The organism is Streptomyces sp. NPDC014864 (assembly GCF_043081525.1).
Classification (GTDB): domain Bacteria; phylum Actinomycetota; class Actinomycetes; order Streptomycetales; family Streptomycetaceae; genus Streptomyces.
The window spans coordinates 338412-396082 of the sequence record NZ_JBIBWT010000008.1 but is presented as its reverse complement, the minus strand read 5'-3'; the positions used below and the strand labels follow the sequence as shown (position 1 = coordinate 396082).

At 71.4% G+C, this 57671-nt stretch carries 51 protein-coding genes (2 of these 51 cut by a window edge); 5 read left to right on the top strand and 46 right to left on the bottom strand.

What is annotated here, in order from left to right; all coding sequences use genetic code 11:
* From coaBC to pyrR, 12 genes are all read right to left on the bottom strand, one after another.
* Nucleotides 1-820: the 5' portion of a bifunctional phosphopantothenoylcysteine decarboxylase/phosphopantothenate--cysteine ligase CoaBC gene (gene coaBC, locus ACF1A5_RS18010; protein ID WP_392193808.1), read on the bottom strand. The gene continues 383 nt to the left of window position 1, outside the view; only the first 820 of its 1203 coding nucleotides appear in the window; it begins with the start codon at nt 818-820; the stop codon falls past the left edge of the window.
* Nucleotides 821-959: 139 nt separating this feature from the next.
* Nucleotides 960-1229 carry a DNA-directed RNA polymerase subunit omega gene (gene rpoZ / locus ACF1A5_RS18005; RefSeq protein ID WP_257547626.1) on the bottom strand — a complete coding sequence of 90 codons (270 nt, stop codon included), beginning with the start codon at nt 1227-1229 and terminating at the stop codon, nt 960-962.
* A gap of 50 nt (nt 1230-1279) precedes the next feature.
* Nucleotides 1280-1873 carry a guanylate kinase gene (gmk, locus tag ACF1A5_RS18000; RefSeq protein WP_392193807.1) on the bottom strand — a complete coding sequence of 198 codons (594 nt, stop codon included), beginning with the start codon at nt 1871-1873 and terminating at the stop codon, nt 1280-1282.
* A gap of 37 nt (nt 1874-1910) precedes the next feature.
* The gene (locus tag ACF1A5_RS17995) at nt 1911-2234 is read right to left on the bottom strand and encodes an integration host factor (RefSeq protein WP_003977346.1); all 324 of its coding nucleotides are present in this window, start codon (nt 2232-2234) and stop codon (nt 1911-1913) included.
* Between the two features lie 288 nt (nt 2235-2522).
* On the bottom strand, nt 2523-3368 hold the full coding sequence (pyrF, locus tag ACF1A5_RS17990; RefSeq protein ID WP_392193806.1) for an orotidine-5'-phosphate decarboxylase: 846 nt from the start codon (nt 3366-3368) through the stop codon (nt 2523-2525).
* On the bottom strand, nt 3365-4480 hold the full coding sequence (locus tag ACF1A5_RS17985) for a quinone-dependent dihydroorotate dehydrogenase (RefSeq protein ID WP_392193805.1): 1116 nt from the start codon (nt 4478-4480) through the stop codon (nt 3365-3367). Before ACF1A5_RS17985 ends, pyrF begins: the two co-directional genes overlap by 4 nt.
* An 83-nt stretch (nt 4481-4563) precedes the next feature.
* A complete protein-coding gene (gene carB, locus ACF1A5_RS17980) occupies nt 4564-7872 on the bottom strand; it encodes a carbamoyl-phosphate synthase large subunit (protein WP_392193804.1) in 3309 nt (1102 codons plus the stop codon).
* The gene (carA, locus tag ACF1A5_RS17975; RefSeq protein ID WP_392193803.1) at nt 7865-9010 is read right to left on the bottom strand and encodes a glutamine-hydrolyzing carbamoyl-phosphate synthase small subunit; all 1146 of its coding nucleotides are present in this window, start codon (nt 9008-9010) and stop codon (nt 7865-7867) included. The genes carB and carA overlap by 8 nt, the downstream gene beginning before the upstream one ends.
* Nucleotides 9007-9600, bottom strand: a complete 594-nt coding sequence (locus tag ACF1A5_RS17970; protein WP_392193802.1) for a hypothetical protein — start codon at nt 9598-9600, stop codon at nt 9007-9009. Before ACF1A5_RS17970 ends, carA begins: the two co-directional genes overlap by 4 nt.
* The gene (locus ACF1A5_RS17965) at nt 9597-10883 is read right to left on the bottom strand and encodes a dihydroorotase (protein ID WP_392193801.1); all 1287 of its coding nucleotides are present in this window, start codon (nt 10881-10883) and stop codon (nt 9597-9599) included. Before ACF1A5_RS17965 ends, ACF1A5_RS17970 begins: the two co-directional genes overlap by 4 nt.
* Nucleotides 10884-10888: 5 nt before the next feature.
* Nucleotides 10889-11869, bottom strand: coding sequence for an aspartate carbamoyltransferase catalytic subunit (locus tag ACF1A5_RS17960; RefSeq protein WP_392193800.1), 981 nt, complete (start codon nt 11867-11869; stop codon nt 10889-10891).
* A gap of 101 nt (nt 11870-11970) precedes the next feature.
* Entirely contained in the window at nt 11971-12558 is a 588-nt protein-coding gene (gene pyrR / locus ACF1A5_RS17955) for a bifunctional pyr operon transcriptional regulator/uracil phosphoribosyltransferase PyrR (RefSeq protein ID WP_356185205.1), read from the bottom strand.
* A gap of 252 nt (nt 12559-12810) precedes the next feature.
* Between pyrR and bldD the strand changes: the two genes are divergently transcribed.
* Nucleotides 12811-13314, top strand: coding sequence for a transcriptional regulator BldD (bldD, locus tag ACF1A5_RS17950; RefSeq protein WP_004990661.1), 504 nt, complete (start codon nt 12811-12813; stop codon nt 13312-13314).
* A 179-nt stretch (nt 13315-13493) separates the two neighbouring features.
* Here bldD and nusB read toward each other — a convergent pair whose 3' ends face one another.
* The 17 genes from nusB to ACF1A5_RS17865 form a co-directional block, all read right to left on the bottom strand.
* Nucleotides 13494-13925 carry a transcription antitermination factor NusB gene (gene nusB, locus ACF1A5_RS17945; RefSeq protein WP_392193799.1) on the bottom strand — a complete coding sequence of 144 codons (432 nt, stop codon included), beginning with the start codon at nt 13923-13925 and terminating at the stop codon, nt 13494-13496.
* A gap of 2 nt (nt 13926-13927) precedes the next feature.
* Nucleotides 13928-14494 (bottom strand): elongation factor P, encoded by a 567-nt coding sequence (efp, locus tag ACF1A5_RS17940; protein WP_014671526.1) that lies wholly within the window; start codon nt 14492-14494, stop codon nt 13928-13930.
* A gap of 55 nt (nt 14495-14549) precedes the next feature.
* Nucleotides 14550-15656, bottom strand: coding sequence for an aminopeptidase P family protein (locus ACF1A5_RS17935; RefSeq protein ID WP_392193798.1), 1107 nt, complete (start codon nt 15654-15656; stop codon nt 14550-14552).
* A gap of 198 nt (nt 15657-15854) precedes the next feature.
* Nucleotides 15855-16886, bottom strand: a complete 1032-nt coding sequence (locus ACF1A5_RS17930) for a Pro-rich N-terminal domain-containing protein (RefSeq protein ID WP_392193797.1) — start codon at nt 16884-16886, stop codon at nt 15855-15857.
* Between the two features lie 164 nt (nt 16887-17050).
* A complete protein-coding gene (gene aroB / locus ACF1A5_RS17925; protein ID WP_392193796.1) occupies nt 17051-18697 on the bottom strand; it encodes a 3-dehydroquinate synthase in 1647 nt (548 codons plus the stop codon).
* Nucleotides 18694-19878, bottom strand: coding sequence for a chorismate synthase (gene aroC, locus ACF1A5_RS17920; protein ID WP_392193795.1), 1185 nt, complete (start codon nt 19876-19878; stop codon nt 18694-18696). Before aroC ends, aroB begins: the two co-directional genes overlap by 4 nt.
* A gap of 222 nt (nt 19879-20100) precedes the next feature.
* The gene (locus tag ACF1A5_RS17915; RefSeq protein WP_392193794.1) at nt 20101-20940 is read right to left on the bottom strand and encodes a shikimate dehydrogenase; all 840 of its coding nucleotides are present in this window, start codon (nt 20938-20940) and stop codon (nt 20101-20103) included.
* Nucleotides 20921-22624, bottom strand: a complete 1704-nt coding sequence (mltG, locus tag ACF1A5_RS17910; protein WP_392193793.1) for an endolytic transglycosylase MltG — start codon at nt 22622-22624, stop codon at nt 20921-20923. The genes ACF1A5_RS17915 and mltG overlap by 20 nt, the downstream gene beginning before the upstream one ends.
* Nucleotides 22625-22744: 120 nt before the next feature.
* Nucleotides 22745-23209, bottom strand: a complete 465-nt coding sequence (gene ruvX, locus ACF1A5_RS17905) for a Holliday junction resolvase RuvX (protein WP_392193792.1) — start codon at nt 23207-23209, stop codon at nt 22745-22747.
* 14 nt (nt 23210-23223) lie between these two features.
* Nucleotides 23224-25896, bottom strand: a complete 2673-nt coding sequence (alaS, locus tag ACF1A5_RS17900; protein ID WP_392193791.1) for an alanine--tRNA ligase — start codon at nt 25894-25896, stop codon at nt 23224-23226.
* Nucleotides 25896-26249: a hypothetical protein gene (locus tag ACF1A5_RS17895; RefSeq protein ID WP_392193790.1), complete on the bottom strand. Its 354-nt coding sequence runs from the start codon at nt 26247-26249 to the stop codon at nt 25896-25898. The genes alaS and ACF1A5_RS17895 overlap by 1 nt, the downstream gene beginning before the upstream one ends.
* Nucleotides 26250-26258: 9 nt before the next feature.
* Complete coding sequence (locus ACF1A5_RS17890; RefSeq protein WP_392193789.1) at nt 26259-26708, bottom strand: DUF948 domain-containing protein; 450 nt, start codon at nt 26706-26708, stop codon at nt 26259-26261.
* 220 nt (nt 26709-26928) lie between these two features.
* Nucleotides 26929-27543, bottom strand: a complete 615-nt coding sequence (gene rpsD / locus ACF1A5_RS17885; protein WP_356185249.1) for a 30S ribosomal protein S4 — start codon at nt 27541-27543, stop codon at nt 26929-26931.
* Nucleotides 27544-27844: 301 nt separating this feature from the next.
* Entirely contained in the window at nt 27845-29200 is a 1356-nt protein-coding gene (locus ACF1A5_RS17880; protein ID WP_392193788.1) for a replication-associated recombination protein A, read from the bottom strand.
* 106 nt (nt 29201-29306) lie between these two features.
* Entirely contained in the window at nt 29307-29963 is a 657-nt protein-coding gene (locus tag ACF1A5_RS17875) for a vitamin K epoxide reductase family protein (RefSeq protein ID WP_392193787.1), read from the bottom strand.
* Between the two features lie 381 nt (nt 29964-30344).
* A complete protein-coding gene (gene hisS, locus ACF1A5_RS17870) occupies nt 30345-31607 on the bottom strand; it encodes a histidine--tRNA ligase (protein ID WP_392193786.1) in 1263 nt (420 codons plus the stop codon).
* Nucleotides 31608-31622: 15 nt separating this feature from the next.
* Entirely contained in the window at nt 31623-32330 is a 708-nt protein-coding gene (locus ACF1A5_RS17865; protein ID WP_392193785.1) for an MBL fold metallo-hydrolase, read from the bottom strand.
* 190 nt (nt 32331-32520) lie between these two features.
* On the opposite strand from ACF1A5_RS17865, the gene ACF1A5_RS17860 reads away from it, so the two are divergent.
* Nucleotides 32521-33339 (top strand): peptidylprolyl isomerase, encoded by an 819-nt coding sequence (locus ACF1A5_RS17860; protein ID WP_392193784.1) that lies wholly within the window; start codon nt 32521-32523, stop codon nt 33337-33339.
* Between the two features lie 137 nt (nt 33340-33476).
* Nucleotides 33477-34706, top strand: coding sequence for a DUF349 domain-containing protein (locus ACF1A5_RS17855; protein WP_392193783.1), 1230 nt, complete (start codon nt 33477-33479; stop codon nt 34704-34706).
* 115 nt (nt 34707-34821) lie between these two features.
* On the opposite strand, the gene ACF1A5_RS17850 is transcribed toward ACF1A5_RS17855, so the two are convergent.
* The 15 genes from ACF1A5_RS17850 to pgsA all read right to left on the bottom strand — a co-directional run bounded on the left by ACF1A5_RS17850 (nt 34822) and on the right by pgsA (nt 50268).
* Nucleotides 34822-37359 carry a RelA/SpoT family protein gene (locus ACF1A5_RS17850; RefSeq protein ID WP_392193782.1) on the bottom strand — a complete coding sequence of 846 codons (2538 nt, stop codon included), beginning with the start codon at nt 37357-37359 and terminating at the stop codon, nt 34822-34824.
* 296 nt (nt 37360-37655) lie between these two features.
* Complete coding sequence (locus ACF1A5_RS17845; RefSeq protein WP_392193781.1) at nt 37656-38195, bottom strand: adenine phosphoribosyltransferase; 540 nt, start codon at nt 38193-38195, stop codon at nt 37656-37658.
* On the bottom strand, nt 38192-39304 hold the full coding sequence (gene secF, locus ACF1A5_RS17840) for a protein translocase subunit SecF (RefSeq protein WP_392193780.1): 1113 nt from the start codon (nt 39302-39304) through the stop codon (nt 38192-38194). The genes ACF1A5_RS17845 and secF overlap by 4 nt, the downstream gene beginning before the upstream one ends.
* A 1-nt stretch (nt 39305) precedes the next feature.
* Nucleotides 39306-41081, bottom strand: coding sequence for a protein translocase subunit SecD (gene secD, locus ACF1A5_RS17835; RefSeq protein ID WP_392193779.1), 1776 nt, complete (start codon nt 41079-41081; stop codon nt 39306-39308).
* A gap of 131 nt (nt 41082-41212) precedes the next feature.
* Nucleotides 41213-41773 carry a preprotein translocase subunit YajC gene (gene yajC, locus ACF1A5_RS17830; protein WP_392193778.1) on the bottom strand — a complete coding sequence of 187 codons (561 nt, stop codon included), beginning with the start codon at nt 41771-41773 and terminating at the stop codon, nt 41213-41215.
* A 166-nt stretch (nt 41774-41939) separates the two neighbouring features.
* Entirely contained in the window at nt 41940-43010 is a 1071-nt protein-coding gene (ruvB, locus tag ACF1A5_RS17825; RefSeq protein WP_392193777.1) for a Holliday junction branch migration DNA helicase RuvB, read from the bottom strand.
* 32 nt (nt 43011-43042) lie between these two features.
* Nucleotides 43043-43648 carry a Holliday junction branch migration protein RuvA gene (gene ruvA, locus ACF1A5_RS17820; protein ID WP_392193776.1) on the bottom strand — a complete coding sequence of 202 codons (606 nt, stop codon included), beginning with the start codon at nt 43646-43648 and terminating at the stop codon, nt 43043-43045.
* Complete coding sequence (ruvC, locus tag ACF1A5_RS17815; RefSeq protein WP_392193775.1) at nt 43645-44175, bottom strand: crossover junction endodeoxyribonuclease RuvC; 531 nt, start codon at nt 44173-44175, stop codon at nt 43645-43647. Before ruvC ends, ruvA begins: the two co-directional genes overlap by 4 nt.
* Before the next feature lie 127 nt (nt 44176-44302).
* Nucleotides 44303-45055 (bottom strand): YebC/PmpR family DNA-binding transcriptional regulator, encoded by a 753-nt coding sequence (locus tag ACF1A5_RS17810; RefSeq protein WP_392193774.1) that lies wholly within the window; start codon nt 45053-45055, stop codon nt 44303-44305.
* Between the two features lie 48 nt (nt 45056-45103).
* The gene (gene pdxT / locus ACF1A5_RS17805; RefSeq protein WP_392193773.1) at nt 45104-45709 is read right to left on the bottom strand and encodes a pyridoxal 5'-phosphate synthase glutaminase subunit PdxT; all 606 of its coding nucleotides are present in this window, start codon (nt 45707-45709) and stop codon (nt 45104-45106) included.
* Nucleotides 45710-45740: 31 nt separating this feature from the next.
* Nucleotides 45741-46655, bottom strand: coding sequence for a pyridoxal 5'-phosphate synthase lyase subunit PdxS (gene pdxS, locus ACF1A5_RS17800; RefSeq protein ID WP_356185294.1), 915 nt, complete (start codon nt 46653-46655; stop codon nt 45741-45743).
* Between the two features lie 149 nt (nt 46656-46804).
* Nucleotides 46805-47347 carry a hypothetical protein gene (locus ACF1A5_RS17795; RefSeq protein WP_356185297.1) on the bottom strand — a complete coding sequence of 181 codons (543 nt, stop codon included), beginning with the start codon at nt 47345-47347 and terminating at the stop codon, nt 46805-46807.
* A gap of 49 nt (nt 47348-47396) precedes the next feature.
* Complete coding sequence (locus ACF1A5_RS17790; RefSeq protein WP_392193772.1) at nt 47397-48560, bottom strand: glycosyltransferase family 4 protein; 1164 nt, start codon at nt 48558-48560, stop codon at nt 47397-47399.
* The gene (locus tag ACF1A5_RS17785) at nt 48557-49486 is read right to left on the bottom strand and encodes a phosphatidylinositol mannoside acyltransferase (protein WP_392193771.1); all 930 of its coding nucleotides are present in this window, start codon (nt 49484-49486) and stop codon (nt 48557-48559) included. The genes ACF1A5_RS17790 and ACF1A5_RS17785 overlap by 4 nt, the downstream gene beginning before the upstream one ends.
* Entirely contained in the window at nt 49483-50268 is a 786-nt protein-coding gene (gene pgsA, locus ACF1A5_RS17780; RefSeq protein ID WP_392193770.1) for a phosphatidylinositol phosphate synthase, read from the bottom strand. Before pgsA ends, ACF1A5_RS17785 begins: the two co-directional genes overlap by 4 nt.
* Before the next feature lie 281 nt (nt 50269-50549).
* Here pgsA and ACF1A5_RS17775 point away from each other — a divergent pair, with 281 nt between their 5' ends.
* Entirely contained in the window at nt 50550-52748 is a 2199-nt protein-coding gene (locus ACF1A5_RS17775) for an elongation factor G-like protein EF-G2 (protein ID WP_392193769.1), read from the top strand.
* Nucleotides 52749-53262: 514 nt separating this feature from the next.
* Nucleotides 53263-54918, top strand: a complete 1656-nt coding sequence (locus ACF1A5_RS17770; RefSeq protein ID WP_392193768.1) for a hypothetical protein — start codon at nt 53263-53265, stop codon at nt 54916-54918.
* A 183-nt stretch (nt 54919-55101) separates the two neighbouring features.
* Here ACF1A5_RS17770 and ACF1A5_RS17765 read toward each other — a convergent pair whose 3' ends face one another.
* Nucleotides 55102-55662: an HIT family protein gene (locus ACF1A5_RS17765; protein WP_392193767.1), complete on the bottom strand. Its 561-nt coding sequence runs from the start codon at nt 55660-55662 to the stop codon at nt 55102-55104.
* Nucleotides 55663-55745: 83 nt separating this feature from the next.
* A protein-coding gene (gene thrS, locus ACF1A5_RS17760) for a threonine--tRNA ligase (RefSeq protein WP_392193766.1) crosses the window boundary here: on the bottom strand, nt 55746-57671 show its 3' portion. Its footprint extends 51 nt past the window's final position; only the last 1926 of its 1977 coding nucleotides appear in the window; its start codon lies beyond the right edge, outside the window — the gene reads right to left on this strand; it ends in the stop codon at nt 55746-55748.

Below are 57671 nucleotides of genomic sequence, written 5' to 3'. Positions count from 1 at the left end.
CGGCCATGACCACCGCGTCGGCGTCCGCGGCCGCCTTCAGCACCGCCTCGCGCATCTGCACGGCCGTCCCCACCTGGACGACGTCGACGCCCGCCGGGTCCGGCAGGCCGGTGTTCGCGGCGATCAGGGTCACGCGGGCGCCCCGGGCCGCCGCGGTCCGCGCCAGGGCGTAGCCCTGCTTGCCGGAGGAGCGGTTGCCGAGGAAGCGGACGGGGTCGAGGGGTTCGCGGGTGCCGCCGGCGCTGACGACGACGTGCCGCCCCTTCAGGTCGGGCTCCGTGACACCGCGGGCGAGCACCCGGCGGCAGACCTCGAAGATCTCGGTGGGATCGGGCAGCCGGCCCTTGCCGGTGTCGACGCCGGTCAGCCGGCCGACGGCCGGTTCGACGACGACGGCGCCCCGGCCGCGCAGTGTCGCCACGTTCTCCTGGGTGGCCGGGTGCTCCCACATCTCGGTGTGCATGGCCGGGGCGAAGACCACCGGGCAGCGGGCAGTGAGCAGGGTGTTGGTGAGCAGGTCGTCCGCGAGGCCGTGGGCCGCCTTCGCCAGCATGTCGGCCGTGGCCGGGGCGACGACGACCAGGTCGGCGTGCTGCCCGATGCGGACGTGCGGCACCTCGTGCACGTCGTCCCAGACCTCGGTGGAGACGGGGTTGCCCGACAGCGCCGACCAGGTGGCGGCGCCGACGAAGTGGAGCGCGGAGGCCGTGGGGACCACGCGGACGTCGTGGCCCGACTCCGTGAGTCTGCGCAGCAGCTCACAGGCCTTGTAGGCGGCGATGCCGCCGCTGACCCCCAGAACGACCTTCGGCTTGTCCACCGTCTCTCCCGGACTCGGCTCGCGTGCGCCAGGGACGGGCGCACGCGTCTATGACACACCACAGGCCCGACAGTCGCGCTGCCGGGCCTGTGGAAAAAACCGCTGCGGTCCGCGGATACGACAATCCGCACACGACCTGCTACGCGGGGCCCTCGATGGCCTCGGACGTCAGCAGACCCGCGTTGATCTCGCGCAGGGCGATGGAGAGCGGCTTCTCGTGGACGTGCGTGTCGACGAGCGGACCGACGTACTCCAGGAGGCCCTCGCCGAGCTGCGAGTAGTACGCGTTGATCTGGCGGGCCCGCTTGGCCGCGTAGATCACGAGGCTGTACTTCGAGTCGGTGGCCTCGAGGAGCTCGTCGATCGGCGGGTTGATGATGCCCTCGGGCGCGGAGATGGAAGAGGACACGCTCTACCTTCCGATGGATGGGAAAGAATCAGTCACTGTGACCGTCACGATCACACAACGTCCATCAAGGCTAGCAGCTCGCGCGCCACGTCCTCGACGGAGGTGTTGACCAGGGTCTCGTCGAACTCCGGCTCGGCAGCCAGCTCGATCTTCGCGGCCGCCAGGCGGCGTTCGATCACCTCGGGCGGCTCGGTGCCCCGGCCGGTGAGCCGGCGCACCAGCTCCTCCCAGGAGGGAGGGGCCAGGAACACGAGCCGGCTGTCGGGCATCGACTCGCGGACCTGCCGCGCGCCCTGGAGGTCGATCTCGAGGAGGACCGGCACCCCGGCCTCCAGGTGCTCCAGCACGGCGGCGCGCGGCGTGCCGTAGCGGTGGCCGGCGAACTCCGCCCACTCGAGCAGCTCGCTGTTGGCGATCAGCTTGTCCATCTCGTCGTCGGTGACGAAGAAGTAGTGGACTCCGTGCTGCTCGCCGGGGCGGGGCTTGCGGGTCGTCGCCGACACCGAGAGCCAGACCTCGGGGTGTTTCTTGCGCATATGAGCGACGACCGTGCTCTTGCCGACCCCGGAGGGGCCGGAGAGCACGGTCAGCCGCGGACGTGCGTCCGGGGGCTCGGGGGTCGTCCCCCGGGGTGTTACAGCCATGCAGCGATTATTCCAGCAATCCCGGGGTGCCCGGGACTCAGGATCCGGTGCTGCCGAACTCGCGCTCCAGGGAGGCGATCTGGTTGGAGCCGAGGCCGCGCACGCGGCGGCTCTCGGAGATGCCGAGTCGCTCCATGATCTGCTTGGCGCGGACCTTGCCCACGCCCGGCAGGGACTCGAGCAGGGCGGAAACCTTCATCTTGCCGATGACGTCGTTTTCCTGGCCCTGCTTGATGACCTCGTGCAGGGAGGCGCCGGAGTGCTTGAGTCGATTCTTGACCTCGGCCCGCTCCCGGCGAGCCGCGGCGGCCTTTTCGAGCGCGGCTGCGCGCTGTTCAGGGGTAAGGGGCGGAAGAGCCACGCCTACGTCACCTCGGATGTCGAACTGTCGGATACGGACCGGTGAGGAACCTAGTCGCCCCACACCTGGGGAGCCGCGAGCAACACGCGTGCTCACTCTCCCCCACTGCCTGGGAGGGCGTGGGAGGCACCCCCACTCGACGGAGACTAGCGGTCAAGTCCGCCAGAGTCAGCGAGAACAGCGGAAAAGTCCTGGTCAGCCTCCGTCAGTGCGGACATTTAGGACATACTGCCCTGGATTTGAGCATGTATCCAGACTCAAGGGGGCCCCGGTCCCTTCCCGGGAGACTCAGCCGGTGGCCACCGCGGCCCTGATCTCCTCCGCGAATCGTTCCGCCGCGTCGCGCAGCGCGACCACGTCGGGACCGTGACGAAGAACACCCCGGCTGACGTTCGGCACCACGTTGCGCACCGCGGACCCGAACACCCGCGGGAGATCGGCCGGGGTGGCGCCCTGGGCGCCGATCCCGGGCGCGAGGAGCGGCCCGTGGATGCCGAGGTCGTACGACGACAGGTCGCCGAGCGTGGCGCCCACGACCGCCCCGAAGGACCCCAGGGGCTCCTCCCCCGCGTTCTCCGCGGCGAGGTGGGCGAGCATCGTCGCCCCCACGCTGCGGCCGTCGGACCGTACGGCGTGCTGGACCTCGCCGCCCTCGGGGTTGGAGGTCAGCGCCAGCACGAACAGGCCCGTGCCACTCTCCCGGGCCAGCTCGACCGCGGGCCGCAGCGAGCCGTAGCCGAGGTACGGCGAGACGGTCAGCGCGTCGGAGAACAGCGGGGCGTCCTTGCGCAGGAAGGACTCGGCGTAGGCGGCCATGGTGGAGCCGATGTCGCCGCGCTTGGCGTCCATCAGGACCAGCGCGCCGGCCGCCCGCGCCTCCTCGACCGACTTCTCCAGAACGGCCAGGCCCCGGGAGCCGAAGCGCTCGAAGAAGGCGATCTGCGGCTTCAGGACGGCGACCCGGTCGGCCAGGGACTCGACCACGGTGCGGCTGAACCGCTCCAGACCGGCCACGTCGTCGTTCAGTCCCCACTGGGTGAGCAGGGAGGCGTGCGGGTCGATGCCGACGCACAGCGGGCCGCGTTCGTCCATGGCGCGGCGCAGGCGTGCGCCGAAGGGGTCCAGCGGGCTCATGCCGTCTTCTCCGTCTTCCTGACGTCGGCGCCGACCGCGTCGGCGAGGGTGGCGTACGGGCTGGTGCGCAGGCGGGCGGCGAGTCCCTTGTGGATGGCCCGGCCCCAGAAGGGCCCCTGGTAGATGAAGGCGCTGTAGCCCTGGATCAGGGTGGCGCCGGCCAGGATGCGCTGCCAGGCGTCCTCGGCGTCCTCGATGCCGCCCACGCCGACGAGTGTGATGCGGTCCCCCACGCGCGCGTAGAGACGCCGCAGCACCTGGAGGGAGCGCGCCTTCAGTGGCGCTCCGGACAGACCGCCGGTCTCCTTCACCAGCGCCGGGTCGGACCTCAGGCCGAGGCCCTCGCGCGCGATGGTGGTGTTGGTGGCGATGATGCCGTCCAGACCCAGTTCCACGGCGAGGTCGGCGACCGCGTCGACATCCTCGTCGGCCAGGTCGGGCGCGATCTTCACCAGCAGCGGCACCCGGCGGCCGGGCACCGCACGGTCGGCGGCCTCGCGCACCGCGCTCAGCAGCGGGCGCAGGGCCTCGGTGGCCTGAAGGTTGCGCAGGCCCGGGGTGTTCGGGGAGGAGACGTTGACGACCAGGTAGTCGGCGTGCGGGGCCAGCCGCTCGGCCGACTTCACGTAGTCGCCGACCGCCTCCTCCTCCGGGACGACCTTGGTCTTGCCGATGTTGACGCCCACGACGGTCCGGAAGACGGGCGTGCGCGAGGCCAGGCGGGCCGCGACGGCGAGGGAGCCCTCGTTGTTGAAGCCCATGCGGTTGATCAGCGCCCGGTCCGCGACCAGGCGGAACAGCCGCTTCCTGGGGTTGCCGGGCTGCGGCTCGCCGGTCACGGTGCCGATCTCGACGTGGTCGAAGCCGAGCATGGCCATGCCGTCGATGCCGACCGCGTTCTTGTCGAAGCCGGCGGCGAGCCCGAACGGCCCGTGCATCCGCAGCCCCAGGGCCTCGGTGCGCAGTTCCTTGTACCGGGGCGCCAGGACGGCCGCGGCGAACGTGCGCAGCACGGGGATCCGGGCGGCCAGGCGGATCCAGCGGAAGGCCAGGTGGTGGGCCGCTTCGGGGTCCATCCGCCGGAAGAGCAGACGGAAGAAGAGCTGGTACATGTGGGTTTCCTCGTGGAGAGCCTCATGAAGTGGAGAGCCTCATGAAGAGGGGGACACCGTTTCCGGTGTCCCCCTCGGGGCTGCTAGTCGCGGGCCGCGGTCAGGAATTCCGCGTGTTCCTGGAGGGAGCGCACGCCGACGTCGCCGTGGTTGAGGGCGTCGATGCCCTGGACCGCGGCGGCGAGCGCCTGGACCGTCGTCAGGCAGGGCACGGAGCGCGCCACCGCCGCCGTACGGATCTCGTAGCCGTCGAGGCGGCCGCCGGTGCCGTAGGGGGTGTTGACGATCAGGTCGACCTCGCCATCGTGGATCAGCTGGACGATGGTCCGCTCGCCGTTCGGGCCGGTGCCCTCGGACTGCTTGCGCACGACCGTGGCGTTGATGCCGTTGCGCTTGAGGACCTCGGCGGTACCGGAGGTGGCGAGCAGCTCGAAGCCGTGGGCGACGAGTTCGCGGGCCGGGAAGATCATCGAGCGCTTGTCCCGGTTGGCGACCGAGATGAAGGCGCGGCCCTTGGTGGGCAGCGGGCCGTACGCCCCCGCCTGAGACTTGGCGTACGCCGTGCCGAAGACGGAGTCGATGCCCATGACCTCGCCGGTGGAGCGCATCTCCGGGCCGAGGACCGTGTCGACGCCGCGCCCCTGGATGTCCCGGAAGCGGGACCACGGCATGACCGCCTCCTTGACGGAGATCGGCGCGTCCATCGGCATGGTGCCGCCGTCGCCGTTCCTCGGCAGCAGGCCCTCCTCGCGCAGCTCGGCGACGGTCGCGCCCAGCGAGATCCGGGCGGCGGCCTTCGCCAGCGGCACCGCGGTCGCCTTCGACGTGAAGGGGACGGTGCGGGAGGCACGCGGGTTGGCCTCGAGGACGTAGAGGATGTCACCGGCCAGCGCGAACTGGATGTTGATCAGGCCGCGCACGCCGACACCCTTGGCGATGCCCTCGGTGGAGGCGCGCAGGCGCTTGATGTCGAACCCGCCGAGGGTGATCGGCGGCAGCGCGCACGCCGAGTCGCCGGAGTGGATGCCGGCCTCCTCGATGTGCTCCATCACGCCGCCGAGGTAGAGCTCCTCGCCGTCGTAGAGCGCGTCGACGTCGATCTCTATGGCGTCGTCGAGGAACCGGTCGACGAGCACCGGCCGCGAGGGGCTGATCTCGGTCGACTCGGCGATGTACGACTCCAGGCGGGCCTCGTCGTACACGATCTCCATGCCGCGCCCGCCGAGGACGTACGACGGCCGCACGAGGACCGGGTAGCCGATCTCGTCGGCGATGTCCTTGGCCTGGGCGAAGGTGGTGGCGGTGCCGTGCTTGGGGGCGGGCAGGGCCGCCTCCGCGAGGACCCGGCCGAAGGCACCGCGGTCCTCGGCGGCGTGGATCGCCTCGGGGGACGTGCCGACGATCGGCACGCCGTTGTCCTTGAGCGCCTGCGCGAGTCCCAGCGGGGTCTGGCCGCCGAGCTGGACCACGACGCCGGCGATCGGCCCGGCCTGCTGCTCCGCGTGGACGATCTCCAGCACGTCCTCCAGCGTGAGCGGCTCGAAGTACAGCCGGTCGGAGGTGTCGTAGTCGGTGGAGACGGTCTCCGGGTTGCAGTTGACCATCACGGTCTCGTACCCGGCGTCGGACAGCGCGAAGGAGGCGTGGACGCAGGAGTAGTCGAACTCGATGCCCTGGCCGATGCGGTTGGGGCCGGAGCCCAGGATGATCACCGCGGGCTTCTCGCGGGAGGCCACCTCCGTCTCCTCGTCGTAGGAGGAGTAGAAGTACGGCGTCCGCGCGGCGAACTCGGCGGCGCAGGTGTCGACCGTCTTGTAGACCGGGCGGATGCCGAGCGCGTGCCGGACCTCGCGTACGACGTCCTCGCGCAGGCCGCGGATCTCGCCGATCTGCTGGTCGGAGAAGCCGTGCCGCTTGGCCTCGGCGAGCAGGTCGGCGGTGAGTTCGGGTGCCCCGGCCAGCTCGTCCGCGATCTCCTTGATCAGGAAGAGCTGGTCGACGAACCACGGGTCGATCTTCGTGAAGTCGAAGACCTCCTCGGGCGTGGCGCCGGCGCGGATCGCCTGCATGACCGTGTTGATACGGCCGTCGGTGGGCCGCACGGACTCGCGCAGCAGCTCGTCCTTGTCCCCGGCGTCGCCGACGAAGGTGAACTGGCTGCCCTTCTTCTCCAGTGAGCGCAGCGCCTTCTGGAAGGCCTCGGTGAAGTTGCGGCCGATGGCCATGGCCTCGCCGACCGACTTCATGGTCGTGGTCAGCGTGGAGTCGGCCTGCGGGAACTTCTCGAAGGCGAAGCGCGGGGCCTTCACGACCACGTAGTCGAGGGTCGGCTCGAAGGAGGCCGGGGTCTCCCGGGTGATGTCGTTCGGGATCTCGTCGAGGGTGTAGCCGACGGCGAGCTTGGCGGCGATCTTGGCGATCGGGAAGCCGGTCGCCTTGGAGGCGAGGGCCGAGGAGCGCGACACACGCGGGTTCATCTCGATGACGATGACCCGGCCGTCCTCGGGGTTCACCGCGAACTGGATGTTGCAGCCGCCGGTGTCGACGCCGACCTCGCGGATGACCGCGATGCCGACGTCGCGCAGGACCTGGTACTCGCGGTCGGTCAGCGTCATCGCCGGGGCGACGGTGATCGAGTCGCCGGTGTGCACGCCCATCGGGTCGAAGTTCTCGATGGAGCAGACGACCACGACGTTGTCGTGCTTGTCGCGCATCAGCTCCAGCTCGTACTCCTTCCAGCCGAGGATGGACTCCTCCAGGAGCACCTCGGTGGTCGGGGAGAGCGTCAGGCCCTGGCCGGCGATACGGCGCAGCTCGTCCTCGTCGTGGGCGAAGCCGGAGCCGGCGCCGCCCATGGTGAAGGACGGGCGGACGACGACCGGGTAGCCGCCGAGCTCGTCGACGCCGGCCAGCACCTCGTCCATGGTGTGGCAGATCACGGAGCGGGCGGACTCGCCGTGGCCGATCTTGCGCCGGACGGCCTCCACGACCTCCTTGAACCGGTCGCGGTCCTCGCCCTTGTGGATGGCCTCGACGTTGGCGCCGATCAGCTCGACGCCGTACTTCTCCAGGACGCCGTTCTCGTGCAGCGAGATCGCCGTGTTGAGGGCCGTCTGGCCGCCCAGGGTGGGCAGCAGGGCGTCGGGGCGCTCCTTGGCGATGATCTTCTCGACGAATTCCGGGGTGATCGGCTCGACGTAGGTGGCGTCGGCGATCTCCGGGTCGGTCATGATCGTCGCCGGGTTGGAGTTGACCAGGACGACCCTCAGGCCCTCGGCCCGCAGGACGCGGCACGCCTGGGTGCCGGAGTAGTCGAACTCGGCGGCCTGGCCGATCACGATCGGGCCGGAGCCGATGACCAGGACGGACTGGATATCGGTGCGCTTAGGCACGCTGGCCCTCCATCAGGGAGACGAAGCGGTCGAACAGGTAGGCGGCGTCGTGCGGGCCCGCGGCCGCTTCGGGGTGGTACTGGACGCTGAAGGCCGGCCGGTCGAGGAGCTGGAGGCCCTCCACCACGTTGTCGTTCAGGCAGACGTGGGAGACCTCGGCGCGGCCGAAGGGGGTGTCGGAGACCCGGTCGGTCGGGGCGTCGACGGCGAAGCCGTGGTTGTGCGCGGTGACCTCGACCTTGCCGGTCGTACGGTCCTGCACCGGCTGGTTGATGCCGCGGTGGCCGTACTTGAGCTTGTAGGTGCCGAAGCCCAGCGCGCGGCCCAGGATCTGGTTGCCGAAGCAGATGCCGAACAGCGGCGTGCCACGCTCCAGGACGCCCCGCATGACGGAGACGGGGTGGTCGGCGGTGGCCGGGTCGCCCGGCCCGTTGGAGAAGAACACGCCGTCGGGGGCGACCGCGAACACGTCCTCGACCGTGGCCGTGGCGGGCAGCACGTGCACCTCGATGCCGCGCTCGGCCATGCGGTGCGGGGTCATGCCCTTGATGCCGAGGTCGATCGCGGCGACGGTGTACTTCTTCTCGCCGATCGCGGGGACGACGTAGGCCTCCTCGGTGGCCACCTCCGCGGACAGGTCGGCGCCCACCATCTCGGGCACCTGCTGGACGCGGGCCAGCAGCGCGGCGTCGTCGGCGATCGCGTCGCCGCTGAAGATGCCGACGCGCATGGCGCCGCGCTCGCGCAGATGGCGGGTGAGGGCGCGGGTGTCGATGCCGCTGATGCCGACCACGTTCTGCGCGGCGAGCTCCTCGTCCAGGGAGCGCACTGAGCGCCAGCTGGACGGCACGCGCGCGGGGTCGCGCACGACGTAGCCGGAGACCCAGATCCGCTTCGACTCGGGGTCCTCGTCGTTGACGCCGGTGTTGCCGACGTGCGGGGCGGTCATCACGACGACCTGGCGGTGGTACGACGGGTCGGTGAGGGTCTCCTGGTAGCCGGTCATGCCGGTGGAGAACACGGCCTCGCCGAACGTCTCCCCCACGGCCCCGTAGGCACGGCCGCGGAAGACCCGGCCGTCCTCCAGGACGAGTACGGCGGGAACCCTGTGTCCGGTTCCCCTGGTGGAGGTGGTCATCGTTCGGCGCCTTCCGTGGTGTTCGTCTCGGTCATGGAGTTGAGTGCGGCGACCCACTCGGTGTGCTCGGCCGCGCGGTCCGAGCGGAACCCGGAGTCGATCAGCCGCTCGCCGTGCGCCCAGGTCACCACCAGCAGGCCGCCCTCGGTGAGGACCTTGCCGGCGATGCCCTTGTCGAGCCGGGCCCCGCGCAGCCGCTCCGCCGGGACGAAGAAGTCCGTCGCCCCGGGGCGTACGACGTCCAGTCCCGCGTCCGTCAGCGTGAGCTCGGCCCGGCTTCGGGTGCCCAGGCCGCGCGCCACGATGCGGTCCAGCCACTGACCGGCGGTGGTGGAGCCGTGGTAGCGCCCGCTCATGGTCAGTCTGGCCTCGCCGGGCTCCACCGGCGCGCCCGGCAGCTCCGGCAGGTCGCCCTGAAGGGTGCCGCGCCATTTCCAGCCCTCGCGCATCAGCCAGTAGACGAGGGCGACGAAGAGGGCGAGACCGACGAGCCAGCCGAGCCGTGCGGCCCAGTCGGTGACCGCGGCCGACTTCCTTTCGGCTGCGAGCCCGGTGGCGAGCCCGGCCGCGAGCAGAGGTGCAGGTGTCACGTGAGCTTCCCGTCGACGAGCGTGGCCTTGCCCCGGAGCCACGTGTGGGTGACACGGCCCGGCAGCTCGCGTCCCTCGTACGGGGTGTTGCGGCTGCGCGAGGCGAAGCCCGCGGGGTCCACCTGCCCACGGTATGCCGTGTCGACGAGCGTGAGGTTGGCGGGCTCACCTGCCGAGACGGGGCGGCCGTGGCCGGTGGCCCGGCCGATCCGGGCGGGCTCGAAGGACATGCGGTCGGCGACGCCCGCCCAGTCCAGCAGGCCGGTGTCGACCATGGTCTCCTGGACCACCGACAGCGCGGTCTCCAGGCCGACCATGCCCATGGCGGCCGCGGCCCACTCGCAGTCCTTGTCCTCGTGCGGGTGGGGTGCGTGGTCGGTGGCGACGATGTCGATCGTGCCGTCGGCGAGCGCCTCGCGCAGGGCGTGCACGTCGCGTTCGGTGCGCAGCGGCGGGTTGACCTTGTAGACCGGGTCGTAGGTGCGCACCAGTTCGTCGGTGAGCAGCAGGTGGTGCGGGGTGACCTCGGCGGTGACGTCGATGCCGCGGGACTTGGCCCAGCGGACGATCTCGACGGACCCGGCGGTCGACAGGTGGCAGATGTGGACCCGGGACCCGACGTGCTCGGCGAGCAGGACGTCGCGGGCGATGATCGACTCCTCGGCGACGGCGGGCCAGCCGCCGAGGCCCAGCTCGGCGGAGACGACGCCCTCGTTCATCTGGGCGCCCTCGGTCAGCCGCGGCTCCTGCGCGTGCTGGGCGACAACCCCGCCGAAGGCCTTCACGTACTCCAGCGCCCGGCGCATGATCACCGCGTCGTCGACGCACTTGCCGTCGTCGGAGAAGACGGTGACCCCGGCGGCCGACTCGTGCATGGCGCCGAGTTCGGCGAGCTTCCTGCCCTCCAGGCCGACGGTGACGGCGCCGATGGGCTGCACGTCGCAGTAGCCGTGCTCCCGGCCCAGCCGCCAGACCTGCTCGACGACACCGGCGGTGTCGGCGACCGGGAAGGTGTTGGCCATGGCGAACACGGCGGTGTAGCCGCCGGAGGCGGCCGCCCGCGTACCGGTGAGGACGGTCTCGGAGTCCTCCCGGCCGGGCTCGCGCAGATGGGTGTGCAGGTCGACCAGGCCGGGGAGGAGCACCTTGCCGTCCGCCTCGACGACCTCGGCGCCCTCGGCGCTCAGCCCGGTTCCGACCTCTGCGATCGTCTCGCCGTCGATCAGGACGTCCTGCGGGTCGCCGCCGAGCACCTTTGCACCACGGATCAGGATCTTGCTCATCGTCGCTACTTCTCCTCGGTGACGCGGGTGTGGGTGACGGCGGGTTCGTTCCCTCCGAGCAGCAGGTACAGCACGGCCATCCGGATGGAGACGCCGTTGGTGACCTGCTCGACGGCGGTGCAGCGCTCGGAGTCGGCGACCTCGGCGGTGATCTCCATGCCGCGGACCATCGGGCCGGGGTGCATCACGACGGCGTGCTCGGGCAGTTTCGCCATGCGGTCGCCGTCGAGACCGTAGCGCCGCGAGTACTCGCGCTCGGTCGGGAAGAAGGCGGCGTTCATCCGCTCGCGCTGGACGCGCAGCATCATCACCGCGTCGGACTTGGGAAGCGTGCTGTCGAGGTCGTACGACACCTCGCAGGGCCAGGACTCGACACCGACCGGGACCAGGGTGGGCGGGGCGACCAGGGTGACCTCGGCGCCGAGGGTGTGCAGCAGGTCGACGTCGGAGCGGGCGACCCGGCTGTGCAGGATGTCGCCGACGATGGTGATCCGCTTGCCGGACAGGTCCTGGCCGATCCCGGCGTCCCGGCCGACCAGGCGGCGGCGCATGGTGAAGGCGTCCAGCAGGGCCTGGGTGGGGTGCTGGTGGGTGCCGTCGCCGGCGTTGATGACGGCGGCGTCGATCCACCCGGAGTTGGCGAGGCGGTACGGGGCTCCGGAGGCGCCGTGCCGGATGACGACGGCGTCGACGCCCATGGCCTCCAGGGTCTGGGCGGTGTCCTTCAGGGACTCGCCCTTGGACACGCTGGAGCCCTTGGCGGTGAAGTTGATGACGTCCGCGGACAGCCGCTTCTCGGCGGCCTCGAAGGAGATCCGGGTCCGGGTGGAGTCCTCGAAGAAGAGGTTGACGACGGTGCGGCCGCGCAGGGTCGGCAGTTTCTTGATCGGCCGGTCGGCGACCCGGGCCATCTCCTCGGCGGTGTCGAGGATCAGGACGGCGTCGTCGCGGGTGAGGTCGGCGGCCGAGATGAGATGACGCTGCATCTGTCAGGCTCCGTAAGGCAGTTCATTCGGGAGGATTCGGGCACGCGGGCGCGCGGCGGGGCGCAGCCGCGGGGCGTACGCCGGTGGCGTACGCCGGAGCGCTATCGCTGCCGCTCGCCCGGGGCGTCCGGCGTGGCGCCGAGCAGCACGGTGTCGCGACCGTCCTCCTCGGCGAGCTGGACCTTGACCGTCTCCCGCAACGACGTGGGGAGGTTCTTGCCGACGTAGTCGGCGCGGATGGGCAGTTCGCGGTGGCCGCGGTCGACGAGGACCGCGAGCTGCACCGCGCGGGGCCGCCCGATGTCGTTCAGGGCGTCCAGGGCGGCGCGGATGGTGCGGCCGGAGAAGAGCACGTCGTCGACGAGGACGACCAGCCGGCCGTCGATGCCGTCACCGGGGATCTCGGTGCGGGCCAGCGCGCGCGGCGGGTGCATGCGCAGGTCGTCGCGGTACATGGTGATGTCGAGCGAGCCGCAGGGGACCTTGCGCTCGGTGATCTGCTCGAGCTTGGCGGCGAGCCGCTGGGCGAGGAAGACACCCCGGGTCGGAATGCCGAGGAGCACCACGTCGTCGGCGCCCTTGGCGCGCTCGACGATCTCGTGGGCGATGCGGGTCAGCACCCGCGCGATGTCGGGCCCTTCGAGGACGGGCCTCGCATCGGACGCTTGAGTGTGCGCGTTCGTGTCCATACGAAACGGACCTCCTTCTCCGCCTCACGGGACGGACCTTAAAGGACGTCGGATTTGCGCCACCAACGGTAGCAGGCCCGCGAGAGTGCCCTTTCACCCCCCTGACCCTGCCGGACTCCACCGGAACGGAAGAGGCGGCCGGACCGTTCGGCTTGACGCGGCAGAGTAACGCTGCGTAACCTCACAGTGAGTTACCAGCCGCGCGGCCTGGAAGCCAAGCCAGTCGCGTCGACACAGTGTCCGGGGAGCCATATGTCCAGCGAATACGCCAAACAGCTCGGGGCCAAGCTCCGGGCGATCCGCACCCAGCAGGGCCTTTCCCTCCACGGTGTCGAGGAGAAGAGCCAGGGACGCTGGAAGGCGGTCGTGGTCGGTTCTTACGAGCGCGGCGACCGCGCCGTGACCGTGCAGCGCCTCGCCGAGCTGGCGGACTTCTACGGAGTCCCCGTGCAGGAGCTGCTGCCGGGCACCACCCCGGGCGGCGCCGCCGAGCCTCCGCCGAAGCTGGTCCTGGACCTGGAGCGGCTGGCCACGGTGCCGGCCGAGAAGGCGGGCCCGCTGCAGCGCTACGCGGCGACGATCCAGTCCCAGCGCGGTGACTACAACGGCAAGGTGCTCTCGATCCGCCAGGACGACCTGCGCACACTCGCCGTCATCTACGACCAGTCGCCCTCGGTCCTCACCGAGCAGCTGATCAGCTGGGGCGTGCTGGACGCGGACGCGCGCCGCGCCGTGGCGTCCCACGAGGAGAGCTGAGCCGCAAGGACCACCGCAGAAACGTGCCGCCGGGGTGGCCGGAACTTTCACGGTTCCGGCCACCCCGGCGGCATTCTGCGGCCCTGCCCGGAGCTCGGGGCACGGGAACACACCGGAGGGCCCGCAGCGTCACCGCTGCGGGCCCTCCGGCACGTCCGGCGCCTCTCGCGCCCCGCTTCTCACGCCTCGCGGCGCAGCGAGGGCTTGAGGTCCTTCAGGCGGCCGAGCAACCCGTTGACGAAGGAGGGCGACTCGTCCGTGGAGAACTCCTTCGCGAGCTGCACCATCTCGTCCAGCACGACGGCGTCCGGGGTCTCGTCGACCCAGATCAGCTCGTACGCGCCGAGGCGCAGCAGGTTGCGGTCGACGACCGGCATCCGGTCCAGCGTCCAGCCGACCGCGTACTGCGCGATCAGCTCGTCGATCCGCCTCGCGTGCTCGGCGTACCCCTCGACGAGCTGCATCGTGTACTCGCTCACCGGCGGCTGCCGGGTGTCGGAGCGGGCGTGCCGGATCCAGTCCGCGAGCACGGTCAGGACGTCGGTGCCGCGCTGGTCGCCCTCGAAGAGGATCTGGAAGGCGCGCTTGCGGGCCGTGTTGCGGGCAGCCACGGTTAGCTGTTCACCCGGCCGAGGTAGTCGCTCGTACGGGTGTCGACCTTGATCTTCTCACCGGTGGTGATGAAGAGCGGGACCTGGATCTGGTGACCGGTCTCCAGCGTCGCGGGCTTGGTGCCGCCGGTGGAGCGGTCACCCTGGACGCCCGGCTCGGTCTCGGCGATGGTCAGCTCGACGGCGGCCGGGAGCTCCACGAAGAGCACCTCGCCCTCGTGCTGGGCGACGGTCGCGGTGAAGCCCTCGACCAGGAAGTTCGCGGCGTCGCCGACGGCCTTCCGGTCGATGTGCAGCTGGTCGTAGGTCTCCATGTCCATGAAGACGAAGTACTCGCCGTCCATGTAGGAGAACTGCATGTCGCGCTTGTCGACGGTGGCCGTTTCGACCTTGACGCCGGCGTTGAAGGTCTTGTCGACCACCTTGCCGGACAGCACGTTCTTGAGCTTGGTGCGCACGAAGGCGGGGCCCTTGCCGGGCTTGACGTGCTGGAACTCGACGACGGACCAGAGCTGGCCGCCTTCGAGCTTGAGCACCATGCCGTTCTTGAGGTCGTTCGTGGAAGCCACGGTTGCGGAATCTCCTGGACTGACGTACGACCGGGGGCAGGCGCACAGCGCGAGGCTAGAGCGCGAGCAGCTCCTTGGTCGTGATGGTGAGTAGCTCGGGTCCGCCGTCCGCCTCGGGGCGTACGACGAGCGTGTCATCGATCCGGACACCGCCCCGGCCCGGGAGGTGGACCCCCGGTTCGACGGTGACCGGCACGCAAGCGTCCAGTTTACCCATGGCCGCGGGAGCCAACTGCGGGTCCTCGTCGAATTCGAGTCCGACGCCGTGTCCCATGAGGGGCTGCAGGCCCTCGCCGTACCCGGCGCAGTCCAGGACCTGGCGTGCGGCGCGGTCGACGTCGCGGTAGCCGGCGCCGGGGGCCAGGGCCTCCCGGCCGGCGCGCTGGGCGGCGAAGACCAGGTCGTAGAGCTGGATCTGCCAGTCCGCGGGGGACGTGCCGATGACGAAGGTGCGGCCGATCTCGCAGCGGTAGCCGCGGTAGGCCGCGCCCAGGCACACCGAGAGGAAGTCGCCCTCCTCCACCCGCCGGTCGGTGGGCCGGTGGCCGCGGCGGCCGGAGTTCGGGCCGGTGGCGACCGAGGTCGGGAAGGCGGGGCCGTCCGCGCCGTGGTCCACGAGCCGCCGCTCCAGCTCCAGCGCGAGATGGCGCTCGGTGCGGCCGACGAGGATGGACTCCAGCAGCTCGCCGAGGGCCTGGTCGGCGATCTCGGCGCCGATCCTCAGACAGGAGATCTCCTCCTCGTCCTTGACGACCCTGAGCTGTTCGACCGCGTGGCCCAGGTCGGCGAGGCGGAGCCGTGGTGCCACCGAGGCGAGGGCGCGGTGCCGGGCCACGGTGAGGTGGTGCTCCTCGACGGCCAGGGAGTCGGCGCCCTGGCCCTCGGCGAGGTCGGCGGCGGCGACGGCCGCGTCGGCGCCCGGCCGGGGCAGGACCTGCACACGCAGCGCCTCGTCCGGCCGTCCCTCGTAGGGCCGGTCCTCCGGTGGGCTCGTGCACACCAGCAGGTCCTCGCGCTTTCCGAGGAGCAGGACGGCACACCGCGGGGCCGCGCCCGCGAGGTACCGCACATTGGCGGGACGAGTCACCAACGCCGCCGCGCTGCCGCCCGCGTTGCAGCGCTCCCGTAGCCGGCTCCGGCGGGCCGCGTACACCTCTGACATGAACCGAGCGTAAGAGCGCGCGCCGGATGTCGCCGGTCGGGAGGGCCGAGTGGGCGTTCAGGAGGCGGCGCGCACATGCCGGGAAGGGTGCCCGAGTGGTGGTCCGGTCGCAGGTGGGAGGGCTGTGCCGGCGCCGCCGTCCGCACCTCCCGGCCCGTCGCCCGTCCCACCCTCCCGCCGGGACCGGTCAGGGCGTGGTCACCACTGCGGGGGGCTGGCGATGGCGCGGGACAGGACCTCGTCGAGGACCTGGGCCGTGGCCGGGACGTCGAGCTGGGAGTTGTCGATGATCGGGAGGCCCGAGCCGTACCAGCCGGCCATGCGGCCGTGGATGCGGGCGACCTCCTCGTCGGTGAGGCGCCGGTTGCCGGTGCGCTCGGCGTTCCGCTCCAGGACGACGTCCAGGCCGGGCAGGAGGACGACCGGGAGCAGTCCGGGGCCGACGTGCCGCTTCCAGCCGCCGAGCCCGACGACCGGGCGGTCGGGGAAGACCGCGTCGTCGAGGATGCAGGAGATGCCGTTGGCGAGGAAGTTGCGCGCGGCGAAGCCGCAGGTGCGGCGGGCCAGGCGGTACTGCGCCTCGGAGTTGTCGTTCCAGCCGGACTGCGGGTCGGCGAAGCCCGAGCGGACCCATTCGCGTACGTCGTCGAGGCTGATGTGGGCGGTGGGGACCCGGCGGTGGTCCGCCCAGTACTTGGCCACGCTCGTCTTGCCCGCGCCCGCCGGTCCGATCAGCAGCACCGCGAGGGTGGTGCCGGACGGGTCGGGCACGGCCTGGGCGGGCGGGGCGCTCGGCATGGCGACCGGGCCGCCCGGGGGCAGCCGCACATGGCCGGTGGTGTCCGGGGCCGGGACCGACGGGCCGGATACGGACTGCGGCGCCGCCGGCGGAACCGGACCGGGCTGCTGCGGAACACCCGGCGGGACCGGAACGCCTTGCTGCGGCGCACCCGGCGGGACCGGAGCGGGCTGCCGCGGCCCGGCGGGCGGGGCCGGGACCGGGGCGGGCTGGGGCGCGGGCTGCGGCGGACCCGCCGGCTGGGGCGCGTGCGGCGCCGGGGCGGCGCCCGGGTAGCCCGGTGCCGGTGGCGGCGGTGGCACGGGGGCGGAGCCCTGGTGCGCGCCCGCGTGGTGCGGACCCGGCTGGTGTGCGGCCGACGACCAGCCGACGGCCGGTCCGTGCCCCGGCTGGTGGGGCGGCGGCAGCGGATTCCCCACTGCGTGCTGCATCCGGTGCCACTCCGTCTCGTACAAGGCAATGAGCGCTGGCAGCGGGGCGGGCCCGCCGTGCTACCGAACGGTACCGCCCCCGGCCGTCGCATGGTGAACGGCCGGGGGCGGTCCGAAGTGCCCGGCGCCGCAGGCGAAACGGACGGACCGGAGCGGGGCGGGACTTAACTCCCGACCTCTCCGTACGCGGCGAGCAGCACCGCCGGGTCCGGGCCCTCCAGGACGGTCGGCTTGGCGAGCCCGTCGAGGACGATGAAGCGCAACAGGTCGCCGCGGGACTTCTTGTCCACCTTCATGGTCTCCAGCAGCTTGGGCCACTGGTCGTAGCGGTAGTGCAGCGGCAGCCCCACGGACTCCAGGACGGTGCGGTGACGGTCGGCGGTCGCGTCGTCCAAGCGGCCCGCGAGACGGCCGAGTTCGGCGGCGAAGTGCATGCCGACCGCCACGGCCGCGCCGTGCCGCCACTTGTAGCGCTCGTTCTTCTCGATGGCGTGGGCGAGGGTGTGCCCGTAGTTGAGGATCTCCCTGAGGCCCGACTCCCTCAGATCCGCGGAGACGACGTCCGTCTTGACCCTGATGGAGCGTTCGATCAGCTCGGCGGTGTGCGGTCCTGCCGGGGTGCGCGCCGCCTCCGGGTCGGACTCGATGAGGTCGAGGATCACCGGGTCGGCGATGAAGCCGGCCTTGATGACCTCCGCGAGACCGGAGACGTAGTCGTTGACCGGGAGCGAGTCGAGGGCCGCCAGGTCGCACAGCACGCCGGCCGGCGGGTGGAAGGCGCCCACCAGGTTCTTGCCCTCGGCGGTGTTGATGCCGGTCTTGCCGCCGACCGCCGCGTCCACCATCGCGAGCACGGTGGTCGGAACGGCGATCCAGCGCACCCCGCGCAGCCAGGTCGCGGCCACGAAACCGGCGAGGTCGGTGGTGGCGCCGCCGCCCACGCCGACGATGACGTCGGTGCGGGTGAAGCCGGACTGGCCGAGCGCCTTCCAGCAGTAGGCGGCGACCTCGGCGGTCTTGGCCTCCTCGGCGTTCGGCACCTGGATGGCGACGGCCTGGTAGCCCTGCGCGGCCAGGTCGGCGCGGAGCGCGTCACCGGTCTCGGCGAGCGCCTCGGGGTGGATCACCGCGACACGCTTGGCCTTCGGCCCGACCAACCCGCCCAGCTCGCCGAGGAGTTGCCGGCCGACCAGTACCTCGTACGGGTCCGTGCCCGCCGTGCCGGCCACCTGAATCCTTGTCACCTGGTCTGCCACGACGTCCTCCGGCCGGGGGTCCGGGGTGTGTCCCCCGGGGAATGCGGTCTTCAACTCCAGTGCGTCCAGGGCGGCTCGGGTGACCTCCTCGGGCGTACGCCCGTCGGTGGGCACGACCGCCGTGGCGACCTCCTCGTAGAGGTGCCGGCGGGCCTCCATCAGCTCGCGCCACTGCTTGCGAGGGTTGACGGCGAGCAGCGGGCGGGCCGCGTTGAGGCCCGTGCGCCTGACCGCTTCCTCGACGTCCATCGACAGGTAAACCACGCGGTGGCCGGCCAGCAGCGCCCGGGTGTCCGCGTCGAGGATCGCGCCGCCGCCGAGGGCGAGGACGCCGTCGTGCCCGGCGAGCGCCGTGTGCACCGCGCGCTTCTCGACGGCGCGGAAGACCGGCTCGCCCTCGTCGACGAAGATCTCCGCGATGGTCCGGCCCTCTGCGGCGACGATGTCGTCGTCGGTGTCCCGGTAGCCGACGCCGAGGCGCTCGGCGAGCATCCGGCCGACGGTGGACTTGCCCACGCCCATCGGCCCGACCAGGACGACCAGGGGCGCGCTCATCGGATGGGGAGGTGGTCGAGGTACGACCGGACGTTGCGGTGCGTCTCGGCCACGCTGTCGCCGCCGAACTTCTCCGCCACGGCGTCCGCCAGGACGAGCGCGACCATGGCCTCCGCGACGATGCCGGCCGCGGGGACCGCGCACACGTCGGAGCGCTGGTGGTGGGCCTGCGCCGGCTCGCCGGTGCTGACGTCGACGGTCCGCAGCGCCCGCGGCACGGTGGCGATCGGCTTCATGGCGGCGCGCACGCGCAGCAGCTCGCCGGTGGTCAGACCGCCCTCGGTGCCGCCGGAGCGGCCGGTGGCCCGCCGGATGCCCTCGTCCGTGGTGACGATCTCGTCGTGCGCCTTGGAGCCGGGCACCCGGGCCAGCTCGAAGCCGTCGCCGACCTCGACGCCCTTGATGGCCTGGATGCCCATGAGGGCGGCGGCCAGGCGCGCGTCCAGGCGGCGGTCCCAGTGCACGTGCGAGCCGAGGCCGACCGGCACGCCGTACGCCAGGACCTCGACGACCCCGCCGAGGGTGTCGCCGTCCTTGTGGGCCTGGTCGATCTCGGCGACCATCGCCTTCGAGGCGTCGGCGTCCAGGCAGCGCACCGGGTCGGCGTCCAGGCGCTCGACGTCGGCCGGGGTCGGGTGGACGCCGTAGGGCGCCTTGGCCGCGGCCAGCTCCACGACGTGGGAGACGATCTCGATGCCGGCCGTCTCCTTCAGGTACGACCGGGCCACCGCGCCGAGCGCGACCCGCGCGGCCGTCTCACGGGCGGAGGCGCGCTCCAGGATCGGACGGGCCTCGTCGAAGCCGTACTTCTGCATACCCGCCAGGTCGGCGTGGCCGGGGCGGGGGCGGGTCAGCGGGGCGTTGCGCGCGAGTTCGGCCAGCTCCGCCGGGTCGACCGGGTCGGCGGCCATGACCTTGTCCCACTTGGGCCACTCGGTGTTGCCCACCATGATCGCGACCGGGGAGCCGAGGGTGAGGCCGTGCCGGACGCCGCCGAGGAAGGTGACCTCGTCCCGCTCGAACTTCATCCGCGCACCGCGGCCGTAGCCGAGCCGCCGCCGCGCGAGGTGGTCCGCCACCATCTCCGTGGTGATCGGCACGCCGGCGGGAAGGCCCTCCAGCGTCGCGACGAGTGCGGGACCGTGGGACTCCCCCGCGGTCAGCCAACGCAGCCTGCTCAACGGTGCTCCTCAGTGCTCGCGCCCTGGTACTGCCCTGCGTACGCGTGTCCTCGCGTACGGCGACGGCGCGGCCGGGTGCGCGGCTCCGGCCCGCCACCTCCGATCCTCCCACGTCCCGGGGCACGAACCGGTCGTCGGTCCAGGAAGCGGACGCGTCCGTGGAGCGGGCTCCCGGGGGCGGGGCCGCGCGCCGGTCTCCCGGCCGGTCCGCGCGGACGGCCGTCAGCGTTCCGACAGGGCCTTCTCGCCCGCCGCGCGCAGGGCTTCCAGCGGGACCGGGGAGCGGCCGGTCATCAGCTCCACCTGCAGCACCGCCTGGTGCACCAGCAGGTCCAGGCCGCTGATCACGGCGCCGCCGGCCAGGGACCAGCGGGCCGCCAGGGCCGTCGGCCAGGGCTCGTACAGCACGTCGAAGAGGACGGTGGGCCGCTCCGGCACGGCGGCTGCGAGCGCGTCCGTGGTCCCGGCCGGGGTGGTGGCGACGACCAGGGGTGCGCACAGAGCTTCGGCCGCGTCCGCCCAGTCGGCGGTGCGGACCTCGACGTCCAGCCGCTCGCCCCACTGCCGCATCTCGGCGGCCCGCGCCTCGCTGCGGACGTAGGCGGTGACCTCGCCGGTGCAGACGCGGGCGAGGGCGGCCAGCGCCGAGGATGCGGTGGCTCCGGCGCCGAGGATCGCCGCCGAGTCGACCTGCTCGATGCCGCGCTCGCGCAGGGCGGCGACCATGCCGGGGATGTCGGTGTTGTCGCCGACCCGGCGGCCGTCCTCGGTGAACACGACGGTGTTGACCGCCTCGACCGAGGCCGCCGTCTCGCTGATCTCGTCGAGCAGCGGGATGACCGCCCGCTTCAGCGGCATGGTCAGCGACAGCCCCGCCCAGTCCGGACCGAGGCCCTCGAAGAAGGCGGGCAGCCCGGCCTCGTCGACCTCGAACCGGTCGTACGACCAGCCGGTGAGCCCCAGTTCGCCGTACGCGGCACGGTGCAGCACCGGTGAGAGGGAGTGGCCGATGGGCGAACCGAGCACGGCGGCCCGGCGGGCGTCAGTGGCCCGAGCTGGCATTGAACTTGTCCTTGAGCTTCTGGAACTCGGCGTAGGTGCGGGCGAACTCGGTCTTGTTCATGCCGTCGGTCGCCACGAAGTAGATCCAGCCCTCACCGGTCGGATTGAGTGCCGCCCTCAGCGCGTCGTCGCCGGGGTTGCCGATCGGCCCGGGCGGCAGACCCTTGTTGGTGTACGTGTTGTACGGGCTGGTGTTGTTGTTGATCTCCTTCTCGCTGATGTGGATGTTGCTCTCGCCCTTGAGGTAGTTGAAGGTCGAGTCGAACTGCAGCAGCTGGTTGGTCTCGGTGTTGGTGGGCTTGAGGCGGTTGTAGACCACCTCCGCCATCTTGCGGAAGTCGTCGTGGGTCTTGCCCTCGGCCTGGACGAGGCTCGCGACCGTGACGAGCTGGAGCGGGTTCTGCAGGTTGAGCGCTTTGGCCTTCGCGGCGAGGTCGACCTGGCCGTAGGCGTCGTTGGCCTCGCTCACCATCTCCTTGAGCACCGCTTCCGGCTTCATGCCCTTGGCGGCGGGATAGGTGCCCGGGTAGAGGAAGCCCTCCAGCGGGTCGAGGATCCTGGTGTTGCTGTTCGCCCAGCTCGGCAGGCCGAGGGTCTTGTACTGCTTCGCGGCGGTCTTCTTCGTGGTGCCGGCGGACAGCTCGAGCTGCTTGTCGATCGCCGCGTAGACCTGGGCGTTGCGCTCGCCAGGCTTGACCAGCACATTGCTCTGGCTCTTGGGGTCGAGCATCAGCGCGACCGCGCTCGCCGCGGACATCTGCTTCTCCAGCAGATAGGCGCCCGCCTGGATCTGCTTGCCCCGGGGGTTCTGCGACTGGGCGGCCACGAAGGCGTCGACGCTCTTGACGACGCCGGCCTCCTTGAGCTTGCGGCCGATGTCGTTGCCGAGGGCGCCCTTGGGGATCTCGACGGTCACCATCTCGCCGGTGCCGTTGCCCGCGTAGTCCGGGGCCGCGCCGAAACGATTTTGGTAGAAGGTGTAGCCGAAGTAGCCGACCCCGGCCACGCCGCCGCCGAACACCAGCACGACCACCAGGCAGGCGCAGCCGTTGCGGCGCTTCTTGCCCTTGCCGCCCTTGGCCTTGCCCTTGTCCCCGCGGCCCCGGCGCCCCCGGTCGTCGGTGGAGTCCGCGGCGAGGTCGTCGTCATCGTCGTCGCCACCCGTGAAGAACGGGTGCTCCTCCGGGCCCTGGTCCGCCTCGGGGTCCCAGTCCGGCCGCGGCTCGGGCTCGGCGCGCCTGCGGCTCGGCGGCTCCGGCGGGGGGTACGCGCCGGGGGTGGCGTAGAAGTCGGGCTGCTCGCCCTCGTAGGACGCGGCCTGTTGGGCGTAGGGGTCGGCGGGGTACCGGACGTGCGGCTGCCCGCCGGCCTCGCCCGGGTAGGGGACCTGCGGCTGTGCGCCGGTGCCGTCCCAGCCGCCCTGCTGGTACTGCGGGTGGCCGGCGTAGGTCTGGTGGCCCTGGTCGCCGTACTGCTGCTGCGGGTACTGGCCGCCGTAGCCGGCCTGCTCGTGGCCCTGGCTCCAGTCGCCGTACTGCGGCTGCTGCGGATGCTGCTGCGGCCGGCCGCCGTAGGGGGACTGCCGGCCGTCGTGGGCCTGCTGTCCTCCCCATCCGCCGTCCCCGTACAACGGGTCCTCCGGATGCCACGGTTCGGAGCCTGGGCCCCGGCCATACTCAGTCATCGATCCCCTAGAGCCGCGAGACGGCGGTCACACGGCCCTGGGCCCGGCTCCCGTTCCGCCTCTCCTGTGCGTCGGCTGTTCGAACACCGGCGCATCGCGCGGAACGTTACCGTATCGCGATCAGATGACCACTTCGACGCCCTCGCCGGGTGCTTTACCTGACACCCGTTCGGATTCCAGGGCCTGCTGGAGAATGACGACGGCGGCCGCCTGGTCGATCACCGAACGGCCCTTCCTGGACTTCACGCCCGAGGCGCGCAGCCCCTGACTGGCTGTCACGGTCGTCATCCGCTCGTCGACGAGCCTGACCGGTACCGGCGCGAGCATACGCGCCAGGTCCTGGACGAATCCGCGGACCTTCACGGCGGCCGGGCCCTCGCCCCCCTTGAGGGAGCGAGGGAGACCGACCACGACCTCGATCGGCTCGTACTCCTCGACGAGCTGCTTCAGACGGCGCTGGGCCGCCGGGACGTCACGGCCCGGGACCGTCTCCACCGGAGTGGCGAGGATCCCGTCGGGGTCGCAGGAGGCGACCCCGATACGGGCGTCCCCGACGTCGATCGCGAGCCGGCGTCCTCTTCTCATCTCTTGACCGTTTCTTACTTGGCGGTCTCGGCGACCATGCGCTCCACGGCCGCGACGGCCTCGCCGACCGCGGCCGGGTTCTGGCCGCCGCCCTGGGCGACGTCCGGCTTGCCGCCACCGCCGCCGCCGAGCGTCTTGGCGGCCGTGCGCACCAGGTCACCGGCCTTCAGACCGCGCTCGCGGGCCGCGTCGTTGGTGGCGATGACGGTCAGCGGCTTGCCGTTGTTCACCGTGAACAGGGCGACCACGGCGGCCCGGCCGCCCTGGATGCGGCCGCGCACGTCGAGGACCAGCTTGCGCAGGTCGTCCGGCGTGGTGCCGTCCGGAACCCGCCCGGTGACCACGGCGACCCCGCGGACGTCCTTGGCGGACTCGGCGAGACCGGCGGCGGCCTGCAGCACCTTCTCGGCGCGGAACTTCTCGATCTCCTTCTCGGCGTCCTTCAGCTTCCCGAGCATGCCGGCGACCTTCTCCGGCAGCTCCTCCGGGCGGCCCTTGAGCAGCTCGGTGAGCTGGTTGACGACCGTGTGCTCGCGGGCGAGGAAGGAGTAGGCGTCGACACCGACGAGGGCCTCGATACGGCGCACACCGGAGCCGATGGAGGACTCGCCGAGCAGCTTCACCAGACCGAGCTGGGCGGTGTTGTGGACGTGCGTGCCGCCGCACAGCTCCTTGGAGAAGTCGCCGATGGTGACCACGCGCACGCGCTCGCCGTACTTCTCGCCGAACTCGGCGATGGCGCCCTGCTTCCTGGCGTCGTCGATGCCCATGACCTCGGCGTGCACGTCGAGGTCGCGGGCGAGCACCTCGTTGATCTTCTGCTCGACGTCGGTCATCACGGCCGTCGGAACGGCGGACGGCGAGCCGAAGTCGAAGCGGAAGCGGCCGGGCTGGTTCTCGGAACCGGCCTGGGCGGCCGTCGGGCCGAGCGCGTCGCGCAGGGCCTGGTGGGTGAGGTGCGTGGCCGAGTGGGCGCGGGCGATGGACTTGCGGCGGCGGACGTCGATCGAGGCGTGGGCCCGGGCGCCGACGGTGATCTCGCCGACCTGGACGACGCCCTTGTGGACGTACACGCCCGGCACCGGCTTCTGGGTGTCGCGGACCTCGACGACGGCACCGGAGTCGGTCCTGATGCGGCCGGTGTCGCCGATCTGGCCGCCGCCCTCCGCGTAGAACGGGGTGCGGTCCAGGACGACCTCGACCTCGTCGCCCTCGGAGGCGGCCGGGGAGGAGACGCCGTCCACCAGCAGGCCGACGACCGTGGTCTCGGACTGGGTGTCGTTGTAGCCGGTGAAGTCGGTGGCGCCGGCCGAGTCGGCGATCTCACGGTAGGCGCCGAGGTCGGCGTGGCCGGTCTTCTTGGCCTGGGCGTCGGCCTTGGCGCGCTCCCGCTGCTCCTTCATCAGGCGGCGGAAGCCGTCCTCGTCCACGGAGAGCCCCTGCTCGGCGGCCATCTCCAGGGTGAGGTCGATCGGGAAGCCCCAGGTGTCGTGGAGCAGGAAGGCCTTGTCGCCGGGCAGTACGGAGGAGCCGGAGGCCTTGGTCTCGGTCACGGCGGTGTCGAGGATGTTGGTGCCGGCCTTGAGCGTCTTGAGGAAGGCGTTCTCCTCGGCGACGGCGACCTTCTCGATCCGCTCGCGGTCGGTGACCAGGTCCGGGTACTGCTGCCCCATCATGCCGATGACGACGTCGACGAGGTCCTTGACGACCGGGCCGGTGGCGCCGAGCAGGCGCATGTTGCGGATGGCGCGGCGCATGATGCGGCGCAGCACGTAGCCGCGGCCCTCGTTGCCCGGGGTGACGCCGTCGCCGATCAGCATGGTGGCGGTGCGCATGTGGTCGGTGACCACGCGCAGGGACACGTCCGAGGCGTGGGCGTCGCCGTAGGCCACGCCGGTCAGCTCGGTGGCCTTGTTGATCACGGCCATGGAGGTGTCGATCTCGTACATGTTCTGCACGCCCTGCAGAATCATGGCGAGCCGCTCCAGGCCGAGGCCCGTGTCGATGTTCTTGCTCGGCAGGTCGCCGAGGATCTCGAAGTTGTCCTTGCCGGTGCCCTCGCCGCGCTCGTACTGCATGAAGACGAGGTTCCAGATCTCCACGTACCGCTCGTCGTTGACGGCGGGGCCGCCCTCGACGCCGAACTCGGGGCCGCGGTCGTAGTTGATCTCGGAGCAGGGGCCGCAGGGTCCGGGGACGCCCATGGACCAGTAGTTGTCCTTCATGCCCAGGCGCTGGATCCGCTCCTTGGGCACGCCGACGACCTCGTGCCAGATGCGCTCGGCCTCGTCGTCGTCCTTGTAGACGGTGATCCACAGGCGCTCGGGGTCGAGGCCGTAACCGCCCTTGTCCTGGGGCGTGGTGAGCAGCTCCCAGGCGAGCTTGATGGCGCCTTCCTTGAAGTAGTCGCCGAAGGAGAAGTTGCCGCACATCTGGAAGAAGGTGCCGTGCCGCGTGGTCTTGCCGACCTCTTCGATGTCGGGCGTGCGCACGCACTTCTGCACGCTGGTGGCGCGCGGGAACGGCGGCTTGACCTCGCCCAGGAAGTAGGGCTTGAAGGGCACCATGCCGGCCGGGACGAGGAGCAGAGTCGGGTCGTCCGCGATGAGCGACGCCGAAGGGACGACGGTGTGCCCGCGCTCCTCGAAGAAGCTCAGCCAGCGGCGGCGGATCTCAGCCGACTCCATCAGTGGTCCTCATTCCGGTTGTACGAATGCGTCTGGTACGTCGAGCCCTCGACGTACTTCGGGTGGTTGCGGTTCTCGATGGCGGGGTGGCGCCGGGGTGCGGGGAGTTCGGGGTCCGCGTTGATGCCCAGCGCCTCGCCGAGTTCGGCCTCCCGCCGGGCCATGTTCTCGCGGACGTCGACGGCGAACCCCACCGCTCGGTCCTTGAGCCGGTGGCCTGCCTCGAGCGCCCGGTTCGCCGCGGCCGCGGCGAGGTTCTCGGGGGTGAGCTGCCTGAGCTTGCGGTTGACCTTGGTGGTGGCCCACACTCCGGCGGCGACACCGGTGGTGAACCAGAACGTACGGCGGAACATCGCTAGTCCTTACTTCTCCCGGTTGTTCCGCTTCCCCCGGCGCGCGGCCGGGACGGTGCGGCCCACGATCACCGTACGCCTGGGCGTACGGGCGGGCCCCTCCTCCTTGCGGCCGCCGAGGGCGCGGCGCACGCCGTATCCGAAGGCGGCGACCTTGACCAGAGGGCCGCCGAAGGTGGAAGCGACCGTCGTCGACAGGGCGGACGCGTTGGACGTGACCTCCTGGACGTCGGAGGCGATCGCGTCGACGCGGTCGATCTGGGTCTGCGCCGAGCGCACCGCCTGCGAGGCGTCGGACAGCAGCGGGACGGCCTGGTCGGTCACGTCCGCCACGAGCTTGGTGGTCGCCCTGAGCGTCTGGGCCAGCCTCGCCAGTGCCACGGCGAGGAAGGAGACCAGGATCGCCCAGAAGACGGCCACCAGGATCCCGGCCACCTCTCCACCGGACACAGTGCGCACCCGCTCCCTGAAACGTGCGTGATCATCGGAACCAAAAGAATCAGTGCACCGAGCCTATCGCGCCGGGAGCGGGGCTCCGTACCGGATTAGAGCCCGCGCACCGCGTGGTGTACGGCGGACACACACGAGCCCGCCGCCTCGCCCGCCCGGAAGGGCGGGGAGACGGCGGGCTGCGGTGGTGCTGCGGTGGTGCTGCGGTGGTACTACGGCCTGCTGAGGATCAGCGGGCGTAGTACTCGACGACGAGCTGCTCGTCGCAGATCACCGGGATCTCCTTGCGGTTCGGCTCGCGGTCCAGGCGGAACGCCAGGGCCTTGAGGTTCACCTGGAGGTAGCGCGGGGTCTCGCCCTCGGGGGCGAAGCCACCCTCGCGGGCGATCTGGAAGAGCGTCTTGTCCTTGCTGCGGTCGCGGACCTGGATCACGTCGTCGGGACGGACGCGGAAGGACGGCTTGTCGACCTTCTGGCCGTTGACCGCGATGTGACCGTGGACGACCATCTGGCGGGCCTGGTAGATCGTGCGGGCGATACCCGAACGCAGGACCAGCGCGTCGAGGCGGCGCTCGAGCTCGACGATCAGGGCCTCACCGGTCTTGCCCTGGACCTTGGAGGCACGCTCGTAGGCGCGGACGAGCTGGCGCTCGGACACGTCGTACTGCGCGCGCAGACGCTGCTTCTCGAGCAGACGGACCTTGTAGTCCGAGTTCTGCTTGCGGCCGCGGCCGTGCTCACCCGGCGGGTAGGGGCGGGCCTCGAAGTACTTGACGGCCTTCGGGGTCAGCGCGATGCCGAGGGCACGCGACTTCTTGACCTTGGGGCGGGACTGGTTCGCCACTGTGTGTCTCTTTCCTGGTTTCCGGCTTGTCAGAGTCGTGGGAGGTCGCATCCGCAGCCGGGGAATCCCGTCGGGTCCGTATCGGACCTGCCGGGCAGCCGCTCCCCTGGTCTGGGCACATACGTGCAGCACGCGAGTGGCCCACCGACCTCTCCCGGGATCCGGGTGGTGGTGGGCTGCCCGCGACACCGATCGACGGTGCGCGACGCTCCTGGAGTCGGTCCCGAGGGACCGGGTCTCCGGCCGGCTGTCCCGCTCTGACTGCGCGGGACTCGGCGCTTCGGGGAATTCTACAGGGTGCTCAGGACCGCTTCCGACCGAGGTGCTTCCGGGTCCACTCCACCACGTCCGCGTACCGCGCCTCGGCGCCGTGCCGGGTCGGGGTGTAGTACTCGCGCTCCTTGAGGGCGTCCGGCGCGTACTGCTGTGGGGCGATGCCCTCGGGCAGGTCGTGCGGGTAGGCGTAGCCCTGTGCGTGGCCGAGCTTGGCCGCGCCCTTGTAGTGGCCGTCCCGCAGGTGCGGTGGGACCGGTCCGGCCAGGCCCTTGCGCACGTCGTCCAGGGCGGCGCCGATCGCGGTGGTCGCGGCGTTGGACTTGGGGGCCAGCGCGAGGGCGATGGTGGCGTGGCTGAGGGTGAGCGCGGCCTCCGGGAAGCCGATCATGGCGACGGCCTGCGCGGCTGCCACCGCCGTCGGCAGGGCGTTCGGGTCGGCCAGGCCGATGTCCTCGCTGGCGGAGATCATCAGCCGGCGGGCGATGAAGCGGGGGTCCTCCCCGGCCTCGATCATCCGGGCGAGGTAGTGCAGGGCCGCGTCGACGTCGGAGCCGCGGATGGACTTGATCAGGGCGCTGGCCACGTCGTAGTGCTGGTCGCCGTCGCGGTCGTACTTCACGGCGGCGCGGTCGACCGTCTCCTCCAGCGTCCGCAGGCCGATCTCCGGCTCGCCCTTGTCCAGGGCGGCCCCGGCGGCGGCCTCCAGTGCGGTGAGGGCGCGGCGGGCGTCGCCGCCCGCGATCCGCAGCAGGTGGTCCTCGGTGTCCTCGGGGAGGGCGACGGCCTCCCTCAGGCCGCGCTCGTCGGTGAGCGCGCGGCGCAGCAGGCCGCGGACGTCGTCGTCGGTGAGTGGTTCGAGGGTGAGCAGGAGGGAGCGGGACAGCAGCGGGGAGATCACCGAGAAGTACGGGTTCTCCGTGGTCGCCGCGATCAGGGTCACCCAGCGGTTCTCCACTGCCGGGAGCAGGGAGTCCTGCTGGGCCTTGCTGAAGCGGTGGATCTCGTCGAGGAAGAGGACCGTCTCCTGGCCGTAGCCGCCGGAGGCGCGGCGGGCGCCGTCGATGACCGCGCGGACCTCCTTGACGCCCGCGGTGATCGCCGACAGCTCCACGAAGCGCTTGTTGGTGGCCTTGGAGACGACGTACGCGAGGGTCGTCTTTCCGGTGCCGGGCGGGCCCCAGAGGATCACCGAGGACGGTCCCGCCGGGCCACCCGCGCCCTCGCCCACCAGCCGGCGCAGCGGCGAGCCGGGCTTGAGCAGATGCTGCTGGCCCACCACCTCGTCGAGGGTGCGCGGGCGCATCCGGACGGCCAGAGGGCTTGCGGCCGGGTCCTTCTCCTGGCGTTCTTCTGCTGCGGCGGTGAACAGGTCGGGCTCCACGTCGGCAACCCTATGTCACCCCACCGACAAAGCCGTCGGGCCCGGATCCGGGGGCCCGGCGGGGCCCCGGTCCAGGCCCGGAGACTGCTGGTGCGGGGTCCGCGGCTCAGGCCCAGAGGCTGCTGCCCCAGCGGGTCAGGATCAGCATGGCGATGACGCCGGTGTGCGTGACCGGCAGGACCCAGGTGAACTCGGCGAGGAAGTTCTTCACCGGGCGCGGGGCGGGCAGGAAGTCGTTGCGGACGTTGAACGAGGTCACGTACCAGAACATGGTGAGCGTGGCGACCCAGGCCAGCGAGCACCACAGGCACAGGGCGTTGATGCGGTACAGCGACTGGAACATCAGCCAGGTCACGAAGCACACGCCGAAGAGCGTGCCGAAGTTGAAGGTCAGCCAGTACCAGCGGGGGAAGCGGGCGCGGGCGAGCAAGCTCATGCCGACGCAGATCACGATCCCGTAGGCGACCAGTCCGAGCATCGGGTTGGGGAAGCCGAAGACGCCGGCCTGCTTGCTCTCCATGACGCTGCCGCAGGAGACGATCGGGTTGAGACTGCAGCTCGGGGTGAACGTCTTGCCGCTCACCTTGCCCTCGAGGATCTTGAACTTGTCGATCGTGATGACCCAGGCGGCGAGCAGACCGGCGGCGCCGGTGATCACCAGGAGCAGGGCGAAGGCGCGGCTGCCGCCCTCGGTCCGTGGCGCGCGCACCGCGTGCTCCGGCTCGGGCTCGGTGGAGACGTCCTTGACTGTCGTCTTGCTCATCACGCCGATTCCGTCACTAGAGGGTCGGGCTTTCTTCGGTCACGGCCATTGTGCCGCACCGGGGCCCGGGTCCACCGTGCGGCGGACACCTGGAGATACGCACGAACGCCCCCGGACGTTCGATTTTTCGGCCGGGTTCGGCCGGGCTGGAGGGGCGTCCCCGCCGTCGGCGGCGTCCGTCGCGGGCGGCCGCGCTCGCACACCGAAATCGCCTGGCGGGACGAATCGGCCCGCACGGAGTTGACCTGCCGGATTGACGGACCGCACCGACGGCCGCGGCGACGGCTCGCGCGGCCCCCCATGACGAAGGCGCCGGGCACCCTGTGCGGGGGACCGGCGCCTTCGCGGGACGCACCGGCGATGCCGGGCGACGCTCCGCTGCTAGCCGAGCCGCGACTCCAGTTCCGCCACGATCTCGTTGACGCCGATCGCCGACTGCTCGCCGGACTCCATGTCCTTGAGCTGCACCACGCCCTCGGCGAGGTCGCGCTCACCGGCGACCAGGGTGTAGCGGGCGCCGCTGCGGTTGGCGTTCTTCATGGCCCCCTTGAGGCCCTTGTGGCCGTAGGAGAAATCCGCGGCGATGCCGACCTTGCGCAGCTCGGTGACCTTCGCGAACAGGACGCGGCGCGCCTCCTCGCCGAGCGGGACCGCGAACACGCTGGTCGACGCGGGGAGTTGGAGCGCGATGCCCTCGGCCTCCAGCGCGAGCACCGTGCGGTCGACGCCGAGCGCCCAGCCCACCGAGGGCAGTGCGGGGCCGCCGATCATCTCCGACAGTCCGTCGTAACGGCCGCCGCCGCCCACCGCGGACTGGGAGCCCAGGCCGTCGTGGACGAACTCGAAGGTGGTCCGCGTGTAGTAGTCCAGGCCGCGCACCAGCTTGGGGTCGTCCTCGAAGGAGACGCCCGCCGCGGTGATCAGCTCGCGGACCTCCTCGTGGTACGCCTTGCACCCGTCGCACAGGTAGTCGCGCAGCAGCGGGGCGCCGGTGAGCTGCTTCTGGACGGACTCACGCTTGTCGTCGAGCACCCGCAGCGGGTTGATGTCGACCCGGCGGCGGGTGTCCTCGTCGAGGTCCAGGCCGCGCAGGAAGTCCTGGAGGGCGGCGCGGTAGACCGGGCGGCACTCCTTGTCGCCGAGGGAGTTGAGCAGGATGCGGAACTCGCGCAGGCCCAGCGAGCGGTACGCCTGGTCGGCGAGGATGATCAGCTCGGCGTCCAGCGCCGGGTCCTCGGCGCCGATGGCCTCCGCGCCGACCTGGGAGAAGTGGCGGTAGCGGCCCTTCTGGGGACGCTCGTAGCGGTAGTACGAGCCCGAGTACCAGAGCTTGACCGGCAGGTTGCCCGCCTTGTGGAGGTTGGCCTCCAGCGCGGCGCGCAGCACGGACGCCGTGCCCTCGGGGCGCAGCGCGAGCCGGTCGCCGCCCTTGGTCTCGAAGGCGTACATCTCCTTGGTCACGATGTCGGTGGACTCACCGACGCCGCGCGCGAACAGCTCGACGTTCTCGAAGCCGGGCGTCTCGACGTAGCCGTAGCCGGAGTTGCGCAGCGGGGCCGCGATCGCCTCACGGACGGCCAGGTACTTGGCGGAGTCCGGCGGGATCAGGTCGTACGTGCCCTTGGGGGCCTTGAAGGTGCTCACGGGAGGTCTCTCTCGTCACATTCCTCGTCGGGGAGCGGGCTGCGCTCCCTGGCCGGCGGCCACCTGCCGCAGATACGGGTTGGTGGCGCGCTCCTGGCCGATGGTCGTCTGGGAGCCGTGGCCGGACAGCACCACGGTCGAGTCGTCGAGCGGCAGGCACACGCGGGCCAGCGAGTCGAGCATCTCGGCCATGTCGCCGCCGGGCAGGTCGGTGCGTCCGACGGAGCCGGCGAAGAGCAGATCCCCGGAGAACAGGACCGACGGGATGTCGGCCGTCTCGGGCATCCGGAAGGTCACCGACCCCTTGGTATGGCCCGGCGCGTGCGCGACCGACAGCTCCAGACCGGCCAGCTCCAGCTTCGCGCCGTCGGTCAGCTCAGCAACGTGGTCGGGCTCCCCCACGGTCAGCTCGCCCATCAGCGGCATCCCGATGGAACGGCCGAGCGCCTTCTCCGGGTCGCTCATCATGTACCGGTCGGCGGGGTGGATCCAGGCGGGCACGTCGTGGGCGCCGCACACGGGGACGACCGAGGCCACATGGTCGATGTGGCCATGGGTGAGGACGACCGCGACGGGCTTGAGCCGATGCTTTCTGATCGCGTCCTCGACGCCCTGGGCGGCCTGGTGGCCGGGGTCGATGATCACGCACTCCTCACCGGCGGCGGGGGCGACGAGGTAGCAGTTCGTCGCCCAGGCCCCGGCGGGGAACCCGGCAATGAGCACGATCGTCCTTCGTTGTGTCGGTTGGGGTGGACTTCGGCGGGGCCGCGCGTGGCTGAGCCCGTCGTCAGAGCCTACCGGCGCTGCCGAATCCTCAGCGAACCCATATACGGTACGGGTCACACCCCCAGCGGTCGGCTCACTCGACGCACGTGCACCGGTCGACCCAACAGACGCATGAGGAGAGAACCCGGTGGTCAGCCAGGAACAGCGGCGGCGTCAGCTCGCCCGGGAGAAGTTCTTGCGGCAGCAGCAGCGGCGCACCGCCTCGCGGCGCAAGGCCCGCGTGCGCAACTCCGTGATCGCGTCGGTCCTCGGCGTGGTGGTCATCGGCAGTGTGGCGCTCTACACGACCGGCGTTCTCAAGAACGACGACAAGACCAAGGCGAGTTCGGACGTCTCCCCCAGCCCCTCCGCGCCCAGCAAGGCCCCGGATCCGTGCGCGAAGCCCGCGGCCGGCGCGGTGAAGAAGCTGAGCTGGAAGAAGGAGCCGGCGATGACGGTCGACACGTCGGCGAAGTACACGATGAAGCTCGCGACGACGTGCGGCGACATAGACGTGGCGATGAAGACGGCGGCCGCGCCGCACACGGTGAACTCGTTCGCCTTCCTCGCGGGCAAGGGCTACTTCGACCACACCCGGTGCCACCGGCTCACCACCAACGGCATCTACGTCCTGCAGTGCGGCGACCCGACGGGCACGGGCAGCGGAGGTCCCGGGTACACGCTTCCCGACGAGAACCTCAAGGACCCCGGCCTGAAGGGCAATGTCTACCCCGCGGGTACGGTGGCGGTGGCGAACACCGGGCAGAAGCACACCGGAGGCAGCCAGTTCTTCCTCGTCTACCAGGACAGTCAGCTTCCGCCCAGCTACACACCGTTCGGCACCGTTTCCGAATCCGGTATGAAGGTGCTGAAGAAGATCGCCGCCGCGGGTGAGAGCTCCGGCCAGGGCGACGGGGCTCCCAACGCGACGGTCGTGGTCAACAAGGCCACGGTCGGCAAATCCTGACCGTCAACTGCGAAATTTCGGTCGCGCTGGATGCGGACAGGCCGCACGCCGGTCGCCTATGTTGGCGGTGACGAAACTGTGGACGATGCCCGGGGGAGCTTCGAGCCCCCTCGCAGGCATCATGTGGAGGAGGCGCTGTGAGCAGCGACCCGTGGGGCCGCGTCGACGAGACGGGGACCGTGTACGTGCGGACGGCCGAGGGCGAGCAGGTCGTCGGTTCCTGGCAGGCCGGCTCCCCTGAGGAGGCGCTGGCCTACTTCGAGCGCAAGTACGAGGGCCTGGTTGTCGAGATCGGCCTCCTCGAGAAGCGAGTGCAGACCACCGATCTGTCGACCAAGGACGCGCAGGTCGCCATCGACCACATCCGTGAGCAGGTCGACGCGCACCACGCGGTGGGCGACCTGGACGCGCTGCGGGTCCGGCTGGACAAGCTGGTCGCGGCGGTCGAGTCGCGCCGCGAGGAGCGCAAGGCGCAGCGCGCCCGGCAGACGGACGAGGCCAGGCACGCCAAGGAGGCGCTGGTCACCGAGGCGGAGGAGCTCGCGCGGTCCGACCAGTGGCGGGCGGCCGGCGAGCGGCTGCGGTCCCTGGTGGACACGTGGAAGGGGCTGCCGCGGCTCGACCGCAAGTCGGACGACGAGCTGTGGCACCGCTTCTCGCACGCGCGGTCGGCGTTCTCCAAGCGGCGCAAGGCGCACTTCGCGCAGTTGGACGCGCAGCGCGAGGAGGCGCGGAAGACCAAGGAGCGGCTGGTCGCCGAGGCCGAGGCGCTGTCGGGCTCGACGGACTGGGGGCCGACGGCGGCCCGCTACCGCGAGCTGATGGCGGAGTGGAAGGCGGCGGGCCGCGCCCAGCGCGAGCACGAGGACGACCTGTGGAACCGCTTCCGCGGCGCCCAGGACGTCTTCTTCGCCGCCCGTGGTTCGGTCTTCGCCGAGCGCGACGCCGAGCAGGCGGAGAACCTGAAGCTGAAGGAGGAGCTGGCCGAGGAGGCCGAGAAGCTCCTGCCGATCACGGATCTGAAAGCCGCCCGGGCCGCCTTCCGCTCGATCAACGAGCGGTGGGAGGCCATCGGTCATGTGCCCCGGGACGCCCGTCCGCGGGTCGAGGGCCGGATGCACGCGGTCGACCGGGCACTGCAGGACGCCGAGGAGACCGAGTGGCGCCGGACCAACCCGGAGGCGCGCGCGCGTGCCGAGGGTCTGACCGGCCAGCTCCAGGCCGCCGTGGACAAGCTGCAGGGCCAGATCGAGCAGGCCCGGGCCCAGGGCAACACCGCCAAGGCGGACAAGCTGGAGAGGGAGCTGGAGGGCCGTCAGGCGCTCCTGGACCAGGCTCTGAAGGGTCTGCAGGAGTTCGGGGGCTAGCAGGGACTCCCCTTCCGGGTCCCGGTCTCCGGAGAAGGCCGCTGAGGGCTCCCGTACGGTGCGTACGGGAGCCCTCCGGCGTTTCAGGTACGTCCGCGGGCTCCCGCCACGGGCGTCAGGCCCGGCTGCGGGCGGACGTCACCCGGTACACGTCGTAGACGCCCTCCACGCCGCGGACCGCCTTCAGGACGTGCCCCAGGTGCTTGGGATCGCCCATCTCGAAGGTGAAGCGGGAGGTGGCGACGCGGTCGCGGGAGGTCTGGACGGCCGCGGACAGGATGTTGACGTGCTGGTCGGACAGCACGCGCGTGACGTCCGACAGGAGCCGGGAGCGGTCCAGGGCCTCGACCTGGATGGCGACCAGGAAGACCGAGGACTGCGTGGGCGCCCACTCGACGTCGAGGATCCGCTCCGGCTCCCGGGACAGTGAGTCCACGTTGACGCAGTCGCTGCGGTGAACCGATACGCCGTTACCGCGGGTGACGAAGCCGATGATCGGGTCGCCGGGGACGGGCGTGCAGCAGCGGGCCAGCTTGACCCACACGTCGTCGACGCCCTTGACGACCACGCCCGGGTCCGTGCTGGTGCGGCGCTTGCGGCCGCGCCCCCGGGACGGCGGCACGCTCTCGTCGATCTCCTCGGTGGCCGCCTCCTCGCCGCCGAGCGCCTGGACCAGCTTCTGCACGATGTTCTGGGCGGAGACATGGCCCTCTCCGATCGCCGCGTAGAGCGCGGAGATGTCGGAGTAGCGCATCTCGTGCGCGAGGGTGACCAGCGAGTCTCCGGTCAGGATGCGCTGGATCGGCAGGTTCTGCTTGCGCATCGCGCGGACGATGGCGTCCTTGCCCTGCTCGATCGCCTCGTCGCGCCGCTCCTTGGAGAACCACGCCCGGATCTTGTTGCGGGCGCGCGGCGACTTCACGAAGCCGAGCCAGTCGCGGGAGGGGCCCGCTCCGGTCGCCTTGGAGGTGAACACCTCCACCAGGTCGCCGTTGTCGAGGGTCGACTCCAGCGGGACGAGGCGGCCGTTGACCCGTGCTCCTATGGTGCGGTGGCCCACCTCGGTGTGGACCGCGTACGCGAAGTCCACCGGGGTCGCCCCGGCCGGGAGCGCTATGACGTCGCCCTTGGGCGTGAAGACGAAGACCTCGTTGCGGGAGAGGTCGAAGCGCAGCGACTCCAGGAACTCGCTGGGGTCCTCGGTCTCCTTCTGCCAGTCCAGCAGCTGCCGCAGCCACGCCATGTCGTTGATGGCGTCCTTGTCCTTGGCGGACGCCTTGGGCACGTCGGTGCGCACCTTGGAGGCGCCGGCGACGGCCTCCTGCTTGTACTTCCAGTGCGCGGCGATGCCGTACTCGGCGCGGCGGTGCATGTCGAACGTGCGGATCTGGAGTTCGACCGGCTTGCCGCTCGGCCCGATGACCGTCGTGTGCAGCGACTGGTACATGTTGAACTTGGGCATCGCGATGTAGTCCTTGAACCGCCCCGGAACCGGGTTCCAGCGGGCGTGGACCGTGCCCAGTGCCGCGTAGCAGTCGCGGACGGTGTCGACCAGGACGCGGATGCCGACCAGGTCGTAGATCTCCGCGAAGTCGCGGCCGCGGACGATCATCTTCTGGTAGACGCTGTAGTAGTGCTTCGGGCGTCCGGTGACGGTGGCCCGGATGCGCGCGGCGCGCAGGTCGGCCTGGACCTCGTCGATGACCTTGGCGAGGTACTCGTCGCGCTTGGGGGCGCGCTCGGCGACCAGGCGGACGATCTCGTCGTACATCTTGGGGTAGAGGATCGCGAAGGCGAGGTCCTCCAGCTCCCACTTGATGGTGTTCATGCCCAGGCGGTGGGCGAGCGGCGCGTAGATCTCCAGGGTCTCGCGCGCCTTCTTCTCCTGCTTCTCGCGCTTGAGGTAGCGCATGGTGCGCATGTTGTGCAGGCGGTCGGCGAGCTTGATGACCAGGACCCGCGGGTCCTTGGCCATGGCCACGACCATCTTGCGCACGGTCTCCGCCTGCGCGGCCTCGCCGAACTTGACCTTGTCCAGCTTGGTGACGCCGTCGACCAGCAGCGCGACGGTGTCGCCGAAGTCGCGGCGCAGCTGGTCCAGCCCGTACTCGGTGTCCTCGACGGTGTCGTGCAGCAGGCCGGCCATGAGCGTGGCCGGGTCCATGCCGAGCTCGGCGAGGATGGTGGTGACGGCGAGCGGGTGCGTGATGTACGGGTCACCGCTCTTGCGCTTCTGGCCGCGGTGCCAGCGCTCGGCCACCTGGTAGGCGCGCTCGATCTGGCGGAGCGTGGCGGCGTCGATCTTGGGGTCGTTGCTGCGCACTATCCGCAGCAACGGCTCCAGCACCGGGTTGTACGGGTTGGCGCGCTGGACGCCGAGACGGGCCAGGCGGGCGCGGACGCGGTTGGAGGAGCCGGAGCGGGCGGGCTGGCCCGCGGACGGCCGCACGGCCGGGGGGTTCACCGGGCGCTCCGAGGCGGCCGGCTTGGGGCGCGAGGGCTCCGACGACTTGCCGACGGGCGCGGCCTGGGCGTGCTCGACCGTCCCACGGCTGTCGTTGATCGCGTGGGGCGCGGTCGGCGCGGACTTGGCCGCGGGCGCCGAGCCGGGCTCGGGCTTGGCGGCGGTCAGTGGCTGGGCCTCGTCTGGCAAGAGGGCTCCTCGTGCGCGGTCCGGGTCCCCCGGTCAGGCTCCGGAGACCCCATCGTAGCGATCCCGGGCTCCGGGATCGCCTCCAGCCCGGTCGCGGGCCGGCTGCTCGGGAAACACCGCGGGCGGCCGCTGGATTCCTCCGGCCCCGGCTCTCCCCTGCCAAGGGTACGGGCGAGGACGTACCGGTGGAGTGCCCACGGCACGGGCGGGGACACGGGAACGGGCGCCCCGGGACGAATCCCGGGGCGCCCGTCGGGTCCGTGGGGCCATGCCCCGGACGATGCTCGGTGCCGCCGTCAGACCGTGATCAGCGCCTTCAGCGGAGCCCCGGCGAGCGCGGGCTCCAGCCGGGCGCGGCCGGCCAGGAAGGCGAGTTCCATCAGGACCGCCACGCCCGCGATCTCGGCGCCCGCCCTGCGGATGAGCTGGAGCGAGGCCTCGGCGGTGCCCCCGGTGGCGAGGACGTCGTCGACCACCAGAACGCGGTCGTCCCCGCAGAGGTCCTCCGCGTGCACCTCGATCTCGGCGGAGCCGTACTCCAGGTCGTACGCCTGGCGGAGGGTGGCCCCGGGGAGCTTGCCCGCCTTGCGCACGGGGATGAAGCCGAGGCCCGCGCGGACGGCGACCGGGGCGCCGAGGATGAAGCCCCGGGCCTCCAGGCCGACGACCTTCGTCGCGCCGGTGTGCACGGCGATCCGGGCCAGCGCGTCGGTGAGCGCGGTGAAGGCCGGTGGGTCCGCCAGGAGCGGGGTGATGTCCTTGAACATCACGCCCGGCTCCGGATAGTCGGCCACGTCCCGGATACGGCTGAGCAGCAGCTCTTCTATGTCGGTCATCGGCGCTTCCCGGACGGGCGGCCGCGGCCGCGGCCACGGGAGGCGGGCTGGTTGCGCGGGCCGACGACGGCAGCGGCGACGTCCTCGGAATCATCGCCGTGCGCCCCGGCCGGTCCGGCGGCCAGGGGCTCGTCCTGGGCCGGGCCCTGCGCCCGCTTGGCGAGGACGCGCTTGCGCAGCGCCTTCATCTGCGGCTCGCGCTCCTTGAGGTCGGCGACGAGCGGCGTGGCGATGAAGATCGAGGAGTACGCGCCGGCCGCGAGGCCGACGAACAGCGACAGCGAGATGTCGTTGAGCATGCCGGCGCCGAGCACACCGCCGCCGATGAACAGCAGGCCCGCCACCGGCAGCAGCGCGACGACGGTCGTGTTGATCGACCGCATCAGCGTGCTGTTGATGGAGCGGTTGGCGACGTCGCTGTAGGTCCAGCGGGTCTGCTTGGTGATGTCCTTCGTCTGCTCCTTGAGGCTGTCGAAGACGACGACCGTGTCGTAGAGCGAGTAACCGAGGATGGTCAGCAGACCGATCACCGTGCCCGGCGTGACCTCGAAGCCGACGAGGGCGTAGATGCCGGTGGTGATGGTGATGTCGTGGACCAGGGCGACGAGCGCGGCCACGGCCATGCGCCACTCGAAGGCGATCGCGAGGTAGATCACGACCAGGACCATGAAGATCGCCAGGCCCTCCCAGGCCTTGTTGGCGATCTGCTCGCCCCAGCTGGGGCCGACCAGGTCGGCGTTGATCTTCTCGGAGGGCAGGCTCAGGTCCTTGGCCAGCTCCTCCTTGATCTGGTCGGACTTGCCGGTGTCGATGCCCGCGATCTGGATGCGCAGACCGCCGTTGCCGAGCTTCTGCACCACGGCGGTGTGGCCGGAGGCGTCCTGGGCGAAGCTCTCCCCCTGGGCCACCGACGCGCTCGTCCTCGGGGTGGTGAAGACCGCTCCGCCCTGGAACTCGATGCCCATGTTCAGGCCGCGCACCGCCAGGCCGAGCACGGCCGTGATGGTGATCAGGATGGAGACGCCGTACCAGATCTTGCGGTTGCCGACGAAGTCGTAGCCGACCTCGCCACGGTGGAGTCGGGCGCCGAGGTTGCCGAGCTTCGACATCTCACGCCTCCTTCGGGTCGACAGGACGGGCGGGGCGGCGGGTGCGGCGCAGCGGCGGCTTGGCACCCAGGGCCTTCGGGTCGAGGCCGGACCACTTGTGGCCGTTGGCGTAGAACTTCCTGCGGGCGAGGATCGTCATCAGCGGCTTGGTGAAGAGGAAGACGACGACCACGTCGAGCAGGGTCGTCAGGCCCAGCGTGAACGCGAAGCCCTGGACCTTGCCGACGGTGACGATGAACAGCACCGCGGCGGCGAGGAACGACACGAAGTCGGAGACCAGGATGGTGCGCCGGGCACGCGGCCAGGCCCGCTCGACGGCCGGACGCAGGGAGCGGCCCTCCCGGATCTCGTCCCGGATCCGCTCGAAGAAGACGATGAACGAGTCCGCCGTGATGCCGATGGCGACGATGGCGCCGCAGACGGCAGGCAGGTTGAGCGCGAAGCCGATGGTCGGGCCGAGCAGGGCCATGATCACGTAGGTGAGGATCGCGGAGACCAGCAGCGACGGAACGGCGATGACCGACAGGCCGCGGTAGAAGAGCAGCAGGTAGATGACGACCAGGGCGAGGCCGATCGCGCCCGCGATCAGGCCGGCGTGCAGCTGCTCGCCGCCGAGCGCGGCGGTCACCGTGGTGACGCTCGCCTCCTTGAAGGTGAGCGGGAGCGCACCGTAGGACAGCATGTTGGACAGGCTCTGCGCGTCCTCCTGCGTGAAGCTGCCGGAGATCTCGGCGCTGCCGCCGGTGATGGACGTCTGCACGTACGGGTGCGAGACGACCTCGTCGTCGAGAACGATCGCGAACTCGTTCTGGGGGGTCTGCTTCTGCGAGAGCTGACCGGTGATGTCCGCGAACTTCTTCGTGCCGCTGTCGTTGAAGGTCATCTGGACCTGCCAGCCGGCGCCGCCCTGCGTGTCGAAGACCGCCTGGGCCTTCTTGACCTCGGTGCCGTCGACGGCGACCGGGCCGAGCAGGAACTTGCTCCAGGTCTTGCCGTCCTTGCCGCAGGCGACGGTGGGGTCGCCGGGCTTGGCGCCCTTGCCGGCGTTCGCCCGCTGGTCGGGCTTGGCGCAGTCGAGGGCGGTGTACGCGGCGGCGAGCTTCCCGGTCGCGTCGCCCGCGCCACCGCTCGGGGTCGGCGAGGCGGAGGCGGAGGGCTTGGCGGAGCCGGAGGGCTTGGCGGAGGCCGCGCCGGTCGCGGACGGGGTGGCGTCCGCCTTCAGCCCGTCGGTGACGGCGCGGCCCTGCGAGGTCGCGGACGCGGTGGGGCTGGCGGAGCCGGGGGTCGCCTTGCCCTTGGCGCCGCTCGACGCGCTCGGTGAGGGGCTGCCGCTCGGGCTGGTGCCGGGGCTCGGGGAGGCGCCGGTCGTGGAGGCCTCGCGCTGGAGGACCGGACGGAAGTAGAGCTTCGCGGTGGTGCCGACCTGGTCCCGGGCCTCCTTGGAGTTGGTGCCCCGGGGGATGTTGACGATGATGTTGCGATCGCCCTGGGTCTGAACCTCTGCCTCGGAGACACCCAGACCGTTGACACGGCGGTTCATGATGTCGACCGCGGTGGCCATGTTGGTCTTGTTGATCGCGTTCGGCTGGCCCGGCTCGTTGACCGCCTCCAGCGTGATGCTCGTACCGCCGGCCAGGTCGATGCCGAGACGCGGAGTGGTGTGCCCGGAGGCGAACATCCCCCCGGTGAGCGCCACGATGGCGATCAGGATGAGGGCCAGCGAGCGCCACGGCCTGCTCTGGGCGCCCGCGCTCCGGCCCTTCTTAGGTGCTGCCACCTTCTCGTACTCCCTCTCGGGCCGCCCCGGGCCGGGTGGGCTCGGTGGCGGCCATGACAGTGTGTCGGGATCCCGCGCGACTAGAGCACGTCCCAGGGCGCGCGGCCGGTGCCGCGCGCCCTGGGAGGTGACTACTTCGCGTCGGAGTCGCCGTCGGTCTTCTTCGGCTCTTCGTCCGCCTTGGCCTCGGCGACCGGCTTCTCGACGGCCGGCTTCTCGGCGGCGGGCTTCTCGACAGCCGGCTTCTCGACAGCCGGCTTCTCGGCGGCCGGCTCCTCGGCCGCGTCCTTCTTGCCGAGGTCGAGGGGCTTGTCGTCGGAGGCGGCGGAGGCGCCGGCGGCGGGCTCGTCGGTCGCGGTGAGGGAGGAGGCGTCGCCGGGGACGAGGTCGTCGGACTTCAGGTCGTGCTCGATGCCGTGGACGATGCGGTTGTACTCGTCGTCGGACAGGACGGCGCCGATCGAGTTCTTGGCGAAGAGCAGCTCGACACCCGGGCCGGCGTCGAGGAGGACCGTCTCGTCACTGACCTCCTTGACCGTGGCGTACATGCCTCCGATGGTGCGGACGCCACTGCCGGGCTGCATCTGGTTCCGCATGTCGGCGGCCTGCTGCTGCTTCTTCTTGGCCGACCGGGTCATCAGGAACATGGCCCCGATGAGCACGATGAACGGGAGGAGGGTCACGAGACTCACGGGTCGGAACTTCCTTCACACGACCGCGGTGGTGAGCGGCCTGATGGATGGGGGTGTATGTGTGCTGCCGACAACGGCGGCATCGGCGGAGTCTAAGCGAGTCCGCGTGCAAGGAACAACGCTCAGCATGGCACCTGGGTTCCTCCTCCGGCGAATGCGCTCGCCGTCACGCCCCGAAGAGGTCCTGTTGTCCGTTTCCCGCGGCTGACGGGCCGGGCGGGGTCAGACCGAGGTGGGCCCAGGCGGCCGGGGTGGCGATCCGTCCGCGCGGGGTGCGGGCGAGCAGTCCCTCCCGGACGAGGAAGGGTTCGGCGACCTCCTCCACGGTCTCACGCTCCTCCCCCACCGCGACCGCGAGCGTGGACAGGCCGACGGGCCCGCCCGCGAACAGCTTCAGCAGCGCCTGGAGGACGGCCCGGTCGAGCCGGTCGAGGCCGCGGGTGTCGACCTCGTACACCGCCAGGGCCGCCGCGGCGATCTCCTGGGTGACCAGGCCGTCGGCCTTGACCTGCGCGTAGTCGCGCACCCGGCGCAGCAGGCGGTTGGCGATGCGGGGCGTCCCGCGGGAGCGGCCGGCGATCTCCGCGGCGCCGGGGGCGTCTATCCCGACCTCGAGGAGGTTCGCCGAGCGGTGGATGACGCGCTCCAGCTCGGCGGGCTCGTAGAACTCCATGTGCGCGGTGAAGCCGAAGCGGTCGCGCAGCGGGGGCGGCAGCAGGCCCGCGCGGGTGGTGGCGCCGACCAGGGTGAACGGCGGCAGCTCCAGCGGGATGGCGGTGGCGCCGGGACCCTTGCCGACGACGACGTCGACCCGGAAGTCCTCCATCGCCATGTAGAGCATCTCCTCGGCGGGCCGGGACATGCGGTGGATCTCGTCGAGGAAGAGGACCTCGCCCTCCTGGAGGGAGGACAGGATCGCGGCGAGGTCGCCGGCGTGCTGGATGGCGGGACCGCTGGTGATGCGGATGGGGGCGCCCATCTCGGCCGCGATGATCATGGAGAGGGTGGTCTTGCCGAGGCCGGGGGCGCCGGAGAGGAGCACGTGGTCGGCGGTGGCGCCGCGGGCGCGGGCGGCGCGCAGCACGAGGTCGAGCTGCTCGCGCACCTTCTCCTGGCCGATGAACTCGTCCAGGTCCTTGGGGCGCAGGGCGGCTTCGACGGCCTGGTCCTCACGGTCGGCGTCGGAGCCCACCAGCCGCTCGGAGGCGGGGGTGCCGGTCGTGTCGTCCCAGTTCACTGAGATCTCCTAGCTGGGGTGGCGCAGGTGGGTCAGCGGGCGCGGTTCAGGGTCTGCAGGGCCGCCTTCAGCAGCCGGCCGACCTGGGGGGTGCCCTCGGCCGCCTCGGCCTGCGGGGCCACGGCGGCCACCGCCTCGTCGGCCTCGCGGGTCGCGTAGCCGAGGCCGATCAGGGCGGCGTGCAGCTGGTCGCGCCAGCCCTGGGTGACCGGAGCACCGACCGCCGGGGCGCCGATGGGCTCGCCGAGGCGGTCCTTCAGCTCCAGGAGCAGCTTCTGGGCACCCTTCTTGCCGATGCCGGGGACGGCGGTGAGCGCCTTCTCGTCGCCGGTGGCCACCGCACGGCGCAGCGCGTCCGGGCGGTGCACGGCGAGCATCGCCTGGGCCAGTCTCGGGCCGACGCCGCTGGCCGTCTGGAGCAGTTCGAAGACCTGGCGCTCGTCGTCGTCCGCGAAGCCGTACAGCGTCAGCGAGTCCTCCCGGACGACCAGGGAGGTGGCGAGCCTGGCCTGCTGGCCCCGGCGCAGTCCGGAGAGCGTGTCGGGCGTGCACTGGACGGCGATGCCGATCCCGCCCACCTCGACCACGGCGGAGTCCGGGGCGAGGGCGGCGACCGGGCCGCTGACGAAGGCGATCATGCCGTACGGCCTTTCGATGCGTGCAGGGCGACGGCCTGCTGCAGACGGTTCTGGGCGGGGGCCCGCCAGATGTGGCAGATGGCGAGCGCGAGGGCGTCGGCGGCGTCTGCGGGCTTCGGGGGCGCGTCGAGCCGGAGCAATCGGGTGACCATGGCACCGACCTGGGCCTTGTCGGCGCGGCCGCTGCCGGTGACGGCGGCCTTGACCTCACTGGGGGTGTGCAGGGCGACGGGGATGCCGCGGCGGGCGGCGCAGAGCATGGCGACGGCGCTGGCCTGGGCGGTGCCCATCACCGTGCGGACGTTGTGCTGGCTGAACACGCGCTCCACGGCGACGAATTCGGGCCGGTGCTCGTCCAGCCACGCCTCGATGCCCCGCTCGACGGCGACGAGACGGTGGCCCAGTTCGGCGTCCGCGGGCGTGCGGACGACGCCGACGCCGAGCATCGTGAGCGGCCGTCCGGGGACCCCCTCGACGACGCCGACACCGCACCTCGTGAGTCCGGGGTCCACCCCGAGTACGCGCACGCGTCCCTCCCCTCCTCGCGACGGCGATCTTCGACTGCCGCAAGGCTAGCCGCTGCCACCGACAACGGCGGCGGGCCGGTGGGACGTGTCCCACCGGCCCGCCGAAACCGCTGTGCCCGCGGCGGCGTTACGCCTCGACCTTCTCCATGATCTCGTCGCTGACGTCGAAGTTGGCGAAGACGTTCTGCACGTCGTCGCTGTCCTCGAGCGCGTCGATCAGCTTGAAGATCTTCTTGGCGCCCTCCTCGTCCAGCTCGACCTGCATGGTCGGGACGAAGTTGGCCTCGGCGGAGTCGTAGTCGATCCCGGCGTCCTGGAGGGCGGTGCGGACGGCGACCAGGTCGGTGGCCTCGCTGAGCACCTCGAAGGACTCGCCGAGGTCGTTGACCTCCTCGGCGCCGGCGTCCAGGACGGCGCCGAGGACGTCGTCCTCGGTCAGCTCACCCTTGGGGACGATGACGACACCCTTGCGGTTGAACAGGTACGACACCGAGCCGGGGTCGGCCATCGAGCCGCCGTTGCGGGTCATGGCGACACGGACGTCGGAGGCGGCGCGGTTGCGGTTGTCGGTGAGGCACTCGATGAGCACCGCGACACCGTTCGGGCCGTAGCCCTCGTACATGATCGTCTCGTAGTCGGCGCCGCCGGCCTCGAGACCGCCGCCGCGCTTGATCGCGGAGTCGATGTTCTTGTTCGGGACCGACTGCTTCTTGGCCTTCTGGACGGCGTCGTAGAGCGTCGGGTTGCCGTCGAGGTCGACGCCGCCCATCCGCGCCGCGACCTCGATGTTCTTGATCAGCTTCGCGAAGAGCTTGCCGCGCTTGGCATCGATGACGGCCTTCTTGTGCTTCGTCGTGGCCCATTTAGAGTGGCCGGACATCTGCCTGTCTCCTTCGCGTAACCCATCTCTGCAACGAACGCAGAGATCCTACAAGGACTCGGGTGTCCGGTTCGCCCGCACCATGTCGACGAACAGGGCGTGCACCCGGTGGTCGCCGGTCAGTTCCGGGTGGAACGACGTGGCCAGCGCGTTGCCCTGGCGGACGGCGACGATGTGGCCGCCGTGCTCGGCGAGCACCTCGGCCCCGGCGCCGACGGACTCGACCCAGGGGGCGCGGATGAAGACGCCCTCCACAGGATCGCCCTCCACGCCCCGGACGTCGACCGCCGCCTCGAAGGAGTCGTTCTGCCGCCCGAAGGCGTTGCGGCGCACGATCATGTCGATGCCGCCGATGGTCTCCTGTCCCGAGCGCGGGTCGAGGATCTTGTCGGCGAGCATGATCATGCCCGCGCAGGTGCCGTAGACGGGCATGCCGTCCCGCACGCGCGCGCGGAGGGGGTCCATCACTCCGAAGAGGACGGCCAGCTTGGAGATGGTGGTGGACTCGCCCCCGGGGAGGACGAGGGCGTCGACCTCGGCGAGTTCTTCGGGGCGCCGCACCGGCCTGGCCACGGCGTCCGCCGCGGCCAGGGCGATGAGGTGCTCCCGGACGTCGCCCTGGAGGGCCAGGACGCCGATGACAGGAGTGTTCATGAGGAAGTGACCAGGTCCTTCGCCGGGCTCGTCACCAACCGCGGTTGGCGTAGCGCTCGGTCTCGGGGAGGGTGTCGCAGTTGATGCCGACCATGGCCTCGCCGAGGTTGCGGGAGGCGTCCGCGATGATCTTCGGGTCGTCGTAGAAGGTGGTGGCCTTCACGATGGCGGCGGCGCGCTTGGCCGGGTCGCCGGACTTGAAGATGCCGGAGCCCACGAAGACGCCCTCGGCGCCGAGCTGGCGCATCAGGGCGGCGTCGGCCGGGGTGGCCACGCCACCGGCGGAGAACAGCACCACCGGGAGCTTGCCGAGCTCGGCGACCTCCTTGACCAGCTCGTACGGGGCGCGCAGCTCCTTGGCGGCGGCGAAGAGCTCGTGGTTGTCGAAGCCGCGCAGCTTGGCGATCTCGTTCTTGATCTGGCGCAGGTGGCGGACGGCCTCGACGACGTTGCCGGTGCCGGCCTCGCCCTTGGAGCGGATCATCGCGGCGCCCTCGGCGATGCGGCGCAGGGCCTCGCCGAGGTTGGTGGCACCGCAGACGAACGGGGTGGTGAAGGCCCACTTGTCGGAGTGGTTGACCTCGTCGGCCGGGGTGAGGACCTCGGACTCGTCGATGTAGTCGACGCCGAGGGACTGGAGCACCTGGGCCTCGACGAAGTGGCCGATGCGGGACTTGGCCATGACCGGGATCGAGACGGCGTCGATGATGCCCTCGATCATGTCCGGGTCGGACATGCGCGCCACGCCGCCGTCCTTGCGGATGTCGGCCGGGACCCGCTCCAGGGCCATGACGGCGACGGCGCCCGCGTCCTCGGCGATCTTCGCCTGCTCCGGCGTGACGACGTCCATGATCACGCCGCCCTTGAGCTGCTCGGCCATGCCGCGCTTCACGCGCGCGGTGCCGGTCTCGGGGGTCTGGGCGGAGTCGGGAATCGTGGTGGACACGGGTGACCTCACTCGGTGAAGACGGCGTTGTGCTGCACCGAGGAAACGTGAGTGGACCAGTCCACGACAAGGGCCAATGGCAACCCTGTGGATCCTTTTTCTCGTGCAACGCCCCGGCCCGGCCACGCGGACCGGGTCGCGGCCGGGCCCTACGCCGCCCGGTCCACCAGGGCGGCCGGCGGCTCGTCGTCCATCTCGAAGGCCAGCGGGAACGGGGCGTGACCGGCCAGCCGGAACCAGCGCACCTTGCGGTGCTCGCGCAGCCTGCGCGCCGCTCCGACGGCGTCGTTGTGGAACCGGCGGGCCATCGGCACCCTGCGCACCGCCTCGGTCAGCTCGCGGGCCGCCGCCTCGCCGCCGGGTGCCGCGCGGACCGCCTCCACCTGCTGGGCCTCGGCGAAGACGGCCCGCAGCGCCTGGGTCAGCTCGCTCTCGGCGACCTCCCGCTGGTCCTCCTCGGCCTGGCGGGCGGCGTGCGCGGCCTCGTACAGCACGATGGAGGCGGCCGGGTCGAGCACGCCGGAGGTGGCCAGTTCCTGGGCCACCGAGGCGCGGCGCAGCAGTTGGGCGTCGAGCGCGGCGCGGGCGGCGTCGATGCGGGCGTGCAGCCGGTCCAGCCGCCCCGCCGTCCAGCTCAGGTACAGGCCGACGGCGACGAGCGCGACGAGGATCCAGATGAGGGTTGCGGTCACGGGCGGCAAGGCTACCGGGATGATCCAAGGCCCCGGCCCTCGGTTCCGCTCAGTCCCGGACCAGCCCCAGTCGGGCCCGCAGGCCCGTGGCCCGCTCGTCGGTGGCCACCGCGGCGGCTCCGGCCGTCACCGTCTCGTGCACGGACAGGATGTCCGCGCCGACCGTCGACCAGTCGAACCGGCGCACATGGGTGCTCCCGCGTTCGCGCAGCTCGCGCAGCCGGTCCGGGTCGGCCAGCAGCCGTACGGCCGCGTCGGCGAGCGCGTCGGCGTCCTCGTTGGTGAACAGCTCGCCGGCCTTGCCCTGGTCCAGGACCTGGGCGAAGGCGTCCAGGTCTGAGGCGAGGACGGGGGCGCCGGCGGACATGGCCTCGACGAGGATGATGCCGAAGCTCTCTCCGCCCGTGTTGGGAGCGACGTAGAGGTCGACGCTGCGCAGGAAGCGCGCCTTGTCCTCGTCGCTGACCATGCCGAGGAACTCCACGCGCGGGCGCAGCTCGGCGGGCAGCGTCCGCACGGCCTCCTCCTCGTCCCCGCGTCCGGCGACCAGCAGCCTGGTCCGCGGGCGGGCGGCGAGGATCTTCGGCAGGGCCCGCATGAGCACCGGCAGCCCCTTGCGGGGCTCGTCGATGCGGCCGATGAAGCCGATCGTGTCGCCCTGCCACTCGGCCTTCGGCTCCGCCTCGGCGAAGAAGTCGACGTCGACGCCGTTCGGGATGACCACCGCGTCACCGCCGAGGTGCTCGACGAGGGTCCGCCGGGCGTACTCGCTCACCGCGATCCGCGCGTTGATCTTCTCCAGGGCGGCCTGCAGGATCGAGTAGGCGGCGATCATCGCCCGGGAGCGCGGGTTGGACGTGTGGAAGGTGGCGACGATCGGGCCCTGGGCCGCCCAGCAGGTCAGCAGACCGAGGGAGGGCGAGGTCGGCTCGTGGATGTGGATGACGTCGAACGCGCCGTCGTGCAGCCAGCGGCGCACCCGGGCCGCCGACAGGAAGCCGAAGTTCAGCCGGGCCACCGAGCCGTTGTACGGCACCGGGACCGCGCGGCCGGCCGAGACGACGTACGGCGGCAGCGGCGTGTCGTCGTCGGCGGGCGCGAGGACGGACACCTGGTGTCCGAGGCCGATGAAGTACTCGGCCAGATCGCGGATGTGGAACTGGACGCCGCCCGGCACGTCCCAGGAGTAGGGGCAGACGATGCCGATCCTCACGGGGTTCCCTTCGCGGGGTTTTCAGGATCCCTCGCGGGATCGAGGTCGGCGAGCCAGAGCCGCTGCAGCATGTGCCAGTCCTCCGGGTGGTCGGCGATGCCAGTGGCGAAGGCGTCCGCCAGCGCCTGTGTCATGACGGACGTCTTCTCGGCCCGGGTACCTGTCCCGGGTACCTCGACCGGGGGGTGCACCCGGCCCCGCATGACGGGCGAGTCGTCGTACCAGAGCGTGACGGGCAGCAGCAGGGCGCCGGTCTGCTGGGCGAGCAGGGCCGGCCCCGCGGGCATCCGGGCCGTCTCGCCGAAGAACTGCACCTCGACTCCGGAGGCCGACAGGTCACGGTCGGCGACCAGGCAGACCAGGCCGCCGTCGCGCAGCCTGCGGGCGAGCGTGCCGAAGGCGGAGCCACCGGTGTGCGGGAGGACCTCCATGCCCAGACCCTCGCGGTAGGCGACGAAGCGGTCGTACAGCGTCTCCGGCTTCAGGCGCTCGGCGACGGTCGTGAAGGGCAACCCCAGCTTGGTGGTGACCCAGGCGCCGGCCAGGTCCCAGTTGGCCAGGTGGGGCAGGGCGAGGACGACGCCCCGGCCGGAGGCGAGGCCGTCGGTCAGGTGGTGCAGGTCCTCGGCGTCGAAGCCGTCCGCTATCCGCCGCGCGCTCCAGGCCGGGAGCCGGAAGGCCTCCATCCAGTAGCGCAGGTACGAGCGCATGCCCGCGCGGGACAGCTCGGCCAGGCGCTCGGGGGTCGCGTCGGGCACCACGCGCGCGTAGTTGCTCTCCAGCCGCCGCACGCCCTTGCCGCGCTGCTTCCAGGCGAGGTCGGCGATGCCGCGGCCGAGCCGCACGGCGACCGGCTCGGGCAGCGTCTTCACGGTGCTCCAGCCGAGGCCGTACAGGGCGTCGGTCAGCCGCTCACGTGCGCTCACTTCGCCGCCTCGCTGCCCCGGGAGGCGGCGTCCGGCCGGTCGGGGGCCGTGTCCCTGCCCCGGGAGGAGTTCCGCGACCGGTTCTGGGTGGTCTCACTCCCCCGCGGGGCGTTCCCCGGCTCGTCCGGGGACGACTCGCCCGCACCTGCCTCGGCCTCCGCCTCCGCGGACTCCCGGCGGACGGTGACGACGCGCTGGATCAGCGTGAACAGGCTGCCCACGGCGACGATCCACAGAGCGATCGGCAGCAGGTACTGGATGCCGGGCACCCCGAACTTGTGCAGGCCCGCGAACCCGGCCGCGACCAGCGAGATCACCAGCCGCTCGGCACGCTCGACCAGTCCGTTGACCGCGACCGGCAGGCCGATCGACTCGCCGCGGGCCTTGGTGTACGACACCACCTGGCCGCTGGCCAGGCAGAAGATCGAGACGGCGCACAGGACGTTGTCGGCGCCGTTGCCCGCGTACCACAGGGCGAAGCCGCCGAAGACGGCCCCGTCGGCGACCCGGTCCAGGGTGGAGTCGAGGAATGCGCCCCACCGGCTGGAGCGGCCGAGCTGGCGGGCCATGTTGCCGTCGACGAGGTCGGAGAACACGAACAGCGTGATCACGACCGTGCCCCAGAAGAACTCGCCCCGGGGGTAGAAGACCAGCGCGCCCACGACCACACCGGCCGTGCCGATGAGCGTGACCGTGTCGGGGCTCACGCCCCGGCGGATCAGAAACGCGGCGAACGGTGTGAGGACACGCGTGAAGAAAGCACGCGCGTACTTGTTCAGCATGGCCTGCCCAAGGGTCGGGTCGCCGGGCGCCCCTGCTGGCCACCGGCTGGCCCATCGTAGCCACGCGCGCGCGTACGCGACCGTCTGGCACCCGGACCCCCGCCGGCGGACCGGCACGGGGCGCGGGAGCGCGGTGGACGGCGGGATCGGGTCGCTCGTATGGACGCAGCGTGACGGGAGTGGAAAGCTCGAAGGACCGCGGGCGTCGCCGGAGCCGCCAGAGCACGCGGTCCCGCGTGTCCGCGCCCACAGTGACCTCACCGTGCACGGGAGGCAGGATCATGGGCGACAAGGCGCATACACACCCCGGAGCCGCCGGCAGGGCAGTGGCGGCCGACCACCCCGCGTCCGTACGGAATGTGGTGCTGGTCGGCCACTCCGGTTCGGGCAAGACGACTCTGGTGGAGGCTCTCGCGCTCACCGCGGGGGCCGTCAACCGGGCGGGCCGCGTGGAGGACGGCGGCACCGTCTCCGACCACGACGACATCGAGCACCGGCAGCAGCGCTCCGTGCAGCTGTCCCTGGTGCCCGTCGAATGGGACGGCATCAAGATCAATCTTCTGGACACCCCCGGCTACGCCGACTTCGTCGGGGAGCTCAGGGCCGGTCTGCGGGCGGCGGACGCGGCCCTCTTCGTCGTCTCGGCCTCGGACGGCGTGGACGGCTCCACGCGCATGGTGTGGGAGGAGTGCGCGGCCGTCGGCATGCCCCGGGCCATCGTCGTCACGCACCTGGAGGCCGCCCGCGCGGACTTCGAGGAGATGACGCGGGTGTGCGCCGAGGCGTTCGGCGCGGACGACCCCGACGCCGTGCTGCCGCTCTACCTGCCGCTGCGCGGCCCGCAGGGGCCCGACGGGCACGCGCCGGTGACCGGCCTGACCGGGCTGCTGTCGCAGAAGCTGTACGACTACTCCACGGGGGAGCGCAAGGAGTCCGAGCCCGGCGAGGACGAGCTGCCGCGGATCGAGGAGGCCCGCAACCGCCTCATCGAGGGCATCATCGCCGAGAGCGAGGACGAGACGCTCATGGACCGCTATCTCGGCGGTGAGCGCATCGACGTCAAGACGCTGATCCAGGACCTGGAGCGGGCCGTCGCCCGCGGGGCCTTCTTCCCCGTCCTGGCCGCCGCCCCCGCGGCCGAGGGCGCCCGGCAGGGTCTCGGCACGGTCGAGCTGCTGGAACTGGTGACCGGCGGCTTCCCGACCCCGCTGGAGCGCGAGGCGCCCCGGGTCACCACCGTGGACGGCGCGCCGCGCGCGCTGAAGCCGAGCGATCCGGACGGCCCCCTGGTCGCGGAGGTGGTGAAGACCGCGTCCGACCCCTACGTCGGCCGCGTCTCGCTGGTGCGGGTCTTCTCCGGCAGGCTGCGCCCCGACGAGACGGTGCACGTCTCCGGGCACGGGCTGGCCGACCGCGGGCACGAGGACCACGACGTCGACGAGCGCGTCGGGGCCCTGTCCACGCCGTTCGGCAAGCAGCAGCGCCCGGTGACGCACGCCGTCGCGGGCGATCTCGTGTGCGTGGCGAAGCTGAACCGCGCCGAGACCGGGGACACCCTCTCCGCGAAGGACGACCCGCTGCTCATGGAGCCGTGGGAGATGCCCGACCCGCTGCTGCCGCTCGCCATCCAGGCGCACAGCAAGGCGGACGAGGACAAGCTGTCCCAGGGCCTGTCCCGGCTGGCCGCCGAGGACCCGACGATGCGTCTCGAGCAGAACCAGGACACCCACCAGGTGGTGCTGTGGTGCCTGGGCGAGGCCCACGCGGACGTCGCCCTGGAGCGGCTGCGCAGCCGGTACGGCGTCCAGGTGGACGTGGTCCCGCACCGGGTGTCCCTGCGGGAGACGTTCGCCGGGAGGTCGGCGGGGCGCGGGCGGCACGTCAAGCAGTCCGGCGGGCACGGGCAGTACGCCATCTGCGAGATCGAGGTGGAACCGCTGCCCGGCGGCTCGGGCATCGAGTTCGTCGACAAGGTCGTCGGCGGGGCCGTGCCGCGGCAGTTCATCCCGTCGGTGGAGAAGGGCGTACGGGCCCAGGCCGCCAAGGGCGTCGCCGCCGGCCATCCGCTGATCGACGTGCGGGTCACGCTCCTCGACGGCAAGGCGCACTCGGTGGACTCCTCCGACGCCGCGTTCCAGACGGCGGGCGCGCTCGCGCTGCGGGAGGCCGCGGCCGACGCGAAGATCCACCTGCTGGAGCCGGTCGCCGAGGTGAGCGTGCTCGTCGGCGACGACTACGTGGGCGCCGTGATGAGCGATCTGTCCGGGCGGCGCGGCCGGGTGCTGGGCACCGAGCAGACGGCCGGCGGCCGCACGCTGGTGCGCGCCGAGGTGCCCGAGATCGAGATCGGCCGGTACGCGGTCGACCTGCGGTCCCTGTCGCACGGCACGGCCCGGTTCGACCGCCGGTACGCGCGGCACGAGCCGATGCCACCGCAGGTGGCCGAGCGGCTTCGGCAACAGGAGCGGGAGGCGTCCTAGCCGGGTCCGTCCCAGCCGGGTCCATCCAGCCGGGTTTGGGGAGCCGCGCGGGCGCACGCGAGCCGACGGGCGGGTGTCGCACGCCTGCCCGGCCGGGGGCGTCCGCGCGGGGTGCCTGCCGGCCGGGTCCGGGGAGCGGGCGCGTGGTACCTGCCGGCCAGGTCCGGCGAACGGACGCGGGTAGCTTGCGAGTCGGGGCCGCCGACCGGCACGCGGGACTCGCGAGCCGGATACGCCATACCGGCGCACAGGACTCGCGGGCCGGGTACGGCGAACCGGCGCGCGGGACTTGCCGGTGGGCTCCGCGGAACCGGCGTGCGGGGCTGGTGAGTCGGCGCGCCCGGCGCACAACCGGGGTGCCACGGAAGGCTTCCCGCCGAACGGGCGGGCGGCTTCGGCCGTCCGCCCCCGTGCGCCCGTGCCCGCGGATACGCTGATGACTTGATCAACAGGTGTGCGCGGCGGGGAAGTCGGGAAGGCCGCAGGTGCAGAGGCGGCAGCGAGGGGGGCGGCAGTGACGGACGGATTCGATTTCAGTCCCGGGGCCCAGGTGCCCCTGTCGGGTTCGGCGGGGCAGACGGCGGCGACCAACGCGCTGGCCTCGGCGGCCTACCGGGACGACGAGGTGGCCAAGATCCTCGAGGCCGACAACGAGTGGCACAAGTCGACGGTCACACCGCCCCGCCCGTGGGCGAGGATCTTCCGGCCCAAGCTCGGTGAGGCCTTCTCCCGGGCCGTCATCGACCGCACGCTGGGCGCCAAACGCGAGCCGCTCATCCAGTCCTTCGGCGTGGAGCCGCAGGTCGTCGTGGAGCACTGCCTGGCGGCCCACCGCATCCGCCGGGAGCGCGACAACTGGCTGACCGCGGTGACGGTGCTCTGCGGGGTGCTCTTCCTGCCGGGGTTCTTCGTGTGGCTGCTGGTGTTCGCGCTGCGCACCACCGTCAGCCGGCGCGAGGACAGGAGTTCCGGGGCGCTCGGCACGACCCTGCTGGTCGCCATGGGCGCCCTGGCCGTCCTCTTCCTGGTCAAGATGCCGTTCACCGGATTCTGGGGCTGGTACGCGCGCGCGGCGGTGGTCCTGCCGGTCGTCGGCTGGTTCTGGGCCAAGCGGATCTGCGAGCGTTCGGCGCGTGACCTGCGGGAGCGCTGGGAGAGCCTGCTGTCGGGCGGCGGGCCGGGCGCGAAGATCCCCGAGGCGGTGCCGGGCAACCCGGGCGACGCGGCCGAGCAGGTGCGCAAGGAACTCGCGCGGCTCAGCGCCGAGCAGCGGTCGAACTCGGTCTTCTACGCCGGCCCCAAGGGCATACTCGGCATGGGCACGCGCTGGGGCAGCTGGCAGCTGGCCGAGGACCTGGTCTCCGCCGAACCCGGCAAGGACTTCCACCCGTTCCGCAGCTGGGACGTCATCACCGCGATCCAGGGCGGGCTGGCGATGCTGGAGCGCACCCCCATCAACACCGGCGGCTTCCCCAAGCCGTCGATCACCCACTGGATCGTGACCCCGATCGGGGAGAACGCGAAGTCGGTGTCCCGGCCCAGCGGCACGGACGTGGACGCGTACACGGTCAAGACGCACGCCATACAGGACATCTGCAACAAGCAGCAGTTCGGCGGCGGCGACCGGCACTACCTCGGTGTCCAGTGGACGCTCTGGGACGGCCATCTGGTCATCACCATGCTGATCACGGTGACAGTGCTGCACGACACCCTGCGCATCGAGGTCACCGGCCACGCCCTCGGGCCGGTCCACCCGCTGTTCAACGACAAGCCCGCGGCGAAGGAGAAGGAGGTGCAGAAGGCGCTCCGGTTCTGGGAGACCCGGAAGGTCAAGCTGCCCCTGGTCGACGCCGACGAGGTGGTACGGCTCGCCGCGCGCGCCCCGCTGACCGCGTATCCGCCGTTGCTGAACTGGCTCGGCGGGAGCCTGACCCTGCCGGAGCCGTTCGGTCTGCGGCACGCCTGGGCGGACCAGCCGTGGCGGCACCGCTTCATGGCCGACGACGCGCTGCGCGCCGCGACCCCGGTGCTGCGGGTGGTGCACGCGGCGGCCCTGAAGACGCTCCGGGAGAACGGCGTGGACGTGGAGAAGTTCGGCTCGCGGTCGGCGGTGCTCAGCGGGGCGGTGCAGGAAGTGGCGCCGAAGAAGGCCGACGTCTACGACGCGTAGGCCTCCGGCGGTTCGGGGGGCGTCGGCCTGGGCGCCCTTTGGGGCGCCCGTTCCGGGGGCGGCTCCCCCGGATCCCCGCTTCGGCCTTGACGGCCTCGTGCTCGCACGCCGGACGGGCTGGGTGGCGCGGACGTGCGCCGAAGCCTCACTTGATGAGCGCACGGCTCGTCGTGCGCGGACGGCTCACGTCGTGGGCCAGGCCTCCGCCAACATCTTCCGGGTGTCGGCCAGCAGTTGCGGCAGCACCCGGGTGTGGCCGACGACCGGCATGAAGTTGGTGTCGCCGCCCCAGCGGGGCACGATGTGCTGGTGGAGGTGGGCGGCGATGCCCGCGCCCGCCACCGTGCCCTGGTTCATACCGATGTTGAAACCCTGGGCGCCGGAGGCGGCGCGCAGGGCCCGCATCGCCTGCTTGGTCAGCTCGGCGAGCTCGACGGTCTCCGCCGGGGTCAGATCGGTGTAGTCGGCGACGTGCCGGTACGGCACGGTCATCAGGTGGCCGCCGTTGTACGGGTACAGGTTGAGCACGGCGTACACCTGCTCGCCGCGCTTGACGATCAGGCCGTCCTCGTCGGACTTGGCCGGGATGGAGCAGAACGGGCAGCCGTCACCGGCCCCCGGGCCGGTCGGCTTGTTCTCGCCCTGGATGTAGGCCATCCGGTGGGGCGTCCACAGGCGCTGGAACGCGTCCTGCGTCCCCACTCCGATCTGCTGCTCCGGCTCACTCGTCATGCAACGCAGCATATGGCTTCACGCCCCCGCACAGGGCCCGGCCCCCGGTGAGGAGAAGATCACCGGGGGCCGGGAAGGGCAGCCGTCGCGGCCGCTCAGACCTGGGTCCGCTCCTCGACGACCTTCGCGATCTTCGCGATGGCCTCGTCGAACGGGATGCCGTTCTCCTGGGAGCCGTCGCGGTAGCGGAAGGAGACGGCGTTGTTCGCCATGTCCTCGTCGCCCGCGATGACCATGAACGGCACCTTCTGCTTCTGCGCGTTGCGGATCTTCTTCTGCATCCGGTCCGAGGACGAGTCGACCTCGACCCGCAGGCCCTTCCTCCTGGCCGCCGCCGTGAACTTCTCGAGGTACTCCACGTGCGCGTCGCCGATCGGGATGCCGATCGCCTGCACCGGGGCCAGCCACGCCGGGAACGCGCCCGCGTAGTGCTCCAGCAGGACCGCGAAGAAGCGCTCGATGGAGCCGAACAGCGCGCGGTGGATCATGACCGGGCGCTGCTTGGAGCCGTCCGCGGCCGTGTACTCCAGGTTGAACCGCTCGGGCAGGTTGAAGTCCAGCTGGATCGTCGACATCTGCCAGGTGCGTCCGATCGCGTCCTTGACCTGGACGGAGATCTTCGGGCCGTAGAACGCGGCGCCGCCCGGGTCCGGGACCAGTTCCAGGCCCTGCTTCTCGCCGACCTGGCGCAGGACCTCCGTGGCCTCCTCCCACACCTCGTCCGAGCCGACGAACTTCTCCGGGTCCTTGGTGGACAGCTCCAGGTAGAAGTCGGTCAGACCGTAGTCGCGCAGCAGGTTCAGCACGAAGGTGAGCGTCTTGTCGAGCTCCTCGGCCATCTGCTCGCGGGTGCAGTAGATGTGCGCGTCGTCCTGGGTGAAGCCGCGCGAGCGGGTCAGGCCGTGCACGACGCCCGACTTCTCGTACCGGTACACGGTCCCGAACTCGAACAGGCGCAGCGGCAGTTCGCGGTAGGAGCGGCCGCGCGCGTCGAAGATCAGGTTGTGCATCGGGCAGTTCATGGGCTTGAGGTAGTAGTCCACGCCCTCGTCGAGCTGCATGGGCGGGTACATGCCGTCGGCGTACCAGTCCAGGTGGCCCGAGGTCTCGAAGAGCTTCCCCTTCGTCGCGTGCGGGGTGTAGACGAACTCGTAGCCCTCCTCCTCGTGGCGGCGGCGCGAGTAGTCCTCCATGACCCGGCGGATCGTGCCGCCCTTGGGGTGGAAGACGGCGAGGCCGGAGCCGATCTGATCGGAGATCGAGAACAGGTCCAGCTCGTTGCCCAGCTTGCGGTGGTCGCGCTTCTCGGCCTCGGCGAGGAAGTCGAGGTACTGCTTCAGCTCGTCCTTGGACGGCCAGGCGGTGCCGTAGATGCGCTGGAGCATCGGGTTCTTCTCGCTGCCGCGCCAGTAGGCGGCCGCGTTGCGCATCAGCTTGAACGCCGGGATGAGGCGGGTGGAGGGCAGGTGCGGACCGCGGCAGAGGTCCTTCCAGCACAGCTCGCCGGTCTTGGCGTCCAGGTTGTCGTAGATGGTCAGCTCGCCGGCGCCGACCTCGACGTCCGCGCCGTCGTCGCTGGACGCGGAGCCCTTGAGGCCGATCAGCTCCAGCTTGTAGGGCTCGTCGGCCAGCTCCTCGCGGGCGGCCTCGTCGGTGACCACCCGGCGGGAGAACTTCTGCCCGCGCTTCTGGATCTCCTGCATCTTCTTCTCGACGGCCTTGAGATCCTCGGGCGTGAACGGCCGGGCGACGTCGAAGTCGTAGTAGAAGCCGTCCCTGACCGGCGGGCCGATGCCCAGCTTGGCCTCGGGGAAGATCTCCTGCACGGCCTGCGCCATCACGTGCGCGGTGGAGTGGCGCAGGATGTTCAGGCCGTCCTCGGAGGAGATCTCGACGCCCTCGACGGTCTCGCCGTCGGCCACCTCGTAGCTGAGGTCCTTGAGCTCTCCGCCCACGCGCGCGGCGACGATCGAGCGCTCGCCGGCGAAGAGGTCGGCGGCCGTAGTGCCCGTCGTCACCAC

Bases quoted from the DNA above. Each gene is read 5' to 3' on its own strand.
- gmk (WP_392193807.1), bottom strand. From the start codon at position 1,873: ATGGCTGTAACACCCCGGGGGACGACCCCCGAGCCCCCGGACGCACGT.
- pyrF (WP_392193806.1), bottom strand. From the start codon at position 3,368: ATGAGCCCGCTGGACCCCTTCGGCGCACGCCTGCGCCGCGCCATGGAC.
- ACF1A5_RS17985 (WP_392193805.1), bottom strand. From the start codon at position 4,480: ATGTACCAGCTCTTCTTCCGTCTGCTCTTCCGGCGGATGGACCCCGAA.
- carA (WP_392193803.1), bottom strand. From the start codon at position 9,010: ATGACCACCTCCACCAGGGGAACCGGACACAGGGTTCCCGCCGTACTC.
- ACF1A5_RS17965 (WP_392193801.1), bottom strand. From the start codon at position 10,883: ATGAGCAAGATCCTGATCCGTGGTGCAAAGGTGCTCGGCGGCGACCCG.
- ACF1A5_RS17960 (WP_392193800.1), bottom strand. From the start codon at position 11,869: ATGCAGCGTCATCTCATCTCGGCCGCCGACCTCACCCGCGACGACGCC.
- pyrR (WP_356185205.1), bottom strand. From the start codon at position 12,558: ATGGACACGAACGCGCACACTCAAGCGTCCGATGCGAGGCCCGTCCTC.
- bldD (WP_004990661.1), top strand. From the start codon at position 12,811: ATGTCCAGCGAATACGCCAAACAGCTCGGGGCCAAGCTCCGGGCGATC.
- ACF1A5_RS17935 (WP_392193798.1), bottom strand. From the start codon at position 15,656: ATGTCAGAGGTGTACGCGGCCCGCCGGAGCCGGCTACGGGAGCGCTGC.
- ACF1A5_RS17930 (WP_392193797.1), bottom strand. From the start codon at position 16,886: ATGCAGCACGCAGTGGGGAATCCGCTGCCGCCGCCCCACCAGCCGGGG.
- aroB (WP_392193796.1), bottom strand. From the start codon at position 18,697: ATGAGCGCGCCCCTGGTCGTCCTGGTCGGGCCGATGGGCGTGGGCAAG.
- ACF1A5_RS17915 (WP_392193794.1), bottom strand. From the start codon at position 20,940: ATGCCAGCTCGGGCCACTGACGCCCGCCGGGCCGCCGTGCTCGGTTCG.
- mltG (WP_392193793.1), bottom strand. From the start codon at position 22,624: ATGACTGAGTATGGCCGGGGCCCAGGCTCCGAACCGTGGCATCCGGAG.
- ruvX (WP_392193792.1), bottom strand. From the start codon at position 23,209: ATGAGAAGAGGACGCCGGCTCGCGATCGACGTCGGGGACGCCCGTATC.
- alaS (WP_392193791.1), bottom strand. From the start codon at position 25,896: ATGGAGTCGGCTGAGATCCGCCGCCGCTGGCTGAGCTTCTTCGAGGAG.
- ACF1A5_RS17895 (WP_392193790.1), bottom strand. From the start codon at position 26,249: ATGTTCCGCCGTACGTTCTGGTTCACCACCGGTGTCGCCGCCGGAGTG.
- ACF1A5_RS17875 (WP_392193787.1), bottom strand. From the start codon at position 29,963: ATGAGCAAGACGACAGTCAAGGACGTCTCCACCGAGCCCGAGCCGGAG.
- ACF1A5_RS17845 (WP_392193781.1), bottom strand. From the start codon at position 38,195: ATGACCGACATAGAAGAGCTGCTGCTCAGCCGTATCCGGGACGTGGCC.
- secF (WP_392193780.1), bottom strand. From the start codon at position 39,304: ATGTCGAAGCTCGGCAACCTCGGCGCCCGACTCCACCGTGGCGAGGTC.
- ruvA (WP_392193776.1), bottom strand. From the start codon at position 43,648: ATGATCGCCTTCGTCAGCGGCCCGGTCGCCGCCCTCGCCCCGGACTCC.
- ACF1A5_RS17810 (WP_392193774.1), bottom strand. From the start codon at position 45,055: ATGTCCGGCCACTCTAAATGGGCCACGACGAAGCACAAGAAGGCCGTC.
- pdxT (WP_392193773.1), bottom strand. From the start codon at position 45,709: ATGAACACTCCTGTCATCGGCGTCCTGGCCCTCCAGGGCGACGTCCGG.
- pgsA (WP_392193770.1), bottom strand. From the start codon at position 50,268: ATGCTGAACAAGTACGCGCGTGCTTTCTTCACGCGTGTCCTCACACCG.
- ACF1A5_RS17775 (WP_392193769.1), top strand. From the start codon at position 50,550: ATGGGCGACAAGGCGCATACACACCCCGGAGCCGCCGGCAGGGCAGTG.
- ACF1A5_RS17765 (WP_392193767.1), bottom strand. From the start codon at position 55,662: ATGCTGCGTTGCATGACGAGTGAGCCGGAGCAGCAGATCGGAGTGGGG.